Source organism: Bradyrhizobium sp. GW821-FHT12B03 (assembly GCF_058807535.1).
In genome coordinates this window covers 1-56254 of record NZ_JBXAQU010000002.1, presented here as the reverse complement: position 1 = coordinate 56254, position 56254 = coordinate 1, and the positions used below count along the sequence as shown (strand labels likewise).

53 protein-coding genes (1 of these 53 cut by a window edge) are annotated in these 56254 nt (G+C 64.7%); 21 read left to right on the top strand and 32 right to left on the bottom strand.

Annotated elements, in window-relative coordinates:
• The 4 genes in view from AC1RUR_RS04385 to AC1RUR_RS04370 are tightly spaced (at most 34 nt apart) and all read left to right on the top strand, a layout consistent with a single transcriptional unit that may run on beyond the window.
• A protein-coding gene (locus AC1RUR_RS04385) for a cytochrome P450 (protein ID WP_492841710.1) crosses the window boundary here: on the top strand, positions 1 to 586 show its end. It extends 635 nt beyond the left edge of the window; 586 of the gene's 1221 nt are visible here — the last part of the coding sequence; its start codon lies beyond the left edge, outside the window; its stop codon occupies positions 584 to 586.
• A gap of 34 nt (positions 587 to 620) precedes the next feature.
• Positions 621 to 1943: an MFS transporter gene (locus tag AC1RUR_RS04380; RefSeq protein ID WP_492841708.1), complete on the top strand. Its 1323-nt coding sequence runs from the start codon at positions 621 to 623 to the stop codon at positions 1941 to 1943.
• A gap of 3 nt (positions 1944 to 1946) precedes the next feature.
• Positions 1947 to 2609: a sulfite oxidase-like oxidoreductase gene (locus tag AC1RUR_RS04375; RefSeq protein ID WP_492841706.1), complete on the top strand. Its 663-nt coding sequence runs from the start codon at positions 1947 to 1949 to the stop codon at positions 2607 to 2609.
• Positions 2610 to 2634: 25 nt separating this feature from the next.
• Positions 2635 to 3858 carry a bifunctional alpha/beta hydrolase/OsmC family protein gene (locus tag AC1RUR_RS04370; protein ID WP_492841704.1) on the top strand — a complete coding sequence of 408 codons (1224 nt, stop codon included), beginning with the start codon at positions 2635 to 2637 and terminating at the stop codon, positions 3856 to 3858.
• Positions 3859 to 3868: 10 nt separating this feature from the next.
• Here AC1RUR_RS04370 and pdxR read toward each other — a convergent pair whose 3' ends face one another.
• Positions 3869 to 5299 (bottom strand): MocR-like pyridoxine biosynthesis transcription factor PdxR, encoded by a 1431-nt coding sequence (gene pdxR, locus AC1RUR_RS04365; RefSeq protein ID WP_492842392.1) that lies wholly within the window; start codon positions 5297 to 5299, stop codon positions 3869 to 3871.
• A gap of 101 nt (positions 5300 to 5400) precedes the next feature.
• Here pdxR and AC1RUR_RS04360 point away from each other — a divergent pair, with 101 nt between their 5' ends.
• Positions 5401 to 6315, top strand: a complete 915-nt coding sequence (locus AC1RUR_RS04360; RefSeq protein WP_492841702.1) for a DMT family transporter — start codon at positions 5401 to 5403, stop codon at positions 6313 to 6315.
• Here AC1RUR_RS04360 and AC1RUR_RS04355 read toward each other — a convergent pair.
• The 12 genes from AC1RUR_RS04355 to AC1RUR_RS04300 form a co-directional block, all read right to left on the bottom strand.
• Positions 6294 to 7352, bottom strand: a complete 1059-nt coding sequence (locus tag AC1RUR_RS04355; RefSeq protein WP_492842391.1) for a YeeE/YedE family protein — start codon at positions 7350 to 7352, stop codon at positions 6294 to 6296. The two genes, AC1RUR_RS04360 and AC1RUR_RS04355, sit on opposite strands and share 22 nt — an antisense overlap.
• Before the next feature lie 2 nt (positions 7353 to 7354).
• The gene (locus tag AC1RUR_RS04350; RefSeq protein WP_492841700.1) at positions 7355 to 8359 is read right to left on the bottom strand and encodes a quinone oxidoreductase family protein; all 1005 of its coding nucleotides are present in this window, start codon (positions 8357 to 8359) and stop codon (positions 7355 to 7357) included.
• Positions 8360 to 8423: 64 nt separating this feature from the next.
• Positions 8424 to 9755, bottom strand: coding sequence for a phenylacetate--CoA ligase PaaK (gene paaK / locus AC1RUR_RS04345; RefSeq protein ID WP_492841698.1), 1332 nt, complete (start codon positions 9753 to 9755; stop codon positions 8424 to 8426).
• Between the two features lie 32 nt (positions 9756 to 9787).
• Positions 9788 to 10237, bottom strand: a complete 450-nt coding sequence (paaI, locus tag AC1RUR_RS04340) for a hydroxyphenylacetyl-CoA thioesterase PaaI (protein ID WP_492841696.1) — start codon at positions 10235 to 10237, stop codon at positions 9788 to 9790.
• Positions 10238 to 10292: 55 nt separating this feature from the next.
• Positions 10293 to 11375 carry a 1,2-phenylacetyl-CoA epoxidase subunit PaaE gene (gene paaE, locus AC1RUR_RS04335; RefSeq protein ID WP_492841694.1) on the bottom strand — a complete coding sequence of 361 codons (1083 nt, stop codon included), beginning with the start codon at positions 11373 to 11375 and terminating at the stop codon, positions 10293 to 10295.
• 2 nt (positions 11376 to 11377) lie between these two features.
• Complete coding sequence (paaD, locus tag AC1RUR_RS04330) at positions 11378 to 11881, bottom strand: 1,2-phenylacetyl-CoA epoxidase subunit PaaD (RefSeq protein WP_492841692.1); 504 nt, start codon at positions 11879 to 11881, stop codon at positions 11378 to 11380.
• Positions 11875 to 12651, bottom strand: coding sequence for a 1,2-phenylacetyl-CoA epoxidase subunit PaaC (paaC, locus tag AC1RUR_RS04325; protein WP_492841690.1), 777 nt, complete (start codon positions 12649 to 12651; stop codon positions 11875 to 11877). The genes paaD and paaC overlap by 7 nt, the downstream gene beginning before the upstream one ends.
• A complete protein-coding gene (gene paaB, locus AC1RUR_RS04320; RefSeq protein WP_140980859.1) occupies positions 12651 to 12938 on the bottom strand; it encodes a 1,2-phenylacetyl-CoA epoxidase subunit PaaB in 288 nt (95 codons plus the stop codon). Before paaB ends, paaC begins: the two co-directional genes overlap by 1 nt.
• 10 nt (positions 12939 to 12948) lie before the next feature.
• Positions 12949 to 13941, bottom strand: coding sequence for a 1,2-phenylacetyl-CoA epoxidase subunit PaaA (gene paaA, locus AC1RUR_RS04315; protein ID WP_492841688.1), 993 nt, complete (start codon positions 13939 to 13941; stop codon positions 12949 to 12951).
• Between the two features lie 76 nt (positions 13942 to 14017).
• Positions 14018 to 14884, bottom strand: coding sequence for a phenylacetic acid degradation operon negative regulatory protein PaaX (paaX, locus tag AC1RUR_RS04310; protein WP_492841686.1), 867 nt, complete (start codon positions 14882 to 14884; stop codon positions 14018 to 14020).
• Between the two features lie 132 nt (positions 14885 to 15016).
• Complete coding sequence (locus AC1RUR_RS04305; RefSeq protein WP_492841684.1) at positions 15017 to 15787, bottom strand: esterase/lipase family protein; 771 nt, start codon at positions 15785 to 15787, stop codon at positions 15017 to 15019.
• A 188-nt stretch (positions 15788 to 15975) separates the two neighbouring features.
• Positions 15976 to 17262, bottom strand: coding sequence for a DUF445 domain-containing protein (locus tag AC1RUR_RS04300; RefSeq protein WP_492841682.1), 1287 nt, complete (start codon positions 17260 to 17262; stop codon positions 15976 to 15978).
• Between AC1RUR_RS04300 and AC1RUR_RS04295 the strand changes: the two genes are divergently transcribed.
• Positions 17261 to 17479 (top strand): hypothetical protein, encoded by a 219-nt coding sequence (locus AC1RUR_RS04295; RefSeq protein ID WP_492841681.1) that lies wholly within the window; start codon positions 17261 to 17263, stop codon positions 17477 to 17479. The genes AC1RUR_RS04300 and AC1RUR_RS04295 overlap by 2 nt on opposite strands.
• On the opposite strand, the gene AC1RUR_RS04290 is transcribed toward AC1RUR_RS04295, so the two are convergent.
• From AC1RUR_RS04290 to AC1RUR_RS04275, 4 genes are all read right to left on the bottom strand, one after another.
• Positions 17461 to 17916, bottom strand: coding sequence for a phasin (locus AC1RUR_RS04290; protein WP_492841679.1), 456 nt, complete (start codon positions 17914 to 17916; stop codon positions 17461 to 17463). The genes AC1RUR_RS04295 and AC1RUR_RS04290 overlap by 19 nt on opposite strands.
• A 207-nt stretch (positions 17917 to 18123) precedes the next feature.
• Entirely contained in the window at positions 18124 to 18717 is a 594-nt protein-coding gene (locus AC1RUR_RS04285; protein WP_492841678.1) for a GNAT family N-acetyltransferase, read from the bottom strand.
• Complete coding sequence (locus tag AC1RUR_RS04280) at positions 18714 to 19796, bottom strand: PHA/PHB synthase family protein (RefSeq protein ID WP_492841676.1); 1083 nt, start codon at positions 19794 to 19796, stop codon at positions 18714 to 18716. Before AC1RUR_RS04280 ends, AC1RUR_RS04285 begins: the two co-directional genes overlap by 4 nt.
• On the bottom strand, positions 19793 to 20176 hold the full coding sequence (locus tag AC1RUR_RS04275) for a hypothetical protein (RefSeq protein ID WP_492841675.1): 384 nt from the start codon (positions 20174 to 20176) through the stop codon (positions 19793 to 19795). Before AC1RUR_RS04275 ends, AC1RUR_RS04280 begins: the two co-directional genes overlap by 4 nt.
• A gap of 163 nt (positions 20177 to 20339) precedes the next feature.
• Here AC1RUR_RS04275 and AC1RUR_RS04270 point away from each other — a divergent pair, with 163 nt between their 5' ends.
• Together AC1RUR_RS04270 and AC1RUR_RS04265 are read left to right on the top strand one after the other, a co-directional pair.
• A complete protein-coding gene (locus AC1RUR_RS04270; RefSeq protein ID WP_492841674.1) occupies positions 20340 to 21254 on the top strand; it encodes an alpha/beta fold hydrolase in 915 nt (304 codons plus the stop codon).
• 17 nt (positions 21255 to 21271) lie between these two features.
• On the top strand, positions 21272 to 21721 hold the full coding sequence (locus AC1RUR_RS04265) for an Imm63 family immunity protein (protein WP_492841672.1): 450 nt from the start codon (positions 21272 to 21274) through the stop codon (positions 21719 to 21721).
• A 31-nt stretch (positions 21722 to 21752) separates the two neighbouring features.
• Here AC1RUR_RS04265 and AC1RUR_RS04260 read toward each other — a convergent pair whose 3' ends face one another.
• The 6 genes from AC1RUR_RS04260 to AC1RUR_RS04235 all read right to left on the bottom strand — a co-directional run bounded on the left by AC1RUR_RS04260 (position 21753) and on the right by AC1RUR_RS04235 (position 29490).
• Positions 21753 to 22427: a polyamine aminopropyltransferase gene (locus AC1RUR_RS04260; RefSeq protein ID WP_492841670.1), complete on the bottom strand. Its 675-nt coding sequence runs from the start codon at positions 22425 to 22427 to the stop codon at positions 21753 to 21755.
• A gap of 30 nt (positions 22428 to 22457) precedes the next feature.
• A complete protein-coding gene (locus tag AC1RUR_RS04255) occupies positions 22458 to 25694 on the bottom strand; it encodes a bifunctional cytochrome P450/NADPH--P450 reductase (protein ID WP_492841668.1) in 3237 nt (1078 codons plus the stop codon).
• A gap of 129 nt (positions 25695 to 25823) precedes the next feature.
• On the bottom strand, positions 25824 to 26819 hold the full coding sequence (locus AC1RUR_RS04250; RefSeq protein WP_492841666.1) for an alpha/beta fold hydrolase: 996 nt from the start codon (positions 26817 to 26819) through the stop codon (positions 25824 to 25826).
• Between the two features lie 10 nt (positions 26820 to 26829).
• Positions 26830 to 28380 (bottom strand): WS/DGAT/MGAT family O-acyltransferase, encoded by a 1551-nt coding sequence (locus tag AC1RUR_RS04245; protein WP_492841664.1) that lies wholly within the window; start codon positions 28378 to 28380, stop codon positions 26830 to 26832.
• Positions 28381 to 28429: 49 nt separating this feature from the next.
• Positions 28430 to 29233, bottom strand: a complete 804-nt coding sequence (locus AC1RUR_RS04240) for an esterase/lipase family protein (protein WP_492841662.1) — start codon at positions 29231 to 29233, stop codon at positions 28430 to 28432.
• On the bottom strand, positions 29233 to 29490 hold the full coding sequence (locus AC1RUR_RS04235) for a DUF6489 family protein (RefSeq protein ID WP_280705298.1): 258 nt from the start codon (positions 29488 to 29490) through the stop codon (positions 29233 to 29235). Before AC1RUR_RS04235 ends, AC1RUR_RS04240 begins: the two co-directional genes overlap by 1 nt.
• A gap of 400 nt (positions 29491 to 29890) precedes the next feature.
• Here AC1RUR_RS04235 and AC1RUR_RS04230 point away from each other — a divergent pair, with 400 nt between their 5' ends.
• The 12 genes from AC1RUR_RS04230 to AC1RUR_RS04175 all read left to right on the top strand — a co-directional run bounded on the left by AC1RUR_RS04230 (position 29891) and on the right by AC1RUR_RS04175 (position 43753).
• Positions 29891 to 31489, top strand: a complete 1599-nt coding sequence (locus tag AC1RUR_RS04230) for an ABC transporter substrate-binding protein (RefSeq protein ID WP_492841659.1) — start codon at positions 29891 to 29893, stop codon at positions 31487 to 31489.
• 114 nt (positions 31490 to 31603) lie between these two features.
• Positions 31604 to 32584 carry an ABC transporter permease gene (locus AC1RUR_RS04225; protein ID WP_492841657.1) on the top strand — a complete coding sequence of 327 codons (981 nt, stop codon included), beginning with the start codon at positions 31604 to 31606 and terminating at the stop codon, positions 32582 to 32584.
• Between the two features lies 1 nt (position 32585).
• Positions 32586 to 33548 carry an ABC transporter permease gene (locus AC1RUR_RS04220; protein WP_492841655.1) on the top strand — a complete coding sequence of 321 codons (963 nt, stop codon included), beginning with the start codon at positions 32586 to 32588 and terminating at the stop codon, positions 33546 to 33548.
• Positions 33549 to 33561: 13 nt separating this feature from the next.
• Positions 33562 to 34548, top strand: coding sequence for an ABC transporter ATP-binding protein (locus AC1RUR_RS04215; protein ID WP_492841653.1), 987 nt, complete (start codon positions 33562 to 33564; stop codon positions 34546 to 34548).
• Positions 34545 to 35534 carry an ABC transporter ATP-binding protein gene (locus AC1RUR_RS04210; RefSeq protein ID WP_492841651.1) on the top strand — a complete coding sequence of 330 codons (990 nt, stop codon included), beginning with the start codon at positions 34545 to 34547 and terminating at the stop codon, positions 35532 to 35534. Before AC1RUR_RS04215 ends, AC1RUR_RS04210 begins: the two co-directional genes overlap by 4 nt.
• A gap of 81 nt (positions 35535 to 35615) precedes the next feature.
• The gene (locus AC1RUR_RS04205; RefSeq protein WP_492841649.1) at positions 35616 to 37421 is read left to right on the top strand and encodes a gamma-glutamyltransferase family protein; all 1806 of its coding nucleotides are present in this window, start codon (positions 35616 to 35618) and stop codon (positions 37419 to 37421) included.
• Between the two features lie 10 nt (positions 37422 to 37431).
• Positions 37432 to 38142 carry a DUF1028 domain-containing protein gene (locus AC1RUR_RS04200; RefSeq protein WP_492841647.1) on the top strand — a complete coding sequence of 237 codons (711 nt, stop codon included), beginning with the start codon at positions 37432 to 37434 and terminating at the stop codon, positions 38140 to 38142.
• Entirely contained in the window at positions 38139 to 39128 is a 990-nt protein-coding gene (locus AC1RUR_RS04195; protein ID WP_492841645.1) for an ABC transporter ATP-binding protein, read from the top strand. Before AC1RUR_RS04200 ends, AC1RUR_RS04195 begins: the two co-directional genes overlap by 4 nt.
• Complete coding sequence (locus tag AC1RUR_RS04190) at positions 39128 to 40207, top strand: ABC transporter ATP-binding protein (protein WP_492841643.1); 1080 nt, start codon at positions 39128 to 39130, stop codon at positions 40205 to 40207. The genes AC1RUR_RS04195 and AC1RUR_RS04190 overlap by 1 nt, the downstream gene beginning before the upstream one ends.
• A gap of 44 nt (positions 40208 to 40251) precedes the next feature.
• Positions 40252 to 41763: an ABC transporter substrate-binding protein gene (locus AC1RUR_RS04185; RefSeq protein WP_492841641.1), complete on the top strand. Its 1512-nt coding sequence runs from the start codon at positions 40252 to 40254 to the stop codon at positions 41761 to 41763.
• A 157-nt stretch (positions 41764 to 41920) separates the two neighbouring features.
• Positions 41921 to 42862, top strand: a complete 942-nt coding sequence (locus AC1RUR_RS04180) for an ABC transporter permease (RefSeq protein ID WP_492841639.1) — start codon at positions 41921 to 41923, stop codon at positions 42860 to 42862.
• Between the two features lie 3 nt (positions 42863 to 42865).
• Positions 42866 to 43753, top strand: coding sequence for an ABC transporter permease (locus AC1RUR_RS04175; protein WP_492841637.1), 888 nt, complete (start codon positions 42866 to 42868; stop codon positions 43751 to 43753).
• Between the two features lie 171 nt (positions 43754 to 43924).
• Here AC1RUR_RS04175 and cnbZ read toward each other — a convergent pair whose 3' ends face one another.
• The 9 genes from cnbZ to AC1RUR_RS04130 all read right to left on the bottom strand — a co-directional run bounded on the left by cnbZ (position 43925) and on the right by AC1RUR_RS04130 (position 54844).
• Positions 43925 to 44671, bottom strand: a complete 747-nt coding sequence (cnbZ, locus tag AC1RUR_RS04170) for a 2-amino-5-chloromuconate deaminase CnbZ (protein WP_492841635.1) — start codon at positions 44669 to 44671, stop codon at positions 43925 to 43927.
• 9 nt (positions 44672 to 44680) lie between these two features.
• The gene (locus AC1RUR_RS04165) at positions 44681 to 45931 is read right to left on the bottom strand and encodes an adenylate/guanylate cyclase domain-containing protein (protein WP_492841634.1); all 1251 of its coding nucleotides are present in this window, start codon (positions 45929 to 45931) and stop codon (positions 44681 to 44683) included.
• A complete protein-coding gene (locus AC1RUR_RS04160; RefSeq protein WP_492841633.1) occupies positions 45928 to 46317 on the bottom strand; it encodes a response regulator in 390 nt (129 codons plus the stop codon). Before AC1RUR_RS04160 ends, AC1RUR_RS04165 begins: the two co-directional genes overlap by 4 nt.
• Positions 46314 to 48362, bottom strand: coding sequence for a sensor histidine kinase (locus AC1RUR_RS04155; RefSeq protein ID WP_492841632.1), 2049 nt, complete (start codon positions 48360 to 48362; stop codon positions 46314 to 46316). Before AC1RUR_RS04155 ends, AC1RUR_RS04160 begins: the two co-directional genes overlap by 4 nt.
• Positions 48363 to 48513: 151 nt before the next feature.
• Positions 48514 to 51609: a MexW/MexI family multidrug efflux RND transporter permease subunit gene (locus AC1RUR_RS04150; protein WP_492841631.1), complete on the bottom strand. Its 3096-nt coding sequence runs from the start codon at positions 51607 to 51609 to the stop codon at positions 48514 to 48516.
• A gap of 73 nt (positions 51610 to 51682) precedes the next feature.
• Entirely contained in the window at positions 51683 to 52876 is a 1194-nt protein-coding gene (locus AC1RUR_RS04145) for an efflux RND transporter periplasmic adaptor subunit (protein ID WP_492841630.1), read from the bottom strand.
• A gap of 1 nt (position 52877) precedes the next feature.
• A complete protein-coding gene (locus AC1RUR_RS04140) occupies positions 52878 to 53579 on the bottom strand; it encodes a TetR/AcrR family transcriptional regulator (RefSeq protein ID WP_492842390.1) in 702 nt (233 codons plus the stop codon).
• Positions 53580 to 53714: 135 nt separating this feature from the next.
• On the bottom strand, positions 53715 to 54305 hold the full coding sequence (locus tag AC1RUR_RS04135; RefSeq protein ID WP_492841628.1) for a thiamine pyrophosphate-dependent enzyme: 591 nt from the start codon (positions 54303 to 54305) through the stop codon (positions 53715 to 53717).
• Positions 54302 to 54844 carry a phosphonopyruvate decarboxylase gene (locus tag AC1RUR_RS04130; protein ID WP_492841626.1) on the bottom strand — a complete coding sequence of 181 codons (543 nt, stop codon included), beginning with the start codon at positions 54842 to 54844 and terminating at the stop codon, positions 54302 to 54304. The genes AC1RUR_RS04135 and AC1RUR_RS04130 overlap by 4 nt, the downstream gene beginning before the upstream one ends.
• A gap of 108 nt (positions 54845 to 54952) precedes the next feature.
• On the opposite strand from AC1RUR_RS04130, the gene AC1RUR_RS04125 reads away from it, so the two are divergent.
• Complete coding sequence (locus tag AC1RUR_RS04125; protein WP_492841624.1) at positions 54953 to 56173, top strand: cytochrome P450; 1221 nt, start codon at positions 54953 to 54955, stop codon at positions 56171 to 56173.
• Positions 56174 to 56254: the final 81 nt, after the last annotated feature.

The following is a 56254-nucleotide window of genomic DNA, read 5'->3' as shown; positions in this document are numbered from 1 at the left end:
CGACCTGATCTCTTATCTGATGAACGCCAAGGACAAGGAAGGTAACCCGCTCGAGGATTCGCATGTGCTGGGTTCGCTGCGGCTGCTCCTGATCGCCGGCATCGACACCACCTGGAGCGCGATCGGGTCCTCGCTCTGGCACCTCGCCCGGACGCCGGCCGATCGCGAGCGCCTGATTGCCGAACCGGCACTGATCCCGACCGCCGTGGAGGAGCTGCTGCGGGCCTATTCGCCGGTGACCATGGCCCGCGAGGTGGTCAAGGAAACCACGATCTCGGGCTGCCCGGTCAAGGCGGGCAACATGGTGCTGCTGTCCTTCCCGGCCGCGAATCGGGACCCCAAGATGTTTCCGGACGCTGACAAAGTCGTGATCGACCGCCGCGAGAATCGCCACGCCGCCTTCGGCCTCGGCATCCACCGCTGCGTCGGTTCCAACCTTGCGCGCATGGAGATGCAGGTTGCGCTGGAGGAATGGCTGAAGCGCATTCCGGACTTCCGGCTCGATCCGGCAGGCACCGTGACGTGGTCGCAGGGCACGGTGAGAGGCCCCCGGCAGTTGCCATTTCTGCTGGGAAAGGCGATGTAGGCCTCTCCAACGGAGATACGGAGAGAGGCCGGACGTGACTGAGCAAGCAACCCAACCGGCCTCCGACCACATCGACATCGCCGACGCAGAGCGGCGCATCAAGGCGATCTTGATCGGCTCGATCGGCAATCTCGTCGAGTGGTACGACTTCTACGCCTATACGGCATTCGCGCTCTACTTTGCTCCGGCCTTCTTCCCCGGCAACGATCCGGTCGTCCAGCAGTTGAATGTCGCCGTCGTATTCGCAGCGACCTTCCTGATGCGGCCCCTGGGCGGCTGGTTGTTCGGCTACCTTGCCGACCATTTCGGCCGTCGTATTTCGCTGACGCTGTCCGTCGTCTTCATGTGCTTCGGCTCGCTGATCATCGCGCTGACGCCGACCTATGCCACGATCGGCTTCGCCGCGCCGGTGATCCTGGCGCTCGCCCGCGTCATCGAGGGCCTGAGCCTCGGCGGCGAATATGGCGCCAGCGCCACTTATCTCAGCGAAGTCGCCGATCCCAAGCACCGCGGCTTCTATTCGAGCTTCCAGTACGTCACGCTGATCGGCGGCCAGCTCACCGCCATCATCGTGCTGCTGCTCCTGCAAAAGGTCTTCCTGACCCCGGAGGAGCTGAGGGCCTGGGGCTGGCGCATCCCGTTTGCGATCGGCGCAGCGCTCGCGATCTTTGCCGCGGTGATGCGCCGCGGCCTGCACGAGACCGAGGCGTTCGAGGAAGCCAAGAAGGTGGTGAAGCCGACCGGCTCGATCACGAACCTGCTGAAATACCCGCGGGAGCTGTTGCTCGTGGTTGGTCTCACCGCCGGCGGCACCGCAGCGTTCTACACCTTCACCACCTACATGCAGACGTTTGTGAAACTCTCGGTCGGGCTGACCGAAGACCAGACCACCTTCGTGATCTTCGGCACGCTGATCTTCGCCACCATCCTGCAGCCGATCTACGGCGCCATCTCCGACAAGATCGGCCGCAAGCCGCTGCTGATCTTCTTCGGCGTCGCCGGCACGCTGGCGACCGTGCCGCTGCTGATGACGCTGAAGGAGACCAAGTCGCCCTTCATGGCCTTCATCCTGATCTGTGCCGCCTGGCTGTTCGTCGCCGGCTACACCTCGATCAACGCCGTGGTGAAGGCCGAGCTGTTCCCGACCAATGTCCGCGCGCTCGGCGTCGGCCTGCCCTATGCCATCACGGTCTCGATCTTCGGCGGCACGGCTCCGGCGATCGCGCTCTACTTCAAGAGCATCGGGCACGAGGAGTGGTTCTACTATTATCTTGCCAGCATCATCTTCCTGTCGCTGATCATCTATTCCACCATGCGCGACACCAAGCACGCCTCAGCAATGCATCGCCACGAGTAGCTCATGGCCGACGACAACGAGCCGCCCGACAGCAAGCTGACGCGCACCAAGGAGAAGTGGGCGCGCGAGGGCCGCTTCCTCACCGGCAAGATCACGCGGCCAGAGGAGCAGCGGCTGCCGCCCGGGCAGCACCTCACCAAGGACTGGCCGGTGCTCGACCTCGGGGTCATGCCGCCGGTCTCGCGCGAGCGCTGGCGGCTCGACGTCTATGGCGCGATCGAAAACCCCGTGTTCTGGACCTTCGCCGAGTTCACCGCGCAGAAGCAAGACCAGTTCACCTCCGACATCCACTGCGTGACGACCTGGTCGCGTTACGACAACCAGTGGGAGGGGCTTGCAACGCGCGAGTTGCTCACGATCTGCCAGCCGCGTGAGGATGCACGCTTCGTCGTGCTGCATTCCTATGACGGCTACACCACCAACCTCGCGCTGGAGGACTTCGCCGCCGAGGACGCGCTGCTCGCCCATAGCTGGTCGGGGCAGCCGCTGACGGAAGAGCATGGCGGCCCGGTGCGGCTGGTCGTGCCGCATCTGTATTTCTGGAAGAGCGCCAAATGGCTCCAGGCGATCGAGTTCCTGACCGAGGACGCGCCGGGCTTCTGGGAGGTCCGCGGCTACCATAACCGCGGTGATCCCTGGGCCGAGCAGCGCTACTCGGGCGATTAGATTCAAACAAGAACGGGGGAAGCCCATGCCGACGGAACGCTTTCAATTCACCGGCGAGGGCGGCCATCAGCTCGCGGCAGCACTCGAGCTGCCGGACGGCGAGCCCACGGCCTTCGCGCTGTTTGCGCACTGCTTCACCTGCGGCAAGGACACGCTGGCGGCCAAGCGCATCTCGGTGGCGCTCGCGGCCAAGGGCATCGCGGTGCTGCGCTTCGACTTCACCGGCCTCGGGTCCAGCGAGGGCGATTTCGCCAACTCGACGTTCTCCTCCAACGTCGCCGATCTCGTGCGCGCGGCCGATCATCTGCGTTCGACACGCAAAGCGCCGTCCATTCTGATCGGCCACAGCCTCGGCGGCGCGGCGATCCTGGCTGCGGCTGGACAAGTTCCCGAGGCCAGGGCTGTAGTGACCATTGCTGCGCCATCCGACCCGGCCCACGTCACCGGCCTGTTCAGGGAGCACGTCGACGCGATCCGCACCCAGGGCGAGGTCGAAGTGTCGCTTGCCGGGCGTCCATTCCGCATCAAGCGCGAGTTCCTCGACGACATCGCCGAGCATGAGCTGATGAAAGACGTCACCGGCCTGCACAAGGCGCTGTTGATCATGCAATCGCCTGTCGACGACACCGTCGGCATCGACAACGCGACCAAGATCTTCGTTGCGGCCAAGCACCCCAAGAGCTTCGTCTCACTCGACCACGCCGATCATCTCCTGACCAAGCCGGCCGACGCGCTCTATGTGGCCGAAATGATCGCGGCCTGGGCCAGCCGTTACATCGACGTAGCAAAGCCCGCAAAGGCGATGGATCTCCCCGAGGAACCGCGGAAGGTCGTGGTGCAGGAGACCCGCAAGAGCAAGTTCAACCAGATCATCACCGTCGGTCCGCATCGTCTGGTGGCGGACGAGCCGGTTGCGGCCGGCGGCGAGGATGCCGGTCCCGGCCCCTATGACTTCCTGCTCGCCGGCCTGGGCGCCTGCACCTCCATGACCATGCGTCTCTATGCCGACCGCAAGTCGCTGCCACTGGACCGCGTCACCGTCACGCTGAAGCACTCCAAGATCTACGCCAAGGATTGCGAGGAATGCGAGACGCGCGAGGGCATGCTCGACCAGATCGAGCGCGATATCGCGATGGACGGGGCGCTCGATGCCAAGCAGCGCGAGAAGCTGATGGAGATCGCCGACAAGTGCCCGGTGCACCGCACGCTGACCTCGGAAATCCGCATCGTGACGAAGGCGATGGATTAACGCGTAGTCGCTAGAAACACGATGCCATCGTCCGCACGGCGGCGCTGATCTCGTTCTCGCGCCAGGCTGCAAAGCCGAGCAGCAGGCCATGATCGCGTGGCTTTCCGAGTGACAGGCTGGACAAGGCGCGCGTTACGACGCCCGCGGCGATCAGGCGCTTGACCGCAGCCTGATCGGCGCGGCCGTGCTTGAGACGGGCAACGAGCTGAATGCCGCCCGAAGGCACCTCGGCCGTGAGCACCTCGCCGAGGTGCCGCTCCAGCCCCTCGACGAGATGATCGCGGCGCGCATGATAGAGCCGCCGCATCCGGCGCAGATGCGCCAGGAAATGCCCGTCGGCAATGAACTCGGCCAGCGCTTCCTGGACATGGCTGGGTGCGATCAGCCCGATATGCCGCTGCGCGATCTCCAGGGTGCTGACCAGCGCCGGCGGCACCACGAGGTAGCCGAGCCGGATATCCGAGGTCATCGCCTTCGAGAACGTTCCGACGTAGAATACGCGACCGTGGGCGTCCAACCCCTGCAAGGCCGGCACCGGCCGGCTGTCGTAGTGGAATTCGCCGTCGTAATCGTCTTCCACGATCCAGGTCTTGCCGGGCTTGCTCAACCCTAAGAATTCGGTGCGGCGGGCCAGCGACATCAGCCGGCCCGTCGGATGCTGGTGCGATGGCGTCATGAAGATCAGTGTTGGAGCTGGAAGCCCCGGAATCCGCTGCATGCCCTGCTCGTCCAGCGTGATACCGGTGAGCCGCGCGCCGGACGCGCGGAAGGCTGCTGCTGCGCCCGGATAGCCCGGGTCCTCGACCCAGACCTCGTTGCCGGGCGTGATGACAGCAGCCGCAATCAAGGTCAGCGCGGCCTGAGCACTGGGCAGGATCAGGATCTGATCGGCCGTGGCGCGAACGCCTCTGCTGGTCGCGAGATACTGCGCCAGCGCCTCGCGCAGGCGTGGGCGGTTGACCGGACCGAGCTCGCGCCTGGCCGCACGCACAGCGCTGCGGCGCAGGCAGCGGGCCCAGACCTCGTTCGGAAACTCCCTGAAATCGCCATGCCCCGGCCGCAGGGGTTTTAGCGGCGCCAGGTAGGACATCGGCCAGTCCGCCTGCTTGAGCTTTGAGGCCCAGGGCGACAGGCGCGGCGTACTGGAGCGGACACGCGATGTCGCGGCGCCAGCTGCTTCGATAGGCTCACCACCGTCGACCGTCACCACCGGGCGCCGTCCGTGCGACGCTGCCAGATATCCTTCGGCGGCGAGCTGCTCGAATGCGTAGGTGACGGTGTTGCGGGAGACGCCGAGATCGCCCGCGAGCTGGCGGCTCGACGGCAACGCGCGGCCTTTCCCTATGCGGCCACTTCCGATCAGCTCCCTGAGCTGGCTCGTCAGTTGAGCCGTCAGCCCTTCCTCACCGGTCCGCTTCAGCTCGATCAGGCCGGCGACCATCTCTTCTGGAACTGGCACCTTGTTCCTTTGCGATCTGGCACTTTTTCTAGTGCCAGCCCGGATGCTATCCGCCAGGTCGGACTGCTTCAAGGACTTCCGAGATGAACGCACTGTCACCCCGCGCGGCCGTCGGCCTGTTCCTCATCGTCGTGCTGGCCTGGGGCGTGAACTGGTCGGTCACGAAACAGCTCGTCCAATTCCTTCCGCCCCTGTGGACTTCGGCGATCCGGAGCTGGATCGCACTGGCTGGATTGTTCGTGATCCTCGGACTGAGCAACAATCTGGTGATCCCGGAACGGCGCGACATTCCCGTGGTCCTGAGCGTCGCGCTGCTGCACATGACGGTGTTCTCGGTCCTGGTTGCGGCCGGTGTGCGCTTCCTGCCTGCGAGCAAGGCCATCGTGCTCGGCTACACCACACCGCTCTGGGTCGCGATCGCCGCCCCCGTGCTCGCGAAGGATACACTGACCGCGCCAAAACTCGCCGGCGCCCTGCTCGGATTGATCGGCCTTGCCGTGATTCTGAACCCGGCATCGATCGACTGGGCCAATACCAATGTCGTGCTCGGCGCCGGCATGGTCATCCTGGCTGCGATCTCATGGGCCGCGAACATCATCTATATCCGCGCGCATCGCTGGATCGCCTCTCCGCTTCAACTGCTGATCTGGCAGGTGCTCGTGGCGACGATCGTCCTGACTGTCAGCGCGACGGCCACGGACGGCCTGCCACACGCGGAATGGTCGTGGAGACTCGTGCTGCTGTTCCTGTATTCCGGCCTGATCGGAACGGCGCTCGCCTATTGGGCGATGTCGATGGTCAACAAGAGCATCTCGGCACTGACGACATCGCTCGGCACCACGGCAACACCACTCGTCGGCATCGCCAGTGCCGCGATCCTGCTGGGCGAACCGATCGACGTGAGCCTGGCTGTCGCGGCCGGACTGATCGTTGCCGGCATCGGCCTTGCGACGCTGGGCGACCGGCTGCTGCGCCGTCAGGCCATCGCGAGGGGTTGAACGCGCAGGCTTCCGCGCAAGCCCGCGGTGGTGCCGAGCAGGATGCCGGCAAGCGCCACGAACGAGCCCAGCGCCAGCGTCGACACGCCGGTGAGCCCCTGCCCGATCGAGCAGCCGAACGCCATCACGCCGCCGATCCCCATCAATGCAGCGCCGCCGGCCGAGCGCAGCATGTGGCGCGGCGAGGAATAGCCTTCGAGATGAAAGCGCCCCGTGGCAAGTGCTGTGACCAGACTGCCGGCGAAGACGCCGGCGACGGTCGCAATGCCGAAGTTGAGCGTCAGGCCGGTCGAGAGCATCGCGTATTGCAGCGCATCCGCGATCGGCGCAATGAAGGTGAGCGAGGTCACCGGGACCGGATTGAAATCGTCGGCGCCGAGATAGCCGGTGACGAACCAGCCGCTGGCGACGAGGAGACCGACGATGATTCCCGCCGCGACCTGGCCCGACGAACGGCGGAACGCCGGATCGGAGAACGCAAACAGGATCAGCGCGACGACGATCACGGCGGCGGCAATCGCGCGCGAAACGGCTTCGGCGGCTCCCAGCGTTGCCAGCAGCGACGGCAACGAATTGATGTTGACGGTGGTCTGCGTGGCCTGGACCAGCGCGATGCGCGCTGGCGCGATCAAACCCTTGAGCGTCATCTGCGCGGCGATGGCGAGCACGGTCACGACGACGAAGGATCGGAGATTGCCGCGGCCGAGCAGCACCAGCGCACGCGAGCCACAGCCGTTCGACAGCACCATGCCGTAGCCGAACAGCAGGCCGCCGAGGAACAGCACCGGCGCCGAGAAGGATTGTTGCAGGTAGATCGACTTGCCGAGATCGACCATGCCGTTGCCGGCGAGGAACTGGCTTGCGGCGATTGCGACAGCGACCGCCAGCGCATAAGTCCGCACCAGCCGCCCGTCGCCTTCGGCAAGCCAACCGCGCATGCTGCTCATCAGGCAGAAGCCGCTGAGCAGTCCCACGGCGCCATAGACCAGGCCGATCATCAGGCCGGCGAAGATGACGAGTTGCGCGGACGACTCCATGGTCACGGCTTCAGGATCACCCGGTCGCGCGAGGAGCCGGCGACCGCCACATACGCCTCCTTGGCGCGCTCCAGCGGATAGAGCGCATTCGCCCTGATCGGGAACGGCTTCAGGTGCCCGCTCGCAAAGCCGGGACCGAGGTCGCGCAGCACGGCGCCCGTCGCGATCGAGGACAGGCCGAGCGTGTCGATACCCACGTAAGTGTGCTGGCCGCGATAGAATTCGAGGATGTTGAACTGCACGATGCGGTCGATCGCGGCGATCAGGATCTGACGGCCGCGCAAGGCGAGCGACTTGTGCGCGGCCTGGAAATAGGGATCTCCGACCGTGTTGAAGACGATGTCGGCACCCTTGCCGCCGGTCGCTTCGCGCACCCGCGTGGCGACATCGGTCGCGGAGGCATTGATCACCTCGATGGGCGCATTGCTGTGGCCCTCGTAAGGTTCCGCCTTGCGCACCACGCCGATGACGCGCGCGCCCTGCCACGTCGCGATCTGCACCGCGGCCTGGCCGACCTTGCCGTTGACGCCGAACACCAGAACGGTCTCACCGGCCTTCGGCACGCCGGCGCGGCGAAAGCCTTCCATCGCGGTCACGAACGGCACGCCGATGCCGGCGGCCTCCTCCCAGGACACCGTCTTGGGCTTCTCCACCACCGCGTCGGCCTCGACGACGAGATGGCTGGCGTGAGTGCCGTCGCGGCGAATGCCGAGATCGCCGGAGGAACCGAACACCTCGCGGCCGACCGTGCCGGCCGGCCCATCGATCACCACGCCGGCGTAATCGCGGCCTGGCGTGCGCGGGAAGACGGCATAGGGCATCAGCCCGGTCGCGGCCTTGACGTCGGACGGATTGACGGCGGCGGCCTTCACCTCGATCAGGAGATCGTTTGGACCGCGCGTGAGCGTCTGACGCTCGACAACCGGCGCAAGCGTGGCCGCATTTTCGGCCTTGGCATTGAGGCGCACACAGCGCGCTTCGACGGCTTTGGGATCAGCTGATGACATGGAAAGACCCGCGATTTCTAGCGGGCCTTGTCGCCCTTACGGGTGGTCAAGTCAATCCGTCAAGTCAATCCTTGGGCCGCTTGTCGTAGAGCCGCTTGGCCTTGCCGAGCGAGCGCTCCAGCGTGGCGGGCGCGACCACCCGCACATTGGAACTGATACCGATCGTGTTCTTGATGTGGGTCGAGATCCGGTCGGCATGATCGAGAAGCCCCTGGCCGTCCCAGCTCTCGGGCCGCGCCTCGGCGATGATGGTCAGCTCGTCCATGCGGCCTTCGCGGGTCAATTCGAGGATAAAATGCCCGCCGCACCAGTCGGTCGCCAGCAGCACCTCCTCGATCTGGGTCGGAAACAGATTGACGCCACGCAGGATGATCATGTCGTCCGAACGGCCCGTCACCTTCTCCATCCGCCGCATGCCCGGCCGCGCCGTGCCCGGCAGCAGCCGCGTCAGATCACGGGTGCGATAGCGGATCACCGGAAAAGCTTCCTTGGTGAGCGAGGTGAAGACGAGTTCGCCCTTCTCGCCGTCCGGCAGCACCGCACCGGTCTCGGGATCGATCACTTCGGGGTAGAAATGATCCTCCCAGATATGCAGGCCGTCCTTGGTCTCGATGCACTCTTGTGCGACGCCAGGGCCGATCACCTCGGACAGGCCGTAGATGTCGGTCGCATCCATGTCGAAGGCGTCCTCGATCTCGCCGCGCATCGCGTTGGTCCACGGCTCGGCCCCGAAGATGCCGACCTTGAGCGAGCACTGGCGCGGATCGAGCTTCTGGCGCTTGAACTCGTCGAGGATCGCCAGCATGTAGCTCGGCGTCACCGTGATGATGTCGGGCCTGAAGTCGTTGATGAGCTGGACCTGCCGCTCGGTCATGCCGCCCGAAATCGGCACCACCGTGCAGCCGAGCTTTTCGGCACCGTAGTGGACGCCGAGGCCGCCGGTGAAGAGACCATAGCCATAGGCATTGTGGATGATCATGCCGCTGCGACCGCCGGCGGCACGGATCGAGCGCGCCATCACCTCCGACCAGGTGTCGATGTCACGTTGGGTGTAGCCGACGACGATCGGCTTGCCTGTCGTGCCGGAGGAGGCATGCACGCGCACCAGCTTTTCGCGCGGCACGGCGAACATGTTGAAGGGATAGTTGTCGCGCAAATCGGTCTTTACCGTGAACGGAAATTTCGCGAGATCGGAGAGCTCGCGAAAGTCGGACGGATGCACACCGGCCGTGTCGAACGCCTTACGATAATGCGCGACGTTGTCGTAGGCATGCTTCAGCGACCAGCCCAGCCGCTGCTTCTGCAATGCCATGATCTCGTCGCGTGAAGCGCGCTCATGCGCGTCCATCTCGGCGCTATAGGCGGTGCCACCTTCCTTGAGCCCGGTCAGAGCCATCCTCGTTTCCCCACATTGGTCCGTTCTTGTCTTTATTGGTCTTGTGCCGGCAGCCACGTGCCGGGAATGACGCGCGAATGCCCGCGGAATTCCGCAATGAGCGTGTCGCCGGCGGTGACGCGCACGTCGTAGATGCCGGAGCGGCCGCCGCGGGTGATCTCTCTTGCCTTCGCGACGAGACGATCGCCGAGCTTGCCGGGCTTGATGAAAGTGATCTGGCCCTGCGCCGCCACCACGCGCTCATTGTGCGAGTTGCAGGCAAACGCAAAGGCCGAATCGGCAAGCGTGAAAATGAAGCCGCCATGGGCGATGCGCTGGCCATTGACCATGTCCGGCCGCACCGTCATCGCCAGCGTCGCCAAGCCCGGGCCGATTTCGACGATCTCCATGCCGAGACCTTTGGAGGCGTCGTCCTCCGCCCACATCGCATCGGCGCAGGCACGGGCAATATCCTCAGGCGACAGGGCGGCTTTGAGGCTCACGCGCTTCTCCCGGCCAAATCTCTGCACATGATGTTCTGCTGGTTGGCCAAGGCTGTCAAACGTGGTCGTAGTCAACGACAACCCGCTCGGAAGACGGCTTGGCCTGGCAGGTGAGAACAAAACCGGCCTTCAACTCCCATGGCTCCAGCGAATAATTGATATCCATCGGCGCTTCGCCCTCGACCAGCTTGGCGCGACAAGTCGAGCACATGCCGCCCTTGCAGGCGAAAGGCAGATCGACGCCGGCGCGCAGCGCGGCATCGAGGATCGCCTCATCGTCGGCGACCGGCACGTCGCGGCGCTTGCCGTCGATGATCAGCGAAGCGATCGCCTTGGGTGGCGCATCGGGCGCCACGGCCTTCTTCGGCCGCGGCTTGCCGCCGAATTCCGAGACGAAACGCTCGACGTGGATGCGCTCCTCGGCGATCCCGAGATCGCGGCAGGTCGCCTCGATGTCCTCGCTCATGCCAGACGGACCGCAGATGAAGAGATGATCGATGCTTACCGCCGGCACCAGCGAGCGCAGCAGCACCCTCACCTTGTCGCCGTCGAGCCGGCCGTGCAGGATCGGAATGTCCTGCTCCTCGCCGGAGATGACGTGAAAGATCGAGAGGCGGTCGATGAACCGGTCCTTGAGCTCCTCAAGCGCCTCGAGGAACATGATGTTGTCGGTTGAGCGATTGCCGTAGAACAGGAAGAAGCGGCTATCCGGTTCGCGCGCGAGCACGCCCTTGACGATCGACAGGATCGGCGTGATGCCGGAGCCGGCGGCAAAGCCGACATGAATCCGTCCCGTATCGGCCGGTGCGACCACGCCGAAGCGACCCGTCGGCGTCATCACGTCGAGCTCGTCGCCGCATTTGAGTTCATCGGCGGCCCAGCTCGAGAACGCACCGCCATCGACCTTCTTCACCGCGATGCGGATCTCGCCGTCGTCGGGGCCCGAGCAGATCGAATAGGAGCGTCGCACCTCTTCGCCGTCCAGCACGGTGCGGAGCGTGAGGTACTGCCCGGGGGTGAAAGCGTAATCGCTGGCGAGCTCGCCGGGGATGGCGAAGGTCATCGAGACGGCATCAGAGGCTTCCTGGCGGAGATCGTTGACGGCCAGGCGATGGAAGCGCGGTGCGGCTGCGGACATGGTCAATGACACTTGAAATAGTCAAACGGTTCGCGGCAGGCCTTGCAGCGCCAGAGCGCCTTGCAGGAGGTCGAGCCGAATTCGGACAGGAGTTCAGTCTTGTCGGAGCCGCATTGCGGGCACGCGATGGCCTGCTCGCCGAACAGCGCACGCCGTGAGCTCGAGGCTTGCGGCGGTGCGATGCCGTAGGCGCGCAGCTTGCGGCGGCCCTCCTCGCTCATCCAGTCCGTGGTCCAGGCCGGCGATAGCACCGTGCGTACTTTGGATTGACGGAAACCGGCGCGCTCCAGCGCGACCTCGATTTCGAGCGCGATCATGTTCATGGCCGGGCAGCCCGAATAGGTCGGGGTGATCGTAACCTCGACATGGTCGCCGTCGAGCACGACATCGCGGAGCACGCCGAGGTCGGCGATCGTCAGCACCGGAATTTCAGGATCGACCACGCTCGCCGCGGCATCCCAGGCGCGCTGGCGCAGATCAGCACGGCCCTCGAGCACCGTCACCATGTCTGCCCCGGAAAGGTACGCTGCATCGATTGCAGCTCCGACAGGAGGTGGCCGAGATGCTCGCCATGCCGGCCGACACGGCCGCCCTGCTGCATCCAATCGTTCCGCGGCAGCGTGAGCGTGGCTTCGCCGACGACATCGGAGAGCGTCGTCAGCCAACGCCCGCGCAAAACACCGGGATCGATCGCGACACCCGCATGGATCAGGGCGCGTTCGCCGTCATCGACGGCAAACATCTCGCCGGTGAAGGCCCAGAGGTGATCGATCGCAGCTTGCGTTCGCGCGTGGCTCTCGTCCGTGCCGTCGCCGAGCCTGATGATCCATTCCGAGGCATGGCGCAGATGATAGGCGCTCTCCTTCTCGGACTTGGCGGCAATGGCGGCAAGCGTCGTATCGCGCGAAGTCATCATTGCGCGCCAGTAGAGGTCGGCGAAGGCGGAATAGAAGAACTGCCGCGCCAGGGTGTGGGCGAAGTCGCCGTTCGGCTGCTCGACCAGCAGCAGATTGCGGTACTGCCTGACGTCGCGCAGGTATGCGAGCTTGTCCTCGTCGTTGTCCTTGCCTTCGGCCTTGGCGGCGTAGGTGTAGAGTTCGCGCGCCTGGCCGATGAGGTCGAGCGCGATGTTGGAGAGCGCCATGTCCTCTTCCAGCATCGGCGCATGCCCGCACCATTCCGACAGCCGGTGACCGAGGATCAGCGCGTCGTCGGCACGGCGCAGGGCGTAGAGCACCAGCGGCGTTTCGGAGACCTCGGTGTTGGCGGTTGGCATCACATGTGCCCCACTTCTTCCGGCACGTCATAGAACGTCGGATGCCGGTAGATCTTCGATTCCGCCGGCTCGAACATCATGCCTTTCTCGGCGGGGTCGCTCGCGGTGATCGCGGTCGACGGTACGACCCAGATCGAAAGACCTTCGCCGCGCCGGGTGTAGATGTCGCGCGCGGCCTGCAGGGCCATGGTGGCGTCGCTCGCGTGCAATGATCCCACATGCTTGTGCGCGAGCCCATTGCGGCTGCGAATGAAGACTTCCCACAGCGGCGTGTTCGGCGTGGCCATCGTGATCTCCCTATTCCGCAGCTTGTGCGGTCCGGCGCTGCGCGCGCTTTGCGACATAGGCAGCCGCCGCCTCGCGCACCCAGGCGCCCTCATCGTGCGCCTTGCGACGCGCCGCCATGCGGTCCCGGTTGCACGGGCCATTGCCAGCGAGCACCTGCTTGAATTCGGTCCAGTCGATCTCGCTGTAGCGCCAGTGCCCGTCGGCATCCTGAATCATGCCGGGATCGGGAATGGTGAGACCGAGATATTGCGCCTGCGGCACCGTGGCATCGACGAACTTCTGGCGCAGCTCGTCATTGGAGAAGCGCTTGATCTTCCACTTCGTCGAGGTGTCGCTGTGCTGGCTGGTGGCATCGGGCGGGCCGAACATCATCAGCACCGGCCACCACCAGCGGTTCAGCGCATCCTGCGCCATCGCCTTCTGCTCGTCAGAGCCGCGGCACAACGTCAGCATGATCTCGTAGCCCTGGCGCTGGTGAAACGACTCTTCCTTGCAAACGCGGATCATCGCGCGCGCATAGGGGCCGTAGGAGCAGCGGCACAGCGGGATCTGGTTCATGATCGCGGCGCCGTCGACCAGCCAGCCGATGGTGCCGATGTCGGCCCAGGTCAGCGTCGGATAGTTGAAGATCGAGGAATATTTGGCCTTGCCCGCGAGCATCGCGTCGACCAGTTCTTCGCGCGAGGCGCCGAGGGTTTCGGCGGCGGCGTAGAGATAGAGCCCGTGGCCACACTCGTCCTGCACCTTGGCGAGCAGCGCAGCCTTGCGGCGCAAGGTCGGCGCGCGCGTGATCCAATTGCCTTCGGGCAGCATGCCGACGATTTCGGAATGGGCGTGCTGGGAAATCTGGCGGGTGAGCGTCTTGCGATAGGCCGCCGGCATCCAGTCGTTCGGCTCGATGCGCTCCTCGGCATCGATGCGGGCCTGGAACTGCGCAGCCTTGCCTGCGTCCTCCAGACCGCGATCTTCGGCGTCGGCCGTGTTCAGCGCCTGGGTGTACATGCGCGTCCTCCCGTTTTATTGGGAGACAACATATAACAAAAATTACGTCATGCAAGATATTTCTGTAACATAAAGATCAGGCGCCGAACCTCCGTTCCAGGAGTTTTCGCGCCGGCGGCAATGGCCCCTTTTCATTGGTTCCATGGCCATCAAGCCATTGCTCCGACGGAGCAAGCAGCGCGCGATAGATCTCGCCACAGAGTTCGCGGGCGGCCCTGCCTGGCCAATCCGCGGGAAGCAGGCTCTCGGGCAGCAGCGGATCGCGCAGCACGACGCGGCGATAGTGGTGGATCAGCAGGATCCGGGCGGTGAAGGCGTCGGCGTCGGACAGAGTCGTTCCGCGGCCAATCGCGGCGCGCAGCGGCTCGAACGTCTTCATGAACTTCAGATAGGCATCCGCGGTGCGCTTCAGCGGCCAGCTCGCACTGAGCAGGCGGCGCCCGCTGTCGTCCTCGGCGGAGACTTCGAGACGGATGGCACCCGCAGCCTCGTCCGGCATCGGCACGCCCGACGGCGCAACCCAGACGCCCGGGAGCGGACTGCCGAAGCCGGCATTGCGCAGCGCCTCGCGCGAGGCGTCACGGTCCTCGCCATTGCCGATCAGCAGCAGCTCGAAGCGCCCGGTCCAGTCCGACGGTGGCGGATCGTAGATGTGCCGCGTTGCAGCCTCAAAGGTCTGGTGGCCCTTGTCGGCGAGACGATAAAAACTGTTGCGGCCGACCTTTTCGCGCGTCAGCCAGCCATCGGCCGCCAGGCGCGACATCGCGGTGCGCACCACGCCGCTGTCGATATCAAGGCTCTGGAAGAATTCCAGCAGCGTGCCGAGCCACACCACACCGCCGCGCGGCACGATGGCGTCGCCGAACACGGTGATGACGATCGATCCGGTGCGCGACGGCTCGCGCTTGAGCTGGTCGATGATGCGGGAGAGCGGATGCGCCATGCGCGAGGCATAGCGCGTTTAATGCGGGCGCGACAATGGACGGGAACGACGATGTTGCGGACCCCCTCCCCTTCTCCCCGCATCCGCCTTTGCTAAAGCTTCGGCGGACATGCGCGGGGAGAGGCGAAGAAGCTACCGGTGCGGGTCGGGATACGCCAGGCTGCGCCAGCCGCTGCGGTCGAAGGGCTCCCACTGGCCCTCCTGCTGCGCGAGCCGGTCAGCCACGGCATAGACCGCGGCGGGGTGATGTCCCATGCCGCAATGGCTGCTCTCGATCTCGATGCTTTCGGTCTCGGCGCCCGACTTCTCCATGCAGCCCTGCCAGGCGCAGACGCCGTCGGTGCGGCTGAAGATGGCGGTGGTCGGCACCGGCGGCGGCACGGCGAGCTCGCCGCCAAAGCGTGGATCGACCTGATCCGCCTTCTGTCCGCTTGCCCATTCATAGACCTGCCAGGCATTGGTGGAGCGCGGATCGCCGGCAAACGGACTGCCGAGGGTGATCACCTGACGCACGCGCTCGGGCATCATCTTGGCGAGCTGGCGCGCATAGAGGCCGCCGAGGCTCCAGCCGACCAGGCTGATCTTGCGGCCGTGCGTGTCGCTGAGCTCCTGGACCAGATCGACCATCGCCTGCTGCACGCCCGGACGCAGGCCGTAGTTGCGGCCCTGGCGCCAGCCACTCACTGCGTAGCCCTTGCCGGACAGAAAGGTGCGCAGCGCCCGCGTGGACACGTCTGAGGCCACCAGGCCGGGCAGCACCAGCACCGGATGCCCATCGCCACGCGGCGCGAGGCTCAGCAGCGGCAGCGCGCCGAGGAATGCGCCGAACTCGTGGATCGCGCGCCCTTCCAGAAACATCAGGGTACGGGACGGCGGACGCAGCGTCTGGGCAGTAGCGGTCATCAATGTTTTCCCTGAGGAGGCGCCGGCTGCGATGCCGGCAAATGGGCATGAATTCCAATACGCCGGCTTCTTGAACGTTCCGCAGCGCAGCATGAATCAGCTAGGCGGCCGGTTCCCGACATTCAAGCGGGAGAGACGCGAAGCCACAATAGGTCCGCGCGTTAATGCTAACGTCCGTGACGCAAAAGTCACAGCAATCGAAGCAGGGATTCTACGGAGTAGAGCGCAAGCCCGGCGAGGCCGCCGATCAGCGAGCCGTTGAAACGGATGTATTGCAGGTCGCGGCCGATGTTGATTTCGATCAGCGAAATCAACTGCGCCATGTCCCACGCCTTGACCTGGTCGGAGATGAAGGTGGAGACGCCGCTCTTCTGGTCGGCGACGAAGCTGCGCAGCACCGCCACTAGGCCTTTGTTGATCTCGCCGCGCAGTTCGGCATCGCCGGCCAGCGCTTCACCGGCGGAGACGAACATGCCGGCGAGATGATGCTGAAGCACCTGTGTCTCACCGGAAGCGCTGCGCTCGATGAAGGAGCGGGTGTTGGCCCAGACGGTGCGGGCGAGATCGGCAAGCTCGGGCCGCGCCAGCAGATCGCGCTTCAAGCCGTCGATGCGGTCGATATAGGCCTGGTCGGTGCCCAGCCGGTCGACGAAGCTCAGCACCATGCGGTCGAACTCGCCGCGGAACGGATGCTTGGGATCGCTGCGCACCTCATTGAAGAAAGCGGTGGCGGAGGCAACGATCTTGTTCACCAGAAATTTGTCGGCGCGGTAGAGCCGAAGCAGGGTCGGCAATTCCGCGCGCACCTTCTCGCGGATCATCGCCATCGTTTCCGTCTGGTTCAGCGTTTCGTGCATCACGCGCAGGAGATCGTCGAACAGGATCTGGTGCCGCCCCTCGGCCACGAAGCCGCGCAGCGTGCCGGCCGCGAGCGGCGCAAGGTCGATCGCCTGAATCTGCGAGGACATGCGGCGGATGATGAAGGTCATCAGGCCCGAGCTTTCCGTCGCCGAGACGGCCTCCGGCAGCAGACGCAGCGCGAAGCGCGCAAGGTCGTCGCTGCGCTTGCGGTCGCGCAGCCAGTCGGCGACGAAGGAGCCGAAATCGATCTCGTTCAGCTTGGCCTCGACGGGACCTGCCTCGAGGAAATGCACCTGGATGAATTCGCCGAGCTTGTCGGCGATGCGGGCCTGGTTGCTCTGGATGATCGCGGTATGCGGGATCGGCAGGCCGAGCGGCCGCTTGAACAGCGCGACCACGGCATACCAGTCGGCGAGCCCGCCGATGGTCGCGGCCTCTGCAAAGGCCGCGATGAAGCCGAACACCGGGTGCACCGGCAACAGCCATTTCGCGGCGACGAACAGCGCCAGCGTCGAGGCCAGCACCAGCGTCGCCAGCGCCTTGACGCGGCGCAGCTCCGCCGCGCGTTCGGCGTCGCCAGGGGTGTCGAAGGAGAAGGTGGCGGGTGAGTCCATGACTGCATCACAGTACTCCGTCATTGCGAGCGAAGCGAAGCAATCCAGAATCTTCCCCGGAACGACGCTGGATTGCTTCGTCGCAAGGGCTCCTCGCAATGACGGCGGAGACGATGGCGGCTGCGGCGGCGCAAAAGCCAAAACAAAAGGCCCGCCGAAGCGGGCCTCAAAATTCAGTTTTTCAACACAGGCGCCAGATCAGGCGGTCTTGTTGTAGACCTTTGCAAAGTTGTCCTGAGCGGACTTCGCACCGTTCGCGGCGAGCTTGCCGAAATAGTCGGTGGTCGCCTTGGCGCGCGAGACCAATGCTTCGCCGCGGGAGCGGAGCAGGCTCGACTGGATCTCGACGGCTTCGCTGAACGACTTGGCGGACGCCAGCTTGTCGATGCCCGTGAAGAACGCCTCGGCGTCTTCGTAGATCGCCTGCTGGATGTTGCGGCTGATCTTGCCGGCTTCAGTGACGGACTCGGTCACCGCATTCTCGACGGCGGCGGTCACGCGCTCGGAGCCAGCGAACACCTCGGCAGCACGGTCCTTGGCGGTGTTGGCAGTCTTCTTGACGAATTCGCGGGCGGCCTCGGGAACTTCCAGATTCTGGATGTTCTTGAAAGCGTCTTTGAAGCCCTCGAAAGCGGTGTTGGTTTCGGTGGTCATGGGGTTCTCTCCATCCTCATTGGGTTGAGCTATGGGCTCACCCCGTCCTCGATGGCCCGGGGCACGGCTTATATGACATCGTTAATGGTGCGATGCAATATCGATATTGCACTGCGATATCACGAAATCGTGAATAGCCTTAACGGGAGGCAATATGATGCCTCCCTAGCCAATTGTTCCCGACGATCGACCGCCGGACCGCGGTCTCTAGTGCTGGACCGCGCCCGGCACGCCATAAGCCTCCATCTGGGCCTGGACCTGTGCGATGTTGTGGCCGAGCACGACGATGTCATGGGTCTTGCCCTCGACGTCCCGGACGTGGTCGCGCAGCAGCGCCTCGGCCTTGAAGCCGAGGCTTTCAAACAGAGCGATCGCCGCCTGCTGGTCCACCGTCATCTGGACCGAGAGCTTTTCCAGGCCTGCGCCGAGCGCGAGCGCAAAGGTCTCCTGCGACAGCGCCCGGCCCACCCCCTTCCCGCGCATATCGAGCGAGACCACCATCCGAATCTCGCCGACATGGGGCGACCAGGAATGCGGATCGCGCACCAGCGTGCCGCAGCCGAGGACCTTGCCGCCCCTCACCGCGAGCAGGCTCGTGATCGCGCCGCGCTCGATCTCCTTGACCCAGGCCGAGAGCACCTTCGGCTCGCTGATGTTGCGTGGCAGGAAGAGCAGATCGTGGGTCGGCAAGCCCTTGCCGAACGCCAGCACCGCGGCTTCGTCCGCGGGCGCCATCAGGCGAATCTCGATGTCGCCGGCCTCGGTCTTGACCTGACGCGGATAGGAACGCTGCTCACTCATGTCGATCTCTTCCCCAGCCAGGAGTCCAGTTTCGGCCACAGCCGCTTCACCGCATTGGCGCCGGCGACCAGCGAGACGTGACCGCCCTTGAGCATCACCTCTTCCTTGTCAGTCGATCCGATCTTGGCGATCAGGTGCTTTGCGGCATCATACGGCACGATGTGGTCGTGCTCGGCGACCGCGTGCAGAATCGGCACCTTGATGTCTTCGAGCTTCGCCGCGCGGCCGCCGACCGACATGGTGTCGTTGAACAGCTTGTTGTCCCACATCAGGTCCTTAGTGATGGTGCGGAAATATTCGCCCGCCAGCGGCAGCGTGTCGGTCGCCCAGCGGTCGAACATCCGGTAGGACTTGACGAACTCGTCGTTCCAGATGTTCTCCCAGAGCTGGATCTGGCTCACCGTACGCGAGGCCGGACGCAGCATCTCGAACGAGGACAAGATCATCTCCGGCGGGACGTTGCCGACGCTGTCGACGAGGCGATCGACGTCGAAATACCGGCGGTCCGAGAAGTTCGAGAACAGCTTCATCTCGCGGAAGTCGATCGGCGTTGTGAAGCAGATCAGATTCTTCATCGGCCCGTCCTTGTGGATCGCGCCGTAAAGCAGCGACAGCACGCCGCCGAAGCAATAGCCGACGACGGAAACGTCCTGCTCGCCGGAATCCTGCTGCACGCGGCGGACGCAGTCCGGGATGAAGTCGAGGACATAATCCTCCATCCGCAGGCTCTTCTCCTCCGGCCGGGGCGCACTCCAGTCGAGCATGTAGACGTCGTAGCCGCGCCTCAGCAGGAACTCGATGAAGCTCTGGCCGGGCACGAGGTCGAGGATGTAACCGCGATTGGTGGTCGCCATCACGATCAACACCGGCACACGGTAGATCTCGTCCGACATCGGCCGATAGTGGTAGAGACTCATCGTACCGCGCGAATGCAGCACGTCCTTCGGCGTCGCGCCGAGCGTCGGGCCGGAGGTCGAGAAATATTCGACGCCCTTGATGCTTCGCTGGATTGCCCGCTGCACCTCGGACTGGATGCGTTCCGGGATGGATGCGAAATCTAGGCCGGTGGGTGCGTTCATGCCTGCCCTCCGCCCTCGGACGGCGGACGCTTCGTCCGCGGCGGTTTCGGCGCCCCGTCGAAGCCTTGCGATATCCCGGAACTCGCGGCGATCTGGCTCAACATCGATTTCATCTCGCCGATCTGGGCTTCGATCGACTGGAGCCGCTCCGCAAGGCCCGTCACCTGCTCCCGGCTCGGCAGGTTCATCGAGACGAGATATTTCTCCATGAGCTCGCCGAGCTGCTTCTGAGCACCTGCAGCAACTCCGCCCGCGCGGTTCATCGCCTGTGAAAATTGGGGCGAGGACATGGCCTGGTTGGCGAAGGAGTTGAACCCCTTCTCCATCTCACCCATCATCTTCTGCCACATGGCGACGGGGTCATTGGTCTTGTCGGTCATCGGCGTCCTCCTGGTATCGAGAGCTGCGATGCCCTTCTTTTCGCCATACCACACCGTTGCGCGGTGGCGGTCAACCGGCAGGTCATTCGGTGCGGCGCACACGCTTCTTTGCGGCGTGAAACCGTGCGATACACGATCGATCAGAAGCCAAGGGAACGTGCCCGTGACCGCTCATCAGCCGCCCCAGACCGTCCGCGCCAACGGCATCGACATCTGCTACGAGATCTTTGGCAACGACAATGCCGAGCCGCTGCTGCTGATCATGGGGCTCGGCGCGCAGATGATCCATTGGGACGATGCGTTCTGCGAGCAGCTCGCCGTGCACGGCTTTCGCGTGATCCGCTTCGACAATCGCGACATCGGCAAATCGAGCCATCTCTCGGGCGGCAAACGGCTGACGCCGCTGGAGCTGTTGAAGCTGCGCTTCCTCAGGATTCCGGTGGCCGCGACCTACAAGCTGATCGACATGGCCAGGGACACGGTCGGCCTGATGGACGCGCTCGGCATCAAGTCGGCGCATCTGGTCGGGGCGTCCATGGGCGGCATGATCGCGCAGGAGGTGACGCTGTCGTTTCCCGAGCGCGTGCGCTCGCTGACCTCGATCATGTCGACCACGGGCAATCCGCGCGTACCGCCGCCGTCACGCGAGGCCGCAGCCATGCTGATGGCGCCGCCACCGCGCAGCAAGGAGGAATTCATTGTCCGCTACGGGCAGACCTGGAAGGTGCTGCGCGCCGGGTCGTTTCCAGAGGAAGAAGCGCTCGACCCTGATCGCGCCGAGCGCGTCTTTGCACGCGGGCTCAATCCGGCCGGCGTCGGCCGACAGCTCCGCGCCGTGCTTGCGTCCGGCAGCCGCAAGGAGCGGCTGCATGCGGTAAAGACTCCGACGCTGGTCATTCACGGCACCGTCGATCCGCTGGTCCGTCCCGAAGGCGGCCAGGACACCGCAGAGTCAATTCCAGGCGCAAAGCTGCTGATGATCGACGGCATGGGCCACGCGCTGCCGATGCGGTTCTGGCCAGAGATCATTCGCGCGATCGACAAGCATGCGCATGGGGCGGCGGCGCGGGCGGCCTGAGCACGAGCCGCCTGCGCATGAAAACCTTACAGGATATCGAGGCAGACGTTGCCGCATTGGCAACCCGGGTCGGCGCCAGTCGGGACGAGTTACCGACCTATGGTCGTTCGCGCGATCTCGGATATCCCCATGTCGAGGTCGAGGCCGGCTACTATCACTATGTGGTCGTCGAGCGCGGAACGGAAATCGATCGCCGGTCCAGCGCCGACTATAGTGATCTGCTCTATTGGATATTCAAGGATATCACTCATAGCCTCGCATTCTCCTACGAGTTGATCCATCGCATTGAGGACCAGGACTGTCGCCGCATAGCCTTTCCACGACAGATCGAACTCATGCGGCGCCTTGATGCGGACATGGGCAAGCGCCTAGAACAGGAGATTACCGATATTCTCAAACGTTCGCCTTACGATGACGAGCCAACCAAAGCCGTCAATCGGATGCGGCGAGACGGCAAACTCAGCTAGAACGCCGAGTGTGGGGCCGAGAGAGTGCGACCTAACTTTTCCTAGCCATCCAGATCACGTGCCGCGCACCACCACCCCTGCCGGTGGCGCGGACATTGACTTCATTGACGTCGAAACCGGCGCTGCCAAGACGTTTGGTGAATGCCGGATTGGGCCCCGACGACCAGACGGCGAGGACGCCGCCCGGCCGCAACGCCGTCTTGGCCGCCTTCAACCCGCCCGCATTGTAGAGTGCGTCGTTGCCCTTCCGGGTCAGCCCTTCCGGCCCGTTGTCGACGTCGAGGAGAATGGCGTCAAAGACCGACCGCTGCGCCCGGATGATTTCGCCGACGTCGGTCTCCCGGATGCTCACCCTGACGTCATCGAGGCTGTCACCGAAGACCTCCGCCATCGGGCCTCGCGCCCAGGCGACCACCGCCGGCACCAGCTCGGAGACCACGATCTTCGCTCTGTCTCCGAGCACGGTCAGCGCCGCACGCAGCGTAAAGCCCATGCCGAGGCCGCCGATCAGGACGACGGGTTTCGCGACCTTCTCGATCTGTTTCGCCGCCAGCGTTGCGAGCGCGGCTTCCGAGCCCGACAGGCGGTTGTTCATCAGCTCGTTGGTGCCGAGCTTGATCGAGAACTCCTTGCCGCGCCGCATCAGGCGGAGCTCTTCGTCGGAGCCGGGGATCTTGGCGGTGTCGAGTTTTTCCCAGGGAATCATGGGAGAGCTTTAGCACGATCGGGCGAACAATCACCCTCCCGCCCAGACGTCGAGCACATAGCGGTTCTTCGCGCCCATCTCCTCGATCCAGCGCGCAGCTGTCGCAGCATCGCTGCCGCTCTTCTCGCGGTGGATCGCAACCAACGCCGCCTTCACGTCGGGCTCCATCTTGCCGCCGTCGCCGCAGACATAGATGATCGCGCCCTGCTCGATCAGCGGCCAGACCTTGTCCTTCTGCGCGGCAAGCACGTGCTGCACATAGGTCTTCGGCCCGTCCGCGCGCGAGAACGCCGTGAATAGCTCGGTGATACCGCTTGCCGCCAGTGCCTTCAGCTCATCCGCATAGAGAAAATCCTGGTCGGGATGACGGCAACCGAAGAACAGCATGGCGGGCCCGAGGGCCGCGCCCTTCGCCTTGCGCGCGGCGCGCTCCTGGAGGAAGCCGCGGAACGGCGCGAGGCCCGTGCCCGGGCCGATCATGATGATGGGCACGGATGAATCATCCGGCAGCCGGAAGCCGGCCTTGGTCTCGCGCACGGTGGCGTAGACCACATCGCTCGCACGCCGGTTGGCGAGATAGTTCGAGCAGATGCCTTTGTAGACGCCGCGCCCGGAGGCAGCCGGCCCCTCGACCACGCCGACCGTGACGCTGCAACGCGCCGGATCGACCGACGGCGAGGAGGAGATCGAGTAATAGCGCGGCGCCAGCAGCGACAGCATTTCCAGATAGACGTGGAACGGCAATTCGCAGGCCGGATATTCCAGCAGCAGGTCGAACACCGATTTCCGCCTCGCCAGAATCTCGGTGCGGTAGCGCTCGGCCGTTTCAGGCTCCTCGCCGACGAAGGCCAGCAGCTTCGGCTTGGTGACCGGGCAGCGCGTGTGCTCGGCCATGATCTGGATCTGCTTGCGGGTCGCGACCTGCTGCAGCTCGACGAACTCGCTGAGCAGGCGGCCGACCGACACGGCCTCGCCGACCGGCAATTGCGCGCGGCGGCCCTCGGTGACCTGAAGCCTGATCTGGTCGGCCGGCAGGAAGCCGAAGCGGCGGGCGACCGAATCCACCAGCGTCGGATCGTTGCGCGGGACGACGCTCAAATGATCGCCGACACGGTAGGTGACGTTGGACGGCAGCTGCACCTCGATATGGCGCGTCGAGCGCTCCGACGGATTGGACCCGCTCTTGTTCTGAAGCTCGTCATTGACCAGCACCTTCATCGCCACCGCGCCGCCCTGGGCGACGATGGTGTTGACGGCCGTCACCGCGACAGGCTCGATCGCGTAGAGCGGATCGTCCTCCGCGGTGCGGGTGAAATTCCAGTCGATGCCGAATTCCTTGGTGGCAACCTGGGCGGCCGCCGGGAACCATTTCTGGAACTGGCCGTCGAGATCGCTGCGTGCATCGCCTTCGCCGCGCGGATAAACCGCGCGCGCACCGTGCTTGGACAATTGCTCGTCGATGAAGCGCGGCACCGATTGATAGGTCGCGGCCCAGTCGCTGTTGCCGCAGCCGAACACGGCGTAGCGCACGTTGGCGAAGGCATCCTTCGGCAGGTCGCCGCCGAGCCATTTGACGAACTGCGTCGCATTGTCCGGCGGCGCGCCGTTGTAGGAGGCGCAGATGATCAGCACGCCGCCCTCCTGCGGCAGCTTGCCGACGTACTCGTCGAGCGGCCCGAGATGCACGGCAAAGCCGTTGATCTCGGCGAGGTCCGCCATGCGCGTCGCCAGTTCCTCGGCGGTGCCGAGATTGGAGCCGTACAGCACCAGCATCGGCGTGTTGTGGCCGGGCCGGGCCGTCGGCTGGCGCGGCGCCTTCGGCGCCGAGGACGCAGCCGCAACAGGTCCGCCATAGGCGCCGCGCTCGCGATCGGCGCGCGGTCGAACCTTGATCTTGAAGCCTTCGGGCTTCATCGTCAGCGTTTCCTTCAGGTGCATCTGGTAGCGCTGATGGTCGATCAGCTTGAAGCGCTGGAGGATCATGCCGAGCGCGAGCGCGGCCTCGTGCATGGCAAAGCCGCGGCCGATGCAGGCACGCTGACCGTTGCCGAACGGCTTCCAGGCATTGATCGGCCGTTTCGCTTCCGCCTCGCGGCTGAAGTTCTCGGGATCGAACGCATCGGGATTCGGTCCCCAGACCGAGGGATCGCGATGCAGCGCCGTCACCAGAATGGTGATGAACGTGCCCTTCCTGAGCTTGTACTTGCCGCCGCCGATGGTCTCGTCGTTGAGCGGCGAGATGCCGTAGGCCGGCGCCGGTGGCCACAGCCGCAGCGCCTCTTTCAGGATCTGCGTGATGTAGCTGAGCTGCGTCACCTGCTGATAGGTCGGCCTCGCGTTGACATCCGGACCGAAGACGCGATCGACCTCGTCATAGGCCTTCTTGAGAATGTCGGGATGCTTCAGGAGCGCATAGAGCGTGTAGGACAACAGGCCGCTGGTGGTCTCGTGGCCCGCGATCAAGAACGTGTTGATCTGGTAGCGGATGTTGACGTCGTCGAGCTGCTCGCCGGTCGAGCGATCGACACCGGTCATCATCGCCGCGAGCATGTCCTTCTTGTCGTCAATCCCCTCTGCACTCTTGCGGCGCTCTGCAATGATCTCGTCAACCATCTTGTTCATGAAGGCGACGTCTTCGGCGAGCGTCTTGCGCCGCTTCTGCATCCAGATCTGTTCGAACGGCAGACCGCGCGTCATCATGATGGTTTCGAGCGAGCGCACCAGCGACTCGACGAAGGGGTGGTAGTCGCGCCGGTAGAACGAATTGAACCGGTACTCGAAGCCGCACAGGCCGATCGTATCCAGCGTCAGCGCGGTCATGTCGTGGACGACGTCGATCTCGTCGTCGGCGTTGAGCCGCTCCCATTTTTGGACCAGCTGCTCGGCGATGTCGACCATGCTCGGGTGATAGGACTGCATCGCGCGGTTGCCGAACGGCTGCAGCAGGATGTTGTGCGCCTTGCTCCAGTTCGGCTCCCTGGTGTCGGCCGTGAACAGGCCGTCGCCGCCGACCGCACGCACGCGCCGCAGCGCGCCGCGCACCGTCTTGTCGAAGCGCTTCTCGTCGGAGAGCTCGTCGACGAGATCGTGGCCGGAGACGACCACGATCGGCGCGCCCATCATGTCGAGCCAGAAGATCGGCCCGAGCTCCTTGGCGAGCCGCGTCAGATGCTGCACCGGGGCGGCCGAGTCCAGCGACAGCATGTTGCCGACCACCGGCTTGGTCGGCGGCTGCGGAATCGGATCCAGACGGTTCTTGGATGACATTGACGTGCGCTTCCCCCTGATCGCGTCATTCCGGGGCAATGCGCCGCATCGAACCCGGAGTCTCGAGATTCCGGGCTCGCCCTTCGGGCGCCCCGGAATGGCGTCTCATCTACATCGACGACTGGGTCGTTACCCAAATCGCTTTCTACGCCATTCGATCAGCTTGGCGCTGACCTCGTCCGGCTTCTCCTGTTGCGTCCAATGGCCGCTGTCGCGGACCAGATATTTTTCCAGATCGGGAATCAGCTTGTCCATGCCGTCGGCGGAAGACGGCGGCAACACTGCATCGTTCTCGGCCATGATCATCAGCGACGGCACGCGTACCGTATGATCGAGCCCTTCGGCGCGCACCCAGTTGCGCGACATGTTGCGGTACCAGTTGATGCCGCCGGTAAAGCCGGTCCTGATGAAATTGTCGACGAACACCTGCTTCTCTTCCGGCGACAGGATCGGCGCACGCGGATCGTGCTTCGCGTCATAGGCGGCAATCATCTGCGGAAACGCCAGGTTGAGCCGCGGCGAAGCGCCGACGCCGGCAACCACCTCCTCTGCCGGCGCGTCGGGCGGGCGCGGCGCCGGCTTGCGCATGAACGCATCGAAGGTCTGCTCGACGCGGCTGCCAAAGATCCTGTCGGCCTCACGCGACGGGTCCTGGAACTGCACGATGTACATCTTGTCGCCGAACCGCGCGCGCAGGAGCTCGATCGGATCGGCCCAGGCACGGTTGGTATGGGGAGTATTGATGCCGACCACGCCGGCGACACGGCTAAGATGCCGCAGCGGCATCTGCCAGACGATGAAGCCGCCCCAGTCGTGGCCGACGAAGATCGCCTTGTCGATCCCGAGATGATCGAGCAGACCGACGAGATCGCCGGTCAGGTGCTCGATGTCGTAGTCCTCGACCGGCTCGGGCCGGTCGGTCGCGCCATAACCACGCTGGTCCGGCGCGATCACCCGAATTCCGGCCTCGCTCAGCGCCTTGATCTGATGGCGCCACGAGAAGGCGAGTTCCGGCCAGCCATGGCACAGCACCACCGGCGGGGTGTCGGAGACCGGACCCGCCTCGTAATAGCCCATGCGGATTCCGTTCGTCTGCACGAACTTGAGCGGCGGCATTTCAATCATCGAGACACTCCTACTCGGCAGCGCCCTTGATGTCGGCAACTGGCGGCGCATAGGCCGCCTCCAGCGCGGCAAACTCCTCGGGCAGCATGTCGCACATCACCTGCACATGCGGAATGATGTTGGCGCCGACGATGAAGCCGAAATCGAGCTGGTCGCGATAGCTCTGCACGGTGATGTTGAGCGCCTGCCCGTGCGTCGAGATCGACACCGGGAAGATATGCAGCAGCTCGGCACCCGCGGCGTAGAGCGTCTGCCGCGGCCCGGGCACGTTGGACACCGTGATGTTGGCCGCCGGCGGCAGCACGTCCGACAGGTTCGAGCGGCTGTAGAGCAGTGCCAGAATCTGCACCATGATCGGCGCGCCCAGCATCGAGATGTTGGAGACCTGGGGCATCAGCGCGCGCAGCGGATGCGACATCTCCTTGGACTTGGTCGATTGCGCGATGATCGCCTCCAGCCGCGCCTTGGGATCGTCGACGTTCGTGGCGATCGCGCAGATCATGCCGAACACCTGGTTGTTGGCCTCGGTGTTGCCCTCCTCGCGCAGCGAGATCGGCACGGCGGCGGTCAAGGATTTCGCAGGCAGCGTGCCGTATTGCTGGAGGTAGCGGCGAACCACGCCGGAGGCGAGCGCGAGCACGACGTCGTTGAGCTTGCCGCCTGCCTGCTTGGCCAGCGCCTTCGCCCGCGACAGCGGGATCGACACGCCGGCGAAGCTGCGCTCCGAGGAGATGGTCTTGTTGAGCATGGTCGGCGGCGACACCATGCTGGCCAGGCTCTCGCGCGACTTCGGATCGGAAATCTTGCCGAGCACGTCCGAGACGCTCTTGACCATAGTCGGGATGTTGCCGGCAAAGCGCACCGCGCTCTCGATCTGGTACATCGCATTGTCGAACAGGATCGAGCCGATGTCGCTCTTGCCGGTGCGCGGCAGTTGCAGGTTCTTCGCGGCGGCCGAAGCATCGAGCGGCTGGCTGAAGAGCTGCTGATAGGAATCGAGCAGGTTGGCGGCGATGTCGCGCGGCTCCTGTCCGGGCTTGGCTCCCGCCGCCGGCGGATCGACCTTCCGCGGGACCGGCGAGATGTCGTAGATCATGTTGGTCAGCGCCGCGCCGGCACCGCCGTCGATGGCGGCATGGTGCATCTTGGAATAGAGCCCGACCTCGTTGTCCTTCATGCCCTCGAACACGTAGAACTCCCAGAGCGGGCGGGCGCGGTTCAGGAGCTTGGCGTGCATCCAGCCGACGATGCGTTCGAGCGTGGCGCGGTCGCGCGGCTGCGGCAGGCTGGCGCGGAAGATGTGACGGTCGATGTCGAACTGATCGTCCTCGACCCAGGAGGGATGATCGATGTCGAGCGGCGCCTTCTCCAGCCGCGCCTTCAGGATCGGCGCGATGTGCAAACGCGAGACGATCATCGCCTTGAAGTCTTCGAAGAAGTCGCCCTTGTAATCGTCGGGCAGGCGAAAGATCGCCATACTGCCCACGTGCATCGGCATTTCCGGCGTTTCCAGATAGAGAAACGACGCGTCCAGCGACGACAGCTTCTTCCCGTCAGCCATAGTTCCCTCCCGCAACAAGATGGACGGGCGCCTTGGGCGGCGCTTCTCGTCAGGCCGATATTGCCCGCTCCGGCGGGGCATATGCAATGGCAAACGGCCCTGCCCGGTCGAATGGCCAGAATTCCCCCTCCGGTTGCGCCAGGCGGTCCGCCACGGCCCACAGCGCTGCCGGGTTCACGCCGAGCCCGATATGGCTCGCCAGGTGCACCTCGATGTTCTCGGCGCGGTCCGAGGGGCGCAACAGACAGGTCCGCCAGTTCACGACACCGTCGGAGCGGGAATAGATCGACGTCGCCGGTACCGGCAGATCGCCGGCGATCGCCTCACGCAGTTCGGCAAAATCCTCGACCCGCTCGCCGGACAGCGCCTCGTAGAGCCGCGTGGCATTGGTCGCCCGCACATCGTTGGCAAAAGGACTGCCGAGCGTAATGACGTAGCGGACCAAGTCGGGCGCCTGGAGCGCGAGATCGCGGGCATAGACGCCGCCGAGGCTCCATCCGACCAGGCTGACCCTGCGCCCCGTCGCGGCATGGATCTCGGCGAGACGGGCACGCAGAGCTTCCCGCATCCGCCCCAGCCCACCGAGATTGCGGCCCATCCGCCAGGCATGCGCCTCGTAGCCGAGCTCGCTGAGATAGCGCCGCATCGGCGCCATCGAGAGATCGCTGGCGAGAAAGCCGGGCAGCGCCAGCACGGGATGACCGTCGCCCCTGGGCGCGCGCATCAGGAGCGGCGACAACAGCAGGCTGGCGTTGAACTCGAACAGCCCGCGGGCTTCGGCGAGCAGCAAACCAAGGCCCGGCGGACGCAGCCGGTCTGACGCTTGCGGCCCGTCGTCCCGCTCGGGCGCCATTATTTTTTCTTGTCGGTGCTGCGTGTTCCGCCGAGGCCGGCCATGGTGACGAACATGTCCTGAAACCGCTCGGCGAGCTTGGGATCGAAAGTGAACCAGCTCTGGATCAGCGATTCCGGCGAGACCTTGTCGATGTTGCTCAAGACCTGCTGCTGCAGCTTGTCCATGACGGCAATCTGCATCGGCGAGACGTCCGGCAATCCGAAGAACTGACGGGCTTCAAGGGGAGTGCAATCGATTTCGATGTTAACTTTCATGTCCCCTCCGGATGAGATTCGAGCGGCATGTCGGAGTATCGCCGCGACACGGTGTGCAACGCAAGCGACCTGAGGCGGGCTGCGGGGCGCCGGCTTCCGCGATCGGCGGGTATGGTCAATCAAATCGCTTGGCCGCGACCGTCGCGCGGATCGCTGAGACCGCGACGGCCGGCAGGGCCAGTTTCCCTTGGTCCCGAGACTTCACAGGTCGAAAGTCGAATGTCGCTCGCGCGCCGGCATCCCCTAGATTGCCGGTCAGCATTGCTGCACAGCGGTGCAACTTGGCGCGTTCCTTGCTGGAATGGCGCTTGCACGGGTCGAGAACTCTGGGCAACATGGATCGATCAGCCCCGCCGAACAATCAAAAATCACCGGCGCAGCAGAGTGGAGAGGGTCAAGAATGTCAGTCGGACGAAGTCTGTTTGCGGCGACGCTCGCCGGTATGCTTGCGTTGGCGGTCTCGCCGGCGTCGAGCCAGACGCTGCGCTACGCCAACCAGGGTGAGCTCAAATCGCTCGACCCCTACACGCTGAACGAGTCGACCACCAGTGCCCATCTCGGCCATGTCTATGAGGGCCTGGTTGCACGCGATAAGGACCTGAAGATCATCCCGGCGCTCGCCGAAAGCTGGGAGACGCCGGAGCCGACACGCTGGCGCTTTCACCTGCGCAAGGGCGTGAAGTTCCACAATGGCGACCCCTTCACGGCTGACGACGTGGTGTTCTCAGCCGAGCGCGTGCGAGCGAAAGGCTCGAATTTCCAGAGCCGCGTTCCTGCCGATGCCAAGGCCGTCAAGATCGACGATTACACCGTCGATTTCATCCTGAGCTCGCCCAATCCCATCCTGACGGCGCTGTGGGCGACCTGGTACATCATGGACAAAAAATGGGCAGAGGCGAACGATGCGGTGGCACCGACGCCCGCAGCGGCGACGACCCCGAGCTATGCCTCGCTCCATGAAAACGGCACCGGCCCCTTCACCATCGAGAGCCATCAGCCGGGCGTGAAGACCGTCTTCAAGGCCAATCCGAACTGGTGGCGCAAGCCGGAACATAATCTGAAGGAGATCGTCTTCACGCCGATCGCAAACCCGGCCACGCGCGTCGCGGCGCTGTTGTCGGGCGAGGTCGACGTGATCGAGCCGGTGCCGGTCCAGGACATCGAGCGCGTCAAGGCGAGCCCCAACGCCACGGTGCTGACGGGACCTGAACTCCGCACCATCTTCGTCGGCATGGATCAGGCGCGCGACGAGCTCCTCTATTCCAACATCAAGGGCAAGAATCCGTTCAAGGACGTTCGCGTCCGCGAAGCCGTCTATCGGGCGATCGACGTCGAGCTGATCAAGAATCGCGTCATGCGCGGACTGTCCACGCCGTCCGCATTGATGGTCGCACCAGAGATCTTTGCCTCGAAGGATTTCACCCGGCCGAAGTTCGATCCCGACGCCGCCAAGAAGCTTCTGGCAGACGCCGGCTATGCCGACGGTTTCGAGGTGACGATGGACTGCCCGAACGATCGCTACGTCAACGACGCAGCCATCTGCCAGGCGATCGTCGGCATGCTCGCCCGCATCAACATCAAGGTGGACCTGTTGGCGCAACCAAAGGCCCAGTATTTCGCCAAGGTGCTGAAGCCCGGCGGTTACAAAACCTCGCTGTACATGCTGGGCTGGACCCCGGATACGCTCGATTCCCAGAACGTGCTGCACGACATCATGGGCTGCCGGGACGATCCCAAGGATCCCAACCGCGGTGAGGCCAATCTCGCAGGCTATTGCAACAGGCAGTTCGACGAGATCGCCGACAAGGTTTTGATGGAATCCGATACGACCAAGCGCGATCAGCTGATCAAGCAGGCTTTCGAGGTCTCGATCAAGGACTGGGCCTATGTCCCGCTGCACCAGCAGGCGCTCGCCTGGGGCGTGTCGAAGAAGGTGAAGCTGACCCAGCGTGCGGATAACATGGTTATGTTGTACTGGGCGACCAAGCAGGACGAGTAGGTGTCGACAAGTTGTGAAGTCCCGGAAGCCATCGCTTCAAGATCTGGCTTCCGGGACTTGCTGTTTCGGGCTAACGCGATGATGCGTGCCACTGAAGAGATGTGAAAGGAACAGATGCTCGCTTTCACACTGCGCCGGGCCATCCAGGCCATCGGCGTCATGATTGCGGTCGGGATCATCTCGTTCTCGATGTTCCGCTTCGCCGGCGATCCCGTAAATCAGATGGTCGGGATGGATACGTCGAGCGCCGAACGCGCCGCGATCCGCAAGTCGCTCGGCCTCGACGATCCCGTGATCGTGCAGTTCGGCCGCTATATCGGCAACGCCGCGCAGTTCAAGTTCGGCGTGTCCTACCAGTTCCGCCTGCCGGTCACCAATCTGCTGATGGAGCGGATGCCCGCGACGCTGGAGCTCGCGATCTGCGCCACCATCTTCGCGATGGTCACCGGCATCCTGATGGGAGTCTATTCGGCGCTGCGCCGTGACAGCTGGCTCTCGCATATATTCCAGGCCGTCTCGCTGATTGGCATCTCGCTGCCGACCTTCCTGATCGGCATTCTCATGATCTACCTGTTTTCGGTGACGCTCGGCTGGCTGCCCTCGTTCGGGCGGGGTGACGTCGTGCATATCGGCTGGTGGACGACCGGCCTTCTGACATTGTCCGGCTTGAAAGCGTTGATCATGCCTTCGATCACACTCGGCTTGTTCCAGATGACGCTGATCATGCGGCTCGTCCGTGCGGAGATGCTGGAAGTCATGCGCACCGACTATATCCGCTTCGCCCGCGCCCGCGGGCTCACCACGCGGGCGATCCATTTCGGCCACGCGCTGCGCAATACGATGGTTCCCGTGATCACGGTGGCGGGGCTACAATTTGGCTCGGTAATTGCTTTCGCAATCATCACCGAGACCGTGTTCCAGTGGCCGGGCATGGGACTCCTGTTCGTGCAGGCCGTTCAGAACGTCGATATCCCGATCATGGCGGCCTACCTGATGATGGTGTCGCTGATCTTCGTCACCATCAATCTCATGGTTGATATCCTCTACACCATCGTCGATCCGCGGCTGCGCTCGACGGTCAGCCGGGCGCACTAAGATGAGCGAGGCCGTCGTTCCGCACACGACCGAGAAGCGCGCCGCCGCTGCACCTGGCTGGTTCAGGCGCGCATTGGACAGCGACCTGTTCTATTCGTTCCGCCGCTCCAAGATCACCATGATCGCGGCTGCGGTGACGCTGCTGTTCTTCCTGATCGCGATCTTTGCCCCGGTTTTATCGGTGCAAAATCCGTTCGACCCGGCGCAGCTCCAGCTGATGAATTCGCGCATCTCGCCGCTCTGGACTGCCGATGGTCAAAGCCCGTTCCTGCTCGGCACCGACGAGCAGGGCCGCGACGTGCTGTCCGCGATCCTCTACGGCCTGCGCATCTCGCTGCTCGTCGGCGTCCTCGGCGTCGTCCTCTCCGGCGCACTCGGCATCTTGCTCGGGCTGACGGCCGGCTATTTCGGCGGCGCCGTCGACGGGCTGATTATGCGCATTGCCGACGTACAGCTTTCCTTTCCGGCCATCCTGATCGCGCTCTTGATCAACGGCATCGCCAAATCGGTCTTTGGTAACAAGCTCGACGAGATGAGCATGCTGGCGGTCCTGGTCTTCGCGATCGGCCTGAGCTTCTGGGTGCAATACGCGCGCACGGTGCGCGGCTCGGTCATGATCGAGAAGAACAAGGATTATGTCGCAGCCGCGCAATTGATTGGCCTGCCTGCCCCCGTGATCATGCTGCGCCACGTGCTGCCCAACACCACGGGGCCGATCCTCGTGATCGCCACTATCAATCTCGCACTCGCCATCATCACCGAGGCGACGCTGTCCTTCCTCGGCTCGGGCATGCCCGAGACCATGCCGTCGCTCGGCACGTTGATCCGGATCGGCAACGGATATCTGTTCGCAGGCGAGTGGTGGATCGTCGCATTCCCCGGGATCGCACTCGCCGCGCTGATCCTGTCCATCAACCTGCTGGGCGACTGGCTGCGCGACGCGCTCAACCCGAAACTTCGATGAGTATGCCTCGCTCATGACCGAACCTGTTCTCTCCGTGCGCAATCTTCAGGTCGAGTTCGCCTCGCGCCGCGGCACGCTGCGCGCCATCGACGGCGTCTCCTTCGACATCGCCAAGGGCGAGGTGTTAGGGGTAGTCGGCGAATCCGGCGCCGGCAAATCCGTCACCGGCCTCTCGGTGATCGGCCTGATCGATCCGCCCGGCCGCATCTCCGGCGGCGAGATCCGCCTGTCGGGCCTGCGCATCGATAACCTGCCGCCGGAAGAGTTGCGCCGCGTCCGCGGCAAACGGATCGGCATGATCTTCCAGGATCCCCTCACCTCGCTCAATCCGCTGTACAGGGTCGGCGACCAGATCATCGAGACGATCCGGACCCACCTTAATCTGTCCGAGACGGCCGCCCGCCGCCGCGCCATCGACCTGCTCGCCGAGGTCGGCATCCCCGCGCCGGAAAAGCGCATCGACGGCTATCCGCACGAGTTCTCCGGTGGCATGCGCCAGCGCGTGGTGATTGCACTGGCGATCTGCGCCGAGCCTGAGCTGATCATCGCGGACGAGCCGACCACGGCGCTCGACGTCTCCGTGCAGGCGCAGATCATCTCGCTGATCAAGCGGCTCGGGCGCGACCACGGCACCGCCGTGATGCTGGTGACGCACGACATGGGCGTGATTGCGGAGACCTCGGACCGCGTCGCGGTGATGTATGCCGGCCGCGTCGCCGAGATCGGCCCGGTGCAGGACGTCGTCAGGAATCCGCTGCATCCCTACGCCAAGGGCCTGATGGGCGCGATCCCGACGCTTGCCGGCGAGGACAAGCGCCTGGTGCAAATTCCCGGCTCGATGCCGCGGCTATCGGCGATCCCGCGCGGCTGCTCGTTCAATCCGCGCTGCGCGTCCGCCTTCGATCGCTGCCGGATCGACCGGCCGGAGCCGCTGCCGCGCGGCACGCAGTCGGTTGCCTGCCATCTCTATGACAGCGTGCCGGCGGAGAGCGCGGCATGAGCGCGACTTTCGTCCAGGCCACCAATCTGCGCCGCGTCTTCGACGTCTCGAAGCCCTGGCTCAACCGCGTGCTCGAAGGCGGGCAGCTCGAATATCTCAAGGCTGTCGACGGCGTCACCTTCGACATCAGGAAGGGCGAGACCTTTGCATTGGTCGGCGAGTCCGGCTCGGGCAAGACCACGGTGGCGCGAATGGTGGTTGGCCTGCTGCCGCCAAGCTCCGGCGACGTCCTGATCGACGGCATCCCGATGGCCGATCCGCGGCATGCGATGGCGCGGCGAAAACTCCGCCGCCGCATCCAGATGATCTTCCAGGATCCCTATGCGAGCCTGAACCCGCGCTTCCGGGTCGACGCCATCATCTCCGAGCCGATCCGCGCCTTCGACCTGATTCAGGGCGAGCGTGACATCCAGGCGCGCGTCGGCGAGCTGCTCAGCCTCGTCGGCCTGCATCCCGACGACCGGCTGAAATTTCCGCACGAATTCTCGGGCGGCCAGCGCCAGCGCATCGCGATCGCGCGGGCGCTCGCCTCCGATGCCGAGTTCATCGTCTGCGACGAGCCGACCTCGGCGCTCGACGTCTCCGTGCAGGCGCAGATCCTGAACCTGATGCGCGACCTCCAGGACAAATTCGGCCTGACCTACATGTTCATCAGCCACAACCTCGCCGTGGTCCGCCACATGGCGAGCCGCGTCGGCGTGATGTATCTCGGTCGCATCGTCGAGATCGCGGAAGGCAAGGAGCTGTTCGCCCGCCCGCGCATGCCCTACACCAAGATGCTGCTGGGCGCCGTGCCAGATCTCGCCATGAGCGGCCGCCAGCGCATTCCGGTCAAGGGCGAGATCCCGAACCCGATCAATCCGCCCCCCGGCTGCGCCTTCAATCCGCGCTGCCCGCTGGCGTTTGACCTCTGCCGCAGGGAGGCGCCGGAACTGATCGCCGGCGTCGCCTGCCACGCCGTCAACACCGCGCCGGTCCCGGCGTGACGCGCGCGTGCCATGCAGCCTGTGCATTGGCGGCACGGCATTGCCTGTGATCAATTGCGCGCGCCGTAACTGAGGTAACCCATGGCCAGCAACGTCAATCCCGATCCCTTCACGACGCGTCCCGAGATCGAGGGTACGTTCGGGGTCGTCGCCACCACACATTGGATCGCGACCGCCGTCGGCATGGCTATCCTCGAAAAAGGCGGCAACGCCTTCGATGCCGGCGTGGCCACCGCCTTTACGCTTCAGGTGGTCGAGCCGCATCTGAACGGCCCCGGCGGGGACGTACCCATCATCGTTCATGACGTGAAGCGCGGCCGCACCGAAGTGATCTGCGGCCAGGGCCCGGCGCCCGCACGCGCCACGATCGCGCATTACAAGAGCGAAGGCCTCGACATGGTGCCCGGCACCGGCCTGCTCGCGGCTTGCGTCCCCGGCACCTTCGAATCCTGGATGATGCTGCTGCGCGACTACGGCACGATGCGCGTGCGCGACGTGCTGGAGCCCGCGATCTCCTACGCGCGCGACGGCTATCCGCTGGTCGAACGCGCCTGCGCCACGATCCAGACCGTCGAGCAATTGTTCCGCAAGCACTGGCCGACCTCGGCCGCGGTCTACCTGCCCAATGGCGAAGTGCCGAAGCCCGGCACGCTCTTCACCAACAAGACGCTGGCCGCGACCTACACCCGCATTCTCAGCGAGGCCGAAAGCGGCGGTGGCGGCCGTGATGCCGAGATCGAACGCGCCCGAAAAGCGTGGTCGCAAGGCTTTGTCGCGGAGGCCATCGACAAGTTCTGCCGGACTCAGGAGGTGATGGACGTCAGCGGCTCGCCGCATCGCGGCGTGCTCACGGCCGACGACATGGCGCGCTGGCAGCCGACCATCGAGGCGCCGCTTACCTACGATTACGGCCGCTACACGGTCTGCAAGGCCGGCGTCTGGAGCCAGGGGCCGGTGACGCTGCAACAGCTCGCGCTACTCAAGGGCTTTGCACTCGACGGGCTCGACCCGACCGGGCCGGAATTCATCCATCTCCAGATCGAATGCGCCAAACTCGCCTTCGCCGACCGCGAGAAATTCTACGGCGATCCCAAGTTCAGCGAGATCCCGATCGCGACTCTGCTGTCGGATGCCTATAATGACGAGCGCCGCAAGCTCGTCACCGACAAGGCCTCGCTCGATCTCCGGCCCGGCGCGATCGAAGGCTTTGGCGGCGTGGTGAAGCTGCGCCGCGCCGAGGGCCAACGCGAGGCCGTTGGCGCGCTCGGCGCCGGCGAGCCGACGGTGGGACGCTTCGGCGAAGTGCGCGGCGACACCGTGCATTTCGACATCATCGACAAGGCCGGTAACATGATCTCGTCGACACCGTCCGGCGGCTGGTTGCAATCCTCGCCTGTCATCCCCGAGCTCGGCTTCTGCCTCGGCAGCCGCGCGCAGATGTTCGATCTGGAGGAAAACCAACCCGGTTCGCTCGCGCCCGGCAAGCGGCCGCGCACCACATTGTCGCCGACCATGGCGCTGCGCGACGGCGAACCCTATCTCGCCTGGGGCTCGCCGGGCGGGGACCAGCAGGATCAGTGGATCACGCAGTTCTTCCTGCGCCACGTCCATTGCAATCTCAATCTTCAGGAATCGATCGACGCGCCGGCCTGGCATTCCGAGCATTTCCCGATCTCGTTCTGGCCGCGCACCGCGCGCCCCGGCGTGCTCGTGGTCGAGAACCGCGTGCCGAAGGCGACGATCGAGAATTTGCGCGAGCGCGGTCATATCGTCGAGATCGGCCCGGACTGGTCCGAAGGCCGCCTCACCGCAGCCTCTCGCGTCGGGGTGCGCCGCCGCGCCGCCGCCAATCCCCGCGGCATGCAGGGCTACGCCGCAGGACGCTGATGGGCAGAATATGACCTGGTCGATCATCGCACGCGATCCAGCCACCGGCCAGTTCGGCATCGCGGTTGCGACCCGCTTCTTCGCCGTCGGCGCGCGCGTGCCCTATATCGCCGCCGGTCTCGGCGCCATCGCGACCCAGGCCTTCGTCAATCCCTATTACGGTATCGACGGCGTCAAGCTCTTGCGTGAAGGCCTGAACGCGCATGACGTGCTCGCCAGCCTGCTCGCGACCGACGAAGGGCGCGAAAGCCGCCAGATTCACATCATGGATGCGAGCGGCGAGATCGCGGCGCATACCGGCCGCGACTGTGTCGACTGGTGCGGCCACATCGCGGGCAGCGGCTTCTCGATCGCCGGCAACATGCTCGCGGGCGCCGACGTGCTCGACGAGACCGCGAAGACCTATATCGCCAATGACAGCCTGCCCTTCCCGCGCCGCCTGCTCGCGGCGATGCGCGCGGGCGAGGCCGCCGGCGGCGACAAGCGCGGCAAGCAGTCGGCAGCACTCCTGATCCACGGCGAGGAGGAATGGCCGGCGCTGGATGTTCGCGCCGACGACCATCCCGATCCGCTCGGCGAGCTCGAGCGGCTCGAACGGGTCAGCCACGAGCTCTGGGTGCATTTCCGCAACTCCATGCCGACCCGGCAGAACCCGGCCGGCAACACCGATCGCAGCGTCATCGACGCCAGCATCGCGGCAAGCCGTGCAAGGCGATCATGAGCGCAAGCCCCCTCATCGAGATCTCGGATCTGCGCATCCGCTTTCACGGCGACGACGGCCGCGTCACCCATGCGGTCGACAGCGTCGACCTCAGTGTCGCCAATGGCGCAACGCTCGGCCTCGTCGGCGAATCCGGCTGCGGCAAGAGCGTGACGTCGCTGGCGATCATGGGCTTGCTGCCGAAACAGAGCGCGGAGATATCCGGCGCGATCCGCTTCGACGGCTTTGATCTCTTGAAGACCTCGGACCAGACCTTGCGCGACCTCCGCGGCAACCGGCTGGCGATGATCTTCCAGGAGCCGATGACCTCGCTCAACCCGAGCTTCACCATCGGCGACCAGATCACCGAGACCATTCTGCGCCATCGCGGCGGCTCGCGAAAGAGTGCGCGGGACCGCGCGATCGAGCTGTTGCGGCGCGTCCATATCCCCTCGCCCGAGCGGCGCATCGACGAATATCCGCACAAGCTCTCCGGCGGCATGCGCCAGCGCGTCATGATCGCGATGGCGCTGGCCTGCGATCCGCGCCTGCTGATCGCGGACGAGCCGACCACAGCGCTCGACGTCACCCTGCAGGCACAGATCCTCGAGCTGATGCGAGAATTGAAGGCGGCAAGCGGCGCCGCGATCATCCTGATCACCCATGACCTCGGCGTGGTCGCTGAAGTCTGCGACGAGGTCGCGGTGATGTATGCCGGCGAGATCGTCGAGCGGGCGCCGGTGGATGAATTGTTCTCGACGCCGCAGCATCCGTACACCGTTGGCCTGCTCGGCTCGATCCCGCGCCTCGACCATCGCGCCGAGCAGCTCGCGACGATTGAAGGCATGGTGCCGAACATGGCGCAGCCCCCCGCCGGCTGCCGCTTCAGCGCACGCTGCCCGTTCGTGCTGGACGCCTGCACCAGGGCGCCGCCGCCGCTGGTCGAAGTCGGCCCCGGCCACCTCTCGCGCTGCATCCGCGCACCGCTCGAACGTCTGGTGTCGTGATGGCGCTGCTCGAGGTCGAAGGCCTGGTCAAGCACTTCGTCGCCGAGCGATCGCTGTTCGGCCGCGCGCTGGCGCACGTCAAAGCCGTCGATGGCGTGAGCTTCGCGCTTGAGGCCGGCAAGACGCTCGCGCTCGTCGGCGAATCCGGTTGCGGCAAATCCACCGTCAGCCGCCTGGTGCTGCGGCTGATCGAGCCGGACACGGGCACGATCCGTTTCGACGGTCGCGACCTACTCTCGCTGGATGCCGGAGCGCTCCGCGCCTTCCGCCGTGAAGCGCAGATCATCTTCCAGGACCCCTACGCCTCGCTCAATCCGCGCATGACGGTCGGCCAGATCCTGACCGAGCCGCTGGCGCTGCACGATCTCGTGCCGCCGTCGCGGCGGCGCGAACGCGTCGAGGAGATCTTGCGGCTGGTCGGGCTTGAGCCGCGGCTGGCCCGGCGCTATCCGCACGAGTTTTCCGGCGGCCAGCGCCAGCGCATTGCGATTGCCCGCGCGCTCGCGGTCGAGCCGAAGCTGATCATCTGCGACGAGCCGGTCTCGGCGCTGGACGTCTCGATCCGCTCGCAGATCCTCAACCTGCTGAGCGAGCTCCAGGACCGCCTCGGCCTTGCCTACATCTTCGTCTCGCATGACCTCGCCGTGGTCAAGCATATCGCCGACCACGTCGCGGTGATGAATCTCGGCCAGATCGTCGAGACCGCGGAAGCGGACGCGCTGTTCGCGGCCCCCCGGCACCCCTATAGCCGCGCGCTGTTGTCCGCAATCCCCGTGCCTAAACCGCGGGCAAAGCGCAGCCGGATTGTGCTCCAGGGAGAGATCCCCAGCGCGCTCAATCCGCCGCCCGGATGCCGCTTCCATACCCGCTGCCCCTACATGGTCGAACGCTGCCGCAGCGAAATGCCACCCCTCCTGCCGGATGGCATCGGACATGCAACGGCTTGCCATCTGACGTCGGAACTGCCGTCCTCCGCGGCGATCGTCCCCATGGACGGCGGTTTCTCGCCGGTCCTTGAAAAATTGGTCGCCGCCTTCAGCGGCGGCCCGGAAGCAGCACGCGGCGGCGGGGTTAGTTGATTGGGGACGGACCCTGCACAGCCGTGAAACAGAGGTTGAGAGCGATGAGCTTTATGCGTTTGACAATCCTGGCGTCGGCCTTGCTGACGTCGCTCGCGGGCACGGCCCAGGCGCAGACCACGCTTCGCATCGGGATCGCCGAGGACCCTGACATCCTCGATCCCAGCATCGGCCGCACCTATGTCGGCCGCATCGTGTTCTCCGCCTTCTGCGACAAGCTGTTCGACATCGACGAAAAGCTCAACATCGTGCCGCAGCTCGCGCTGTCTCACGAGACGTCGGCCGACGGCAAGGAGATGACGATCAAGCTCCGGCCAGGCGTCAAATTCCACGATGGCGAGCCACTGGACGCGGAAGCCGCAAAATTCTCGATCGAGCGTCACATGACGCTGCCGACCTCGTTTCGGAAGTCCGAGCTCGCCAGCGTCGACCACGTCGAGGTCGTCGATCCCCTGACCATCAAGCTGGTGCTCAAGACGCCGTACTCGCCGCTGATCGCCCAGCTCACAGACCGCTCCGGCATGATGGTCTCGCCCAAGGCAGCGAAAGAGACCGGTGACAAGTTCGGCCTGCATCCGGTCTGCGCCGGCCCCTACAAGTTCGTCGAGCGCGTGCAGCAGGACCGCATGGTGTTCGAGAAGTTCGCCGACTACTGGAACAAGGACAACGTCCATATAGACCGCGTCGTATTCCTGCCGATTGTCGATGCCACGGTGCGCCTTGCCAACCTCAAGTCCGGCGGACTCGATCTGATCGAGCGCGTGCTCGCCACCGACATCAAGGACGTTCGCGCCGATCCCAAGCTGGTGCTGTCGACGGCGCCCGAGCTCGGCTATCAGGGCCTGACCATCAACATCGGCAACGACAAGACCAAGGGACCACTCAGCCAATCCGCGAAGGTGCGCCAGGCCCTCAGCCTGTCGATCGATCGCGAGGCCATCAACCAGGTCGTGTTCAACGGCGAGTTCACGCCGGGCAACCAATGGGTCAGCCCGACGCATCCATACTATCAGAAGGCTTTCCCCATTCCGGGTCGCGACATCGCCAAGGCCAAGGCGCTGTTGAAGGAAGCCGGTGTCAGCCTGCCCGTCACCGTCGACTACATGGTGCCAAAGGGCACCGAGTACGAGGCCGTCGCCCAGGTCGTGCAGTCCATGGCCGCCGAAGCAGGCTTCGACATCAAGGTCCGCGTCGTCGAATTCGCGACCACCTTCAAGCAGGCGCAGGCCGGCGAATTCCAGGTGTTCCAGATCAACTGGAGCGGACGCATCGACCCCGACGGCAATTCCTACATCTTCATGCGCAGCAAGGCGCCGCAGAACGACGGCGTGTACGCGAATCCGGAAGCTGACAAGCTGATGGAGGAAGGGCGGGCGACGTCCAATGTCGAGGAACGCAAGGCAATCTATCAGAAGCTGACCAAGATCGTGCTGGACGATCTGCCCATCATCTACATTTACCACCGTAAGCTTCTGATCGCTCACACCACCAAGCTCCAGGGCTACAAGCAGATGCCTGATGGCCTCGTGCGCGTGGTCGGACTGAAATTCAAGTGATGGCTCTGACCATGAGCACGTGTCCCGGACGCAGCGCAGCGCGCAAGCGCTGGACCGCAGAGCCGGGACCCATAGCGACGGCACATCGTGATAGATGGGTCCCGGTACAGCAACGCAACATTGCATGTTGCGCTGCGCCCGGGACACGGGCCTAGCCATGCTGAACTTCCTTGCCCACCGCATCGCGCAGATCGTGCCGACATTGTTCTTCGTGTCGATGCTGATCTTCTCGCTCCAGCAATTGCTGCCGGGCGATCCGGCGCTGGTGATGGCCGGCGAGGAACGCGATCCCGCCGTGATCGAGCAGATCCGGCAGCAGCACAAGCTCGATCAGCCGATCCCCGTGCAATATGTCTACTGGCTCAAGGGAGTCCTCACCGGCGATTTCGGCGAGTCCTTGCGCAACAAGATGCCGGTACGCGAGCTGATCGCGCAGAAGCTGCCGGTGACGCTCCAGCTCGGCTCGATGGCGATCCTGATCGCGTTCTTGATCGGCATTCCCGCCGGCATCGTCTCCGCAGTGAAGAAGGGCACGGCGTGGGATTATGGCGCCAACCTGTTCGCATTGTGGGGCATCTCGACGCCGAATTTCTGGCTCGGGATCATGCTGATCTTCCTGTTCTCGATCGAGCTCGGCTGGCTGCCGGCTTCGGGCTACGTGCCGCTCACCGAGAACTGGCGCGCGAGCCTGGCCGCCACCATCATGCCCGCCTTCGTGCTCGGCAACGCGATCTCCGCGATCCTGATGCGGCACACCCGCAGCGCCATGCTCCAGGTGCTGGAGAGCGATTATGTTCGCACGGCGCGCGCAAAGGGCCTCTCCGAACGTTCCGTGATTCTCAAGCATGCCATGCGCAATGCGCTGACGCCCATCATCACGCTCGGCGCGCTCGAACTCGGCACGCTGCTGTCGGGCGCTGTGCTGACCGAGCAGATCTTCTCCATTCCCGGCTTCGGCAAGCTGATCGTGGACGCCGTGTTCAACCGCGACTACGCGGTTGTGCAGGGCGTGGTGCTGGTGACGGCCACGGTCTACATCACGCTGAACCTCGTTGCTGACGTCGCCTATATCCTCGTCAATCCGCGGCTGCGGGGCTGATCCATGACCGACGCCGCCCTGCCCGCCGCTCCCGTCATGCAAGCCTATGAGCTGGACAGCCCGGCCCGCCGTGCGCGGCGGCGGCTGTTCAAGCGCAAGGCGGCGGTGTTCGGCCTGGCCGTGATCACGACGGTCATCGCGCTTGCGGTCCTCGCGCCGCTCCTCGTGCCCTATGATCCCATCGCGACGAGCTGGAGCCTGGTGCGCAAACCGCCGACCACGGCACACTGGTTCGGCACCGACGAGCTTGGCCGCGACATCCTCAGCCGCGTCATCTACGGCGCGCGCGCCTCACTGCTCGCAGGGCTCATCTCGGTCGCGATCGCGCTCGGCGTCGGCGTGCCGTTCGGCCTGCTTGCGGGATATCGCGGCGGATTTGTCGACGCGCTGATCAGCCGGATCACCGATGCGATGCTGGCCTGCCCGTTCCTGATCCTGGCGATCGCGCTGGCCGCGTTTCTCGGTCCGAGCCTCGGCAATGCCATGATCGCGATCGGCATCTCGGCAACCCCGATCTTCATCCGCCTGACTCGCGGCCAGGTGCTGAGCGTCAAGGCCGAGGATTATGTCGAGGCCGCACGCGCCCTCGGCAATCCGCCCTGGCGGATTGCGTTCTCGCACATCCTGCCCAACATCATGCCGGCGCTGCTGGTGCAGGCGACGCTGTCGATCGCCGCCGCCATCATCGCCGAGGCCGCGCTCTCGTTCCTCGGCCTTGGCCAGCAGCCCCCCGCGCCGTCCTGGGGCAGCATGCTCAACGCGGCACAACGCTTCCTGACCCAGGCGCCGTGGATGGCGATCTGGCCGGGGCTTGCGATCTTCCTGGTGGTGCTGTCGCTGAACCTGCTCGGCGACGGCCTGCGCGACGCGCTCGATCCGAGGCAGCGTTGAAGCAACAACAATAGCCGACGGTGAGGTCCGTTCACCTCTCCCGTAGGGAGAGGTCGAATTGCGAAGCAATTCGGGTGAGGGGATCCGCTTCATCGAGGGAACAAAACCCCTCACCCGGCGCTACGCGGCGACCTCTCCCTACGGGAGAGGTGAAGAACGACCGTCGACGGATCAAATCACCACCTCGCGCAGCACGCGGCGGCAGTCCATCTCGTATTCGAGATCGACCACCGGCGGGCGGGCATAATGCCAGGTCAGGCCGGATCGCAAGGCACCGCGGCGGACCAGCTCGTCGACCAGCGCATGGTGGAAGTCGTGCACGGAATAGGCCTGCACGCCGGTGGTGTCCTTCCAGCCGAAGCCGAACGCCGCCATCCGGTTTTCCATCTGCGACGTCGTGGTGAACCGCACCTTCTCGCGCAATCCCTCCGGGCTCAGGTCGCGGTAGCGCACGGTGCGCTCGACATAGGTGCCGCTGCCCTCGCGGGCTTCGGCGCCGCCGGCGATCACGAAGCTCGGCGCCTTTGACCGCGTCGGGCGCGTGAAGGAGAACGCATAGAACGACGGCTCGGACGGTGGATCGATCTCGGGACAGACATTGCTGCGCGCCACCGGATTGGTGGTGCCGTCGAAGATGCCCCATTCGGAGAGCGTCTTCACATAATGCAGATTGAATGCACGAAAGCCCTCCTCGCTGAAGGCCGCCGGCGAGCGCAGCTCGCAGGCGCAGAAGGCGGTCAGCGGACGCCCGGTCTCCTGGATGAACTTTGCCGCCAGCGCAAAGCCCTCGGCCAGCGGCACCAGCCGATCGAACCGGACGCGCTCGATCTCATAGCCCTCGTCCGCGGCCGCACCGGCCGAATACTGGAACACGGACGGAATGAAACGATAATTGCCGGCGGAGAATTCACGCGTCATGACGGGCTCCTATTCCAGTTGCATGCGAATGCCCTTGGCGCCGTTGAGCAGGCGCTTCAGGTGAAAACCGGCCAGCGGATCGTCGGCATGCACGCCAACCAGCGCGGCAAAGGTCGGCATGGCCGCGGCGTCGCCGGCCTCCATCTTGGCAAAGGCCTCGAAATATAGCGCCGTCACCGGCGCTTCGAATTTGGCCTGCGGCAGCGGTTCGAACGCGCGGAGCGGTTCGCTGCGCCCGCGCAACATCAGCTCGCCGACGGGACGGCCCTGAAAATTCTCGGCCGCTCCGGCAACGCTGGAGCTGACGCAGATGCGGGTGCCAAGATGCTTGTTGGCGGCTTCCAGCCGGGCCGCGATGTTGATGGTGTCCCCATACGCGGTGTAGTCGAAGAAGCGGTTGCCGCCGAAATTGCCAACCAGCGCCGGGCCGGCGTGAATGCCGATGCGGGTCGTGCCGAAGTTCACGCCCTTGGCCTTCTGGCGCGCGCAAAAGTCCTGCGCCCAGGCATCGAGATCATGGGCGCACGCGACCGCGCGCGTCGCATAATCAGGCTGATCGCCGGGCGCGTTGAAGAGCACCTGGATCGCATCGCCGATGATCTTCGCCACCGTCCCCTCATGCGCGAAGACGACTTCGGTCATCCCGCCGACATACTCGTTGAGGAGTTCGCCCAGTGTCTCGGGCGGCGCGGTCTCGACCAGCGAGGTGAAGCCGGTGATGTCGGTGAAGATGGTCGCGACGTCGCGCCACTGCACCTGGATGCCCTCGCCCTCACCACCCGCCGCCAGACGCCTGGCGAGCTCGGGCGAGAAATGACGCGACAGGGCGGCGTGAGCGCGCTCGGCTTCCATCTGGCGCCGCCGCACCTCGCGCAGCATCTCGATGTGGCGGATGGTCTTCTGGATCGTGGTCTCCAGATCCGCGAAGTCGATCGGCTTGGTCAGGAAGTCGAACGCGCCGCGATTCATCGCGGTGCGGATGTTGCTCATGTCGCCATAGGCCGAGACGATGATGGTCGACTTCTTGTCCTCGGCTTCCTGGAGCTTCGCCAGCAGCGACAGCCCGTCCATACGCGGCATGTTGATGTCGGAAACCACCATGTCGACGTGAGGATTCTGCTCGAGCGATTGCAGCGCCTCGAGGCCGTCGCGGGCGAACATGAGCGTGAGCAGCCCGTCACGGATCTGCCTGCGGAATTTTTGCAGGATCAGCGCCTCGAGGTCCGGCTCGTCGTCAACAAAGAGGATGGTCGCGGTCATGCGGCTTGCTCGAGCCTCGTATCGATCTCCTGGCGCAGCAGCGCAAAGTCGATCGGCTTGGTGAGCAGACCGTGGGCGCCTCGCTCGATCGCCTTTCTGCGCGTCTCGGCGTCACCATAGGCGGTGATCATGATGACCGGAACGTGCGGATAGTCGGCGCGCACCTTCGGCAGCATGTCGAGCCCGCTCATGCCCGGCATGTTGATGTCCGACAGAATCAGGATCAGCGACGGGTCGCGAACCTCGGCGGCGCGCTTCAGCGCATCGGTCGCAGAGGGAGCAAACTCCATCTGGAAGCGGCCGGCGCGCAGGTCGCGCCGGAAGTGCTGCCTGAACAGCGGCTCGACGTCGGGCTCGTCATCGACGATCAGGATATAAACGTTCAAGTCTTGCCTCCGGCAGTATCGCCCGCTGCCATCGTGCGCGGCAGCGTAATGATGAATTCGGTGAATGCACCGGGCTCGGTCTTCACCTCGATCATGCCGCCGTGCTGCTTCACGACGATGTCATGGCTCATGGACAGGCCGAGCCCGGTGCCCTCACCGGCCGGCTTGGTCGTGAAGAACGGATTGAATAGTTTTTCCATCACCTCGGGCGGAATCCCGGTGCCGTTGTCGCGGATCCGGATCTCGACCTTGTCGCCGAGGTTCCTGGTTGCGGCGCTCAGGATCGGCTCAAAACCTTCTGCCTCGTTCTTCTTGCGCTTGGCCGCGGCATAGAAGCCGTTCGAGATCAGATTGAGGACGACGCGCGTGATCTCCTGCGGATAGATATCGACAAGGCCGGCGGAGGGGTCGAACGCGCGCTGGAGCGTGACGTTGAAGGCCGGCCTTTCGGCGCGCGCGCCGTGATAGGCGAGATTGAGGCTCTCCTCCACGACCGCATTGATATCGACGGGGCGATGCTCGCCGGAACCCTGGCGCGAATGCACCAGCATGTTCCTGACGATGGAATCGGCGCGCTTGCCGTGCTGCACCACCTTCTCGAGATTGCCCTTGAGCATGCCGGTCAGCTCGTCGACCTCCGCCCTGGTCTTGCCGTCGAGCGAGGCCGATTGCAGGGTCTCGTTGAGCTCGTCGATCAGCTCGGTCGAAACCGACGAGAAATTGTTGACGAAATTAAGCGGGTTCTTGATCTCGTGGGCGATCCCCGCCGTCAGCTGGCCGAGGGAGGCGAGCTTCTCGGTCTGGATCAGGCGATCCTGGGCGGCGCGCAGATCGTTCAGGGACTGCCGGAGTTGAGCGGTCCGCTGCTCGACCTTGTTTTCGAGGTCGGCATAGGATTCCTGCAAGCGCGCCCCCATGTCGTTGAACTGGTCGGCGAGCCCTTCGAGCTCGTCGCCAGTCCGGATCGCAATGCGCTGGGAGAAGTCGCCGCCCCCGATCCGCTCGGCGCCGCTGCGCAGTGCCTGGATCGGTCCCACCATGCGGCGCGCGAGGAATATCCCCGCGAGCACCGCGAAGATCGACGCCGCGAGCAGCACGATCGCAAGCCGTTGCAGCGAGGCATAGAGCGCGGCATAGGCCTCCTCGACCGGCAACTCGACGAACATGGTCCAGTGCAGCGGCTCGATCGGGGCCGATGCGGTCAGCACCTTCTGCCCCTGGATGTTGCGCGCTTCGGGAAGCGGATCGGACATGGTGCCGCCTCCGGCCTGCGCAGCGCGCACCTGCGCGAGGGCGGACATGTCGGTGTTGCGCAGGACCAGGCTGATATCGGGATGCGCGATCAGGCGCCCCTCCGGTCCGACCACGTAGGCGTGGCCACGCTCGCCGACCTTGATCTGGGACACGACGTCCCAGATCAGCTTGAGATTGACCTCCGCGATGCTGACGCCGGCATCCTTGCGTGCGCCGGCCAGCGCCAGCGTCATGTAGGGCTCGGAGTCCCTGCGGAAATAGACCGGCCCGTAATAGACCTTGTGCGCGACCGCCTCGGTGAACTTCGGGTCGGCCGACAGGTCGATCCCGCTGTCGATCGCGTCCATCGCCAGCCGCGAGACTCGCAACCGCTCCTTGCCGTTTGCATCTACCTGGGCGAGCTCGGTGATCCCTGGTACCTGGCGCAGCAGCCGCAGCGCGTCGAACCGGCGCTGCTCGAGCGAGCCCGCCGACCACGGCAGCTGCGTGGTCCAGCCGAGCTGGCTCTCGATCTCCTTGACGAACTGGCCGATCTTGGCGGCCGCCGCCTCGGCCTGCTCACGCTGGACCCGGATCAGCGAGGCCTTGTGCTCACGATAATAGAAGAAGACCTCGAACAGCCCGTTGGCGAGCAGCGCGACGGCGACGACGGCCACGAACAGCACCACGTATTTGGTGAACAGCCGGGTCCTGATCCCTTGACCCGCCGCTTTGCCGGACACGGCCCTATCCGGGGACGCGCTCGGCAACGTCCTGGCTTGCGGAGTGTCGGGATGGAGGGAAAGGCTCATCCGGTGGAATCTAGCAAGAAGACGAGAGCTTGTCTCTCGCGAGCACGGCAAAGGGTCCGCCCGACGGCTGCGGCGGCCACACCAAGGGTACAACGAAAAAGGGCGGCAGCGGATTGGCCGCTGCCGCCCTCGGATTCGCTTGCTTTCCGCCTCAGGTCGGCCGCAACGCCTTGGCGCCGAGGTCGAGCTCGTTGACCTGCTTGTTCCGGTCGGAATCGGCCGCCGCGCGATGGTCGGTCGCCAGCACCACGTAGACGGCGGGCAGCACGAACAGCGTGAACAGCGTGCCGATCGACATGCCGGCGACGACCACGAGGCCGATCGAGAAGCGGCTGGCCGCGCCTGCGCCGGTTGCAGTCAGCAGCGGGATCAGACCCGTCACCATCGCGGCCGTGGTCATCAGGATCGGCCGCAGACGAATGCGGGCCGACATCTCGATGGCCGAGCGACGATCGAGCCGCTCGTTGACCTGGAGCTCGTTGGCGAACTCCACCATCAGGATGCCGTGCTTGGTGATCAGGCCGACCAGGGTGAGCAGACCGACCTGGGTGTAGATGTTCATGGTCGCGACGCCAAAGAACAGCGGGATCAACGCGCCGACGATCGCCATCGGCACCGAGATCATGATCACCAGCGGGTCGCGCAAGCTCTCGAACTGCGCCGCCAGCACCAGGAAGATGATGATCAGCGCGAAACCGAAGGTGATCGCGAGCTGGTTGCCCTCCTGCACGTACTGCCTGGAGTCCGCAAGATAATCGTGGCTGAAGCCGGCCGGCAGCTTCTTGGCCTCGCCTTCGAGGAAGTCGACCGCGGCACCAACGGTCACACCGGGCATCGGCACGGCCGAGAACGTCGCCGAATTGAGCTGGTTGTAGTGGGTCAGCGAGTTCGGATCGGTCCTGGTTTCGATCGACACCACCGTCGACAGCGGAAGCTGCTGGCCGGTGTTGGTCGTCACATAGAAGCCGCCGAGCGATTCCGGCGAGAGCCGCTTGGCGCGCGGCACCTGAGGAATCACTTGATAGGACCGCCCTTCCAGATTGAAGCGATTGATGTAGTTGCCGCCGAGCAGCACCGCGAGCGTGGAGCCGAGGTTCTGCATGTTGACGCCGAGGTCCTGCGCCTTGCTGCGGTCGATCGTGACCTTCACGTTGGGCTGGTTATAGGCAAGATCGCTGTCGGAGACGATGAACATGCCGCTCTTGCGCGCGGCGTCCTTCAGCTTCTCCATCTGCTCATAGACCGTCTGGAATCCGGCGGTGGAGTTGATCACCATCTGCACCGGCAGGCCGCCGGGTCCGCCCGGCAGCGGCGGCAGGTTGAAGGCGAAAGCCTGCACGCCCTCGATCTTGGACAGTTCGGCCTGCACCAGCGGCTTCAGCTGGATCGAAGAACGCTTGCGCTCCTCCCACGACTTCAGCAGCATGCCGGCAATACCGCCCTGCGGGCCGTTGATGCCGTTCAGCACGAAGCGCAGATCGGTCTCGGGGAACTTCTGGAATTTCTCGTCGAGCTTCTCGCCGTAGAAATCGACATAGTCGATGTTGGCGTATTTCGGCGCCTTGGTCACCGCGAACACGATGCCCTGGTCTTCCTCCGGCGCCAGCTCCTTCGAGGTGTGCATGTAGAGGAAACCGACCAGCCCGAGAATCGTCACCGCGAACAGGCCGGTGATCGCCTTGTAGTCGAGCGAGCGGTCGAGCCTGCGGCCATACCAGCGCGTCAGGGCGCCGAACACCTTGTTGACGGCCTTGGCGAAGCGGCCCTCTTCGGTATTCTTCAGCAGCACCGAGCACATCATCGGCGACAGCGTCAGCGCGATCACGCCCGACACGATCACCGAGCCCGCGAGCGTGAAGGCGAATTCGCGGAACAGCGAGCCGGTCAGGCCGCCGAGGAAGCCGATCGGCGCGTACACGGCCGCGAGCGTGATGGTCATCGAGATGACGGGACCGACGATTTCGCGGGCGCCCTGCAGCGACGCCTGGACCGGCGTCTTCCCCTCTTCCAGATGGCGGTGGATGTTCTCCACCACCACGATGGCGTCGTCGACCACGAGACCGATCGCCAGCACCATCGCCAGCAGCGTCAGGAGGTTGAAGCTGAAGCCCAGCGCCAGCATCAGCGTGCAGACGCCGATCATCGACAGCGGAATGGTGACGACCGGAATGATGACCGAACGGAGCGAGGCGAGGAACAGGAAGATGACCACGATCACGATGATCACGGCTTCGCCCAGCGTCTTCTCCACCTCGTCGATCGAGGACTGGATGAACTTGGTCGAGTCGTAGGCGACCTTCATCTTCATCGACGGCGGAAGATTACGCTCGAGCTCCGGGAACAGCGCGCGCACGCCCTTGACCAGCGTCAGCGGGTTGCCCTGCGGCGTCGCGTTCACGCCGATGAAGATCGCATGCTCGCCGTTGAAGGCGACGCTGGCATCCGTGCTTTGGGCTGCGAGCTCGACGGTGGCGATGTCCTCCATCCGCACGAAGCCGCCGTCCTTGGCCTTGACGATCATCTTCCTGAACTGGTTGACGTCAGTCAGGCTGGTGTTCGTCGAGATGTTGGAAACGATCAGATAGCCCTTGGTCTGCCCCGCTGCGGACTGGAAGTTGTTGGCCTGGATCGCCGCCGCGACGTCCGCCGGCGACACGTTGCGGCCGGCCATCTTCTCGGGATCGAGCCACAGCCGCATCGCGAAGGTCTGCCCGCCGAGAATGTCGGCGGAAGCCACGCCGTCGACGGTGGACAGCACCGGCTGCACCACGCGCGTCAGATAATCCGAGATCGCCGAGCCAGACAGCTCCTCGGAGGAGAAGCCGAGATACATCACGGCCGTGGTCTGGCCCGTCGTCTTGGTGACGATCGGGTCGTTGGATTCCTTCGGGATCAAGTATTTGACCGAGTTGGTCTTGGCGAGCACCTCGGTGAGCGCCTGGTTCGGATCGAAGTTCAGCTTGATGTAGACCTGGATCGTCGAGGTACCGAGCACCGAGGACGAGGTCATGTAGTCGACGCCTTCGGCCGAGGCGACTGCCTGCTCGATCGGCGTCGTGATGAAGCCCTGGATCAGGTCTGCGGACGCGCCGGGATAGACGGTCGTGATGTTGATGACCGTGTTCGAAAGCTTCGGATATTGCCGGATCGGCAGCACCATCGCCGCGCGCAGCCCGATCAGCAGGATCAGAAGGCTGACGACGACCGACAGAACCGGGCGCTTGATGAAAATATCGGTAAAGGCCATCGCGGCGATCTCGATTTCTTTGTCTCACGAAAAGTGATCCGGCCGAGCCGGATCACTAACGAGTGGTAAGGGGTCAGTAGCGCGGCGGCTTCGCCGGAACCTGCGGGGCCGGGTCGGTCGAAATCGACACCGGCGCGCCCGATTGCAGCTTGAGCTGGCCGACGGCGACGACCTTGTCGCCCGGTTTCACGCCCTTGATGATTTCGACGCGACCTTCGACCCGGTTGCCGGTCTGCACGAACGTGCGCACCGCGGAGAGGCTGGTCTTGCCGTCCTCCTCCTTCTTCTCGGTGATCACGAACACGGAATCGCCGTACAGCGTGTAGTCGACCGCCGTTTCCGGCACGGTGATCACCGCCGGCTTGTCCGGCAGCACCACTGTGGTGGTCACGAACATACCGGGCTTCAGGATCTTCTCCGGATTGGAGACGGTCGCCTGTACGCGGATGTTGCGGGTGTCGGTCGAGATCTGCGGCTCGATCGTGGTGATCTTGGCATCGAAGGTACGGCCCGGATAGGCGTCGACCTTGAGCCGGACCGGCTGGCCGACCTTGAGGTTGCCCGAGTCCTTTTCCGTCACGGTGAAGTTGGCCCACAGCTCCGACAAATCGGTCAGTGTCACCATGGCCGTACCGGCCGTCAGATACTGGCCGACCTCGACCTTGCGCATGCCGAGATCGCCGGAGAACGGCGCCCGCACGAATTTCTGCGAGATCAGCGCTTCGGTCTTGGCGATGCCGGCGAGCGCCTGATCATAGGCGGCCTGCGCGGTATCGACGGTCGCCTGCGGGCCGAACTGGCGCGATGCCAGTTGCTTGGCACGGTCGAGCGAGAGCTGCGCGACGGTCGCCTGCGCCTTGTAGTTGGCGAGATCGCCCTGCTCAGGCGCGTCGAACAGCTGCACCAGCGGCGTGCCGGCTTCGACATGCGAACCCGGCTCGAACTTGATCTCGGTGACGCGGCCGTTGACGTCGGCGCTGACATCGACCTGGTGCACGGCGGCGAGCCCGCCGACCGCGGTCAGCAGGTTGGGCACGACCTCGGACTTCGCTTCGGCCGCACTGACCGCAGTCGGCGGCGGCTTGTTGTTGGCGAAGAACTGCTTGATCATCTGGCCGCGGAAGTAGTTGAACCAGACGAGGCCGCCGACGAGCACGCCGAGCAGCGTACCGACGATGACGAACCAGAGCACCGGCCTGACCGGACGCTTGGGAGCCTTGTTGTCGATCGGTTCGCCCGAAATCTTGTGTTCGGTTACGATGTTCATGTCATGCACTTTCTGCAATCGCCGTCTTGCCGGCACCCGGCGCCAATTCGCGGCCCAGATGTGAAGCAATTGCGGCGTCGTTAAGTCCGATACCTCTCAGGAGAAACTCACAGAGCTGGCGCTCCAGATCGTTCGCCTTGCCGTAAGCGAGACAGGGAGTCGCCGGCAGCCTGGTCAGCGCCGCCGTCATCAACGAATGATGCGCGAACCAGAACAGGTTGAGCGGATCGCCAGTGCAGGACCGCGCGTCCCCGGCGGCAACCGCGCGCTCGAGCGAGGCAACGAAGACCGCCCCGACCAGCTTCTCGATCTTGGCATATAGCAAACGAGCGAATTCGCCGTCATCCAAATGGCTCGTGGCCATCAGTCGCAGGCGCTGGGCCTCTTCCTGGTCCGGACCGTCGGCAACGCGGAGGAAGTGCTGGACCATGCCGCGGATCAGCTCGACCAGAGTAGCGGTCGATGGCTCCCGCTCCAGAAGATCGATCAGCGCCGGATCGGCTTCGCATTCATCGCTGAGAATTTCAGCGTAGAGCGCCGCCTTGGAGGGGAAATGCTTGAACAGCAGGGCCTCGGAAATGGCGGCGGCGGCCGCCACGCTCTTGGTCGTGGTGCCGGTATAGCCGTGTCGGGCAAAGCAGCGCTTTGCGGCGCCGAGGATCAATTGACGCCTCAGGTCGCTCGTCATTCGCAATGAACTCATTCTAGTGAGTAAGCACTCACCCACGCAAAAGTCAAGCATTATGCTGCATCGCAACCTGAAAGCGTTGTAAAATCAGTGGAAATTGGCCGCGCCTGCACGGCCCACGTGCGGACGAGGTCGCCGCAGGGAATGAACCTAGATCGGCTGGAAGCCGAGATCGCCGCGGATCCGGTTGACGATGTAGGTCCCGTCCCGGCTTGGCAAAATCCGCTCAAGGCTGGCGCTGTCGATCTTCACATTAGCAAAGCGCGGGCCCGCGGAGACGTCGTGGACGGCTTTGGCAAAGGCTTCCACCTCGGCCATGGTCGAGATCGCGCGGGCATCCCCGATGCCGCAGGCCCGGGCGACACCGACGAGGTCGGCGGCGGCGGAGGTGTGGCTGGTCTGGCCGCCGGTCTCGCCATAGGCCTCGTTGTCGAGCACCGCGATCGAGAGGTTGGACGGTTTTTGCAGGCCGATGGTGGCAAGGCTGCCCATGCCCATCAGCATCTCGCCATCGCCGGTGATGACCAGCACCGGCAATTTCGGCTGCGCCAGGGCGAGACCAAGGCCGATCATCGCGGCGCCCCCCATCCCGCCCCACAGATAGAAGTTGCGGGCGTGATCGCCGGCGGCACAGATGTCGTTGGTGGAGGCACCGAGGCCGCCGATCGCAACCACGTCCTTGCGGTCCGCGAGCAGGGCAGACACCACCTGACGGCGGTCGAGGAGATTAGCCTTGCTCATTTGGTGAAAACCTTTGCGCCGATCAGGCGCTGCGACAGCAGGACGGCGGTGGGCGTCAGCGCGTTATAGGCCTGCGCTGCGGCGGCCTCCAGCACGGCCGGCACCTCGGCCGCATTGGACGCACGCAGCACCTTGACGCCGGAGAGCTCGAACACGCCCTGCGTGGTCGATCCCATCGGCACCTGCCACGGATTGAACTCGCCCCACTCGCCGCGCATCGTCACCAGCGTAAGAAACGGGAAGCGCAGGATCGGGATCAGCGACAGCATGTTGATGCAATTGCCGACGCCGCTCGATTGCATCAGCAACACGCCGCGCTGGCCGCCGGTCCAGGCGCCGGCGAGCAGCGCCACGCCCTCCTCCTCCGTCGTCAGCGGAATGCCGCGCATGGTGGAGGAACCCAGCACGCGCTGGATCAGCTTCGAATGGCCGGCGTCAGGCACGTAAGGCACCTGCCGGACGTCGAAGCGTTGCAAGGTCGCGAAAATATCGTCGGGCCAATTCGGGGCCGTGTCGGCAGCATCCGTGCGGGCGTGCATTTTCCTGTCCGGTCGGCTTGCAAATTACGGCACGACTGTAGACGGTGATCGGAGCCGCTCGAAAGAGCGAAAACGGCATATCGGTCTCAACCGGCGAGTATGGCGGCAATGAACGCAAGTGCGAAAGAACTGGCGGCCCATTTCGATCTGGAGAAGCTGACGGCGGACTTCTACGCCGATCCCTACCCGACCTATCGTGCACTGCGGGAGAACGAGCCGGTCAAGCGCCTGCCGAACGGCACCGTGTTCCTGACCCGCTACGACGACCTCGTCACCACCTACAAGAACACCAAGTCCTTCAGCTCGGACAAGAAGCGCGAGTTCGCGCCGAAATATGGCGACACCCCGCTCTACGAACACCACACCACGAGCCTCGTCTTCAACGATCCGCCCGCCCACACCCGCGTGCGCCGCCTGATCATGGGCGCGCTGTCGCCGCGCGCGATCGCGGGCATGGAGGGGGATCTCATCAAGCTGGTGGACAGCCTGCTCGACGCGATCGCCGCCAAGGGCCATTGCGAGCTGATCGAGGACTTTGCCGCCTCGATCCCGATCGAGGTGATCGGCAATCTGCTCGACGTTCCCCACGACGAGCGCGCGCCGCTGCGCGACTGGTCGCTGGCAATCCTCGGTGCGCTCGAACCCGTGGTGTCGCCTGACGTGGCTGCGCGCGGCAACAAGGCAGTGACGGATTTTCTCGCCTATCTCCAGACGCTCGTTGCGCGCCGGCGCGAGAAGCCGGGCAACCCCGAGCGCGACGTGCTGACGCGCCTGATCCAGGGCGAGGACAGCGGCGAGCGGCTGACGGAGAAGGAACTGCTGCACAATTGCATCTTCCTGCTCAATGCCGGCCACGAGACCACCACCAATCTGATCGGCAACGGCCTCGTGGCGCTGGATCGAAATCCGGACCAGAAGCAGCGCCTGATCGGCAATCCGGACCTGGTCAGGACCGCCGTGGAGGAAGTGCTTCGCTACGAGAGCTCCAACCAGCTCGGCAACCGCATGACCACCGAGCGGATCGAACTCGGCGGTGTCATGCTCGAGGCCGGCACGTCGGTGACGCTGTGCATTGGCGCCGCCAACCGCGACCCCGCACAGTTTCCCGATCCGGAAAGCTTCGACGTCGCGCGGACGCCGAACCGGCATCTCGCCTTCGCCACCGGCGCGCATCAATGCGCCGGCATGGCGCTGTCGCGGCTCGAAGGCGCCATCGCGATCTCGCGCTTCCTGGCGCGCTTCCCGAACTATGCCGTGAACGGGGAGCCCATGCGCGGCGGTCGGGTGCGGTTTCGCGGGTTTTTGGGCGTGCCTTGCGCGATCGGCTGATCGCCGATTCTGTTGAAAAAGGCGGCGGTTGCGACGCAGAGGGATCAGTGATTCAGTCTGTCTAATTGGCAGGACTGAAGA

Bases quoted from the DNA above. Each gene is read 5' to 3' on its own strand.
- AC1RUR_RS04375 (WP_492841706.1), top strand. From the start codon at position 1,947: ATGGCCGACGACAACGAGCCGCCCGACAGCAAGCTGACGCGCACCAAG.
- AC1RUR_RS04370 (WP_492841704.1), top strand. From the start codon at position 2,635: ATGCCGACGGAACGCTTTCAATTCACCGGCGAGGGCGGCCATCAGCTC.
- pdxR (WP_492842392.1), bottom strand. From the start codon at position 5,299: ATGGTCGCCGGCCTGATCGAGCTGAAGCGGACCGGTGAGGAAGGGCTG.
- AC1RUR_RS04360 (WP_492841702.1), top strand. From the start codon at position 5,401: ATGAACGCACTGTCACCCCGCGCGGCCGTCGGCCTGTTCCTCATCGTC.
- AC1RUR_RS04355 (WP_492842391.1), bottom strand. From the start codon at position 7,352: ATGGAGTCGTCCGCGCAACTCGTCATCTTCGCCGGCCTGATGATCGGC.
- AC1RUR_RS04350 (WP_492841700.1), bottom strand. From the start codon at position 8,359: ATGTCATCAGCTGATCCCAAAGCCGTCGAAGCGCGCTGTGTGCGCCTC.
- paaK (WP_492841698.1), bottom strand. From the start codon at position 9,755: ATGGCTCTGACCGGGCTCAAGGAAGGTGGCACCGCCTATAGCGCCGAG.
- paaE (WP_492841694.1), bottom strand. From the start codon at position 11,375: ATGTCCGCAGCCGCACCGCGCTTCCATCGCCTGGCCGTCAACGATCTC.
- paaD (WP_492841692.1), bottom strand. From the start codon at position 11,881: ATGGTGACGGTGCTCGAGGGCCGTGCTGATCTGCGCCAGCGCGCCTGG.
- paaC (WP_492841690.1), bottom strand. From the start codon at position 12,651: ATGCCAACCGCCAACACCGAGGTCTCCGAAACGCCGCTGGTGCTCTAC.
- paaB (WP_140980859.1), bottom strand. From the start codon at position 12,938: ATGGCCACGCCGAACACGCCGCTGTGGGAAGTCTTCATTCGCAGCCGC.
- paaA (WP_492841688.1), bottom strand. From the start codon at position 13,941: ATGTACACCCAGGCGCTGAACACGGCCGACGCCGAAGATCGCGGTCTG.
- paaX (WP_492841686.1), bottom strand. From the start codon at position 14,884: ATGGCGCATCCGCTCTCCCGCATCATCGACCAGCTCAAGCGCGAGCCG.
- AC1RUR_RS04305 (WP_492841684.1), bottom strand. From the start codon at position 15,787: ATGACCGCTACTGCCCAGACGCTGCGTCCGCCGTCCCGTACCCTGATG.
- AC1RUR_RS04295 (WP_492841681.1), top strand. From the start codon at position 17,261: ATGACTGCATCACAGTACTCCGTCATTGCGAGCGAAGCGAAGCAATCC.
- AC1RUR_RS04300 (WP_492841682.1), bottom strand. From the start codon at position 17,262: ATGGACTCACCCGCCACCTTCTCCTTCGACACCCCTGGCGACGCCGAA.
- AC1RUR_RS04290 (WP_492841679.1), bottom strand. From the start codon at position 17,916: ATGACCACCGAAACCAACACCGCTTTCGAGGGCTTCAAAGACGCTTTC.
- AC1RUR_RS04285 (WP_492841678.1), bottom strand. From the start codon at position 18,717: ATGAGTGAGCAGCGTTCCTATCCGCGTCAGGTCAAGACCGAGGCCGGC.
- AC1RUR_RS04280 (WP_492841676.1), bottom strand. From the start codon at position 19,796: ATGAACGCACCCACCGGCCTAGATTTCGCATCCATCCCGGAACGCATC.
- AC1RUR_RS04275 (WP_492841675.1), bottom strand. From the start codon at position 20,176: ATGACCGACAAGACCAATGACCCCGTCGCCATGTGGCAGAAGATGATG.
- AC1RUR_RS04265 (WP_492841672.1), top strand. From the start codon at position 21,272: ATGAAAACCTTACAGGATATCGAGGCAGACGTTGCCGCATTGGCAACC.
- AC1RUR_RS04260 (WP_492841670.1), bottom strand. From the start codon at position 22,427: ATGATTCCCTGGGAAAAACTCGACACCGCCAAGATCCCCGGCTCCGAC.
- AC1RUR_RS04255 (WP_492841668.1), bottom strand. From the start codon at position 25,694: ATGTCATCCAAGAACCGTCTGGATCCGATTCCGCAGCCGCCGACCAAG.
- AC1RUR_RS04250 (WP_492841666.1), bottom strand. From the start codon at position 26,819: ATGATTGAAATGCCGCCGCTCAAGTTCGTGCAGACGAACGGAATCCGC.
- AC1RUR_RS04245 (WP_492841664.1), bottom strand. From the start codon at position 28,380: ATGGCTGACGGGAAGAAGCTGTCGTCGCTGGACGCGTCGTTTCTCTAT.
- AC1RUR_RS04240 (WP_492841662.1), bottom strand. From the start codon at position 29,233: ATGGCGCCCGAGCGGGACGACGGGCCGCAAGCGTCAGACCGGCTGCGT.
- AC1RUR_RS04235 (WP_280705298.1), bottom strand. From the start codon at position 29,490: ATGAAAGTTAACATCGAAATCGATTGCACTCCCCTTGAAGCCCGTCAG.
- AC1RUR_RS04230 (WP_492841659.1), top strand. From the start codon at position 29,891: ATGTCAGTCGGACGAAGTCTGTTTGCGGCGACGCTCGCCGGTATGCTT.
- AC1RUR_RS04225 (WP_492841657.1), top strand. From the start codon at position 31,604: ATGCTCGCTTTCACACTGCGCCGGGCCATCCAGGCCATCGGCGTCATG.
- AC1RUR_RS04220 (WP_492841655.1), top strand. From the start codon at position 32,586: ATGAGCGAGGCCGTCGTTCCGCACACGACCGAGAAGCGCGCCGCCGCT.
- AC1RUR_RS04215 (WP_492841653.1), top strand. From the start codon at position 33,562: ATGACCGAACCTGTTCTCTCCGTGCGCAATCTTCAGGTCGAGTTCGCC.
- AC1RUR_RS04210 (WP_492841651.1), top strand. From the start codon at position 34,545: ATGAGCGCGACTTTCGTCCAGGCCACCAATCTGCGCCGCGTCTTCGAC.
- AC1RUR_RS04205 (WP_492841649.1), top strand. From the start codon at position 35,616: ATGGCCAGCAACGTCAATCCCGATCCCTTCACGACGCGTCCCGAGATC.
- AC1RUR_RS04200 (WP_492841647.1), top strand. From the start codon at position 37,432: ATGACCTGGTCGATCATCGCACGCGATCCAGCCACCGGCCAGTTCGGC.
- AC1RUR_RS04195 (WP_492841645.1), top strand. From the start codon at position 38,139: ATGAGCGCAAGCCCCCTCATCGAGATCTCGGATCTGCGCATCCGCTTT.
- AC1RUR_RS04190 (WP_492841643.1), top strand. From the start codon at position 39,128: ATGGCGCTGCTCGAGGTCGAAGGCCTGGTCAAGCACTTCGTCGCCGAG.
- AC1RUR_RS04185 (WP_492841641.1), top strand. From the start codon at position 40,252: ATGAGCTTTATGCGTTTGACAATCCTGGCGTCGGCCTTGCTGACGTCG.
- AC1RUR_RS04180 (WP_492841639.1), top strand. From the start codon at position 41,921: ATGCTGAACTTCCTTGCCCACCGCATCGCGCAGATCGTGCCGACATTG.
- AC1RUR_RS04175 (WP_492841637.1), top strand. From the start codon at position 42,866: ATGACCGACGCCGCCCTGCCCGCCGCTCCCGTCATGCAAGCCTATGAG.
- cnbZ (WP_492841635.1), bottom strand. From the start codon at position 44,671: ATGACGCGTGAATTCTCCGCCGGCAATTATCGTTTCATTCCGTCCGTG.
- AC1RUR_RS04165 (WP_492841634.1), bottom strand. From the start codon at position 45,931: ATGACCGCGACCATCCTCTTTGTTGACGACGAGCCGGACCTCGAGGCG.
- AC1RUR_RS04155 (WP_492841632.1), bottom strand. From the start codon at position 48,362: ATGAGCCTTTCCCTCCATCCCGACACTCCGCAAGCCAGGACGTTGCCG.
- AC1RUR_RS04150 (WP_492841631.1), bottom strand. From the start codon at position 51,609: ATGGCCTTTACCGATATTTTCATCAAGCGCCCGGTTCTGTCGGTCGTC.
- AC1RUR_RS04145 (WP_492841630.1), bottom strand. From the start codon at position 52,876: ATGAACATCGTAACCGAACACAAGATTTCGGGCGAACCGATCGACAAC.
- AC1RUR_RS04140 (WP_492842390.1), bottom strand. From the start codon at position 53,579: ATGAGTTCATTGCGAATGACGAGCGACCTGAGGCGTCAATTGATCCTC.
- AC1RUR_RS04135 (WP_492841628.1), bottom strand. From the start codon at position 54,305: ATGAGCAAGGCTAATCTCCTCGACCGCCGTCAGGTGGTGTCTGCCCTG.
- AC1RUR_RS04130 (WP_492841626.1), bottom strand. From the start codon at position 54,844: ATGCACGCCCGCACGGATGCTGCCGACACGGCCCCGAATTGGCCCGAC.
- AC1RUR_RS04125 (WP_492841624.1), top strand. From the start codon at position 54,953: ATGAACGCAAGTGCGAAAGAACTGGCGGCCCATTTCGATCTGGAGAAG.